Here is a 56,265-nt window from a genome sequence, read left to right on the forward strand (position 1 = left end):
ATCCCCGGCCTCGGACCGGTCGTCGCGGCGGGCTGGCTCGCCTCGACCGCCGTCGGCGCCGCTGCCGGCGCGGCCACCGGCGGCATCGTCGGCGCCCTGACGCAGGCCGGCGTCTCCAAGGAAGATGCCTCGCGTTATGCCGAGGGCATTCGCCGCGGCGGCACGCTGGTGTCCGCGAGGGTGCCCGACCAGGACCGCGCGCGCCTCGATGCGCTTCTCCACGAGAAGTCAGTGAACCTGCAGGATCGCAGCGCTGCCTGGCAGAAAGCCGGCTGGAGCGACTTCGATGCCGCAAGCCCGCCATTGTCTCCCGAGGACATCGGCCGCGAGCGCGAGCTCTACGGCGTGGGCACGCGGCGATAGGCCATCCCACACCCGCCACGACAAAGGCCCCGCGACGCGGGGCCTTTTTTGATGGGAATGCGCCGTCAGCGCAGCGCTATCACGTCCCGATTCTCTCATCCTGCGGATGCTTTGCCCGACAGATCAAACTTTAACTCAAATGCAGCAAAGCGGATTTGGCGAAATGAAATCTCTTCGCGCCATGCTGGGACATGTGCTTGCGCGAATGCAATCGGGAAAGCGTCGGAGAGATTGCCATGTACTACGTCGCCGCTGCATTGCTGGTACTGTCGGGACTGTTCTACTCCGCGAGCCATCACGAGATCGGCTCGTTCGGCGTCACCATGTGCAGCTATGGCAGCGCATTCTGCGATAATCCGCTGATCGTCTTTTCCGGCGCCGCACTGGCCGCTGCCTGGGGCATGTTCGTTAGCGTCAAGTAGCGCGACGGACGTCCTTCATCCCCAACGTTCAAAGGCCCGCCGCCGGCGGCAAGCAGCCTCGCGGACTGACTTGAGCTTGCGAGAATTTGGGCTGCGGGAGTTTTTGCGATGATGGCAATCTACACCTGTTTTGCCCGACAGTCAAGTCGATTTAGCATTATCAGAAATAGATAGGACGCCTGCGCGGCGAGGAACTTTCGTTCCCCGATTGGCATTTGCTGTGAAAGCATCTGCCCCGACGAGGACCCCGTTCATGAGCGACCGCGCTCTCACGCCGACGAAATCCGCGCCGACGTTGCTGCAAAGGCTGGGGCCGGGCCTCATCACCGGAGCTGCCGACGACGATCCCTCGGGCATCGCCACCTATTCGCAAGCCGGCGCGCAATTCGGCTACGGGCTGCTATGGACGGTATTTCTGACCACACCGTTCATGATCGCGATCCAGCTCGTCAGCGCGCAGATCGGCCGGGTCACCGGCAAGGGACTTGCCGCCAACGTCATGAAGCTCGCGCCGCGCTGGGCGGTGCTGAGCCTGGTCGCCATGCTCGTTGCCGCCAACACGTTCAACATCGCCGCCGACATCGCCGCGATGGCCGAGGCGCTCTCGCTCGTCATCGGCGGCCTCAACCACGAGCATGCGCTGATCTTCGCGGCGGGCTCGACCCTGCTCCAGGTGTTCCTGCCCTATCGCCGCTATTCGCCGGTGCTGAAATTCCTCACCTTGGCGCTGTTCGCCTATGTAGCGACCGCCTTCACCGTCAAGATCCCGTGGAGCACGGCGCTGCTCGCCGCGGTGTGGCCCAAGGCCGATGTCAGCGCCGATTATCTGATGATGGTCGTGGCCGTGCTCGGCACCACCATCAGCCCCTATCTGTTCTTCTGGCAGGCCTCGCAGGAGGTCGAGGAGATGAATCAGGGCGAGCGCGACAAGCCGCTGCGCGAGCTCAAGCGCGGAGGCACCCACGAGCTCGACCGCATCAAGATCGACACCTTGTCGGGCATGCTGCTGTCCAACGGCATCGCCTTCTTCATCATCCTCACCACCGCATCGGTCCTGCATGCCAACGGCGTCACCAAGATCAATTCGGCAACGGAGGCGGCCGAAGCGCTGCGGCCGCTGGCCGGCGATTTCACCTTCGCGCTGTTCGCGATCGGCATCATCGGCACGGGCCTGCTCGCGATCCCGGTGCTGGCGGGCTCGGCCGCCTACGGCGTCGCGGAGATCTTCGGCTGGCGTGCCACGCTGGAGGCCAAGCCCGACGAAGCCGCCGGCTTCTACACCATCATCGCCGCGGCAACCATCATCGGATTCGGCCTCGGCTTCACGGGCATCGACTCCATCCACATGCTGGTGTGGAGCGCAGTGCTCAACGGCATCGTCGCCGTGCCCATCATGGCGATGATGATGCTGATCGTCTCGAGCCGCGCGATCATGGGCCGCTTCAGGGCCCGGTCATGGCTGATCGCGCTGGGCTGGCTCGGCACCGCGCTGATGGCGCTGGCCGTCCTCGCCTTGCTCGGCTCGTCGGTGATCGGCTGAGGTTAGAGCGGCGACAACGCCGCCGAGATCTGCGAGGCGGCCCACTTATCGCGAGCAGCGAAGCTACGGCGTCACAGGGTTGACGGTCGGCGACGTCTTGGGTCCCGGCCGTGACGGCTCGATCGGTGATTTCGGGTTGGTCGGGAGCACCGCGGCACCGGCGGCCCGTGCCGCTTCTCCCGTGGTCGCATACATCGCAATATGGGCCGGCTGGGTCTTGGCGCGGCTCCAGGGGCCGTGATCGACAATCAGCATTGCCGCAATCGTCACGCCAGCCACGATCAGCGCGATCACACCGGGATGGCGGAGGGCGGCAGAGATGGAGCTCGCGAAACGAGTGTTTGTCATCGAAAGATCCGCTGTTGTCCTCATGCAGGGTTAATTCAATGGCGCCCCTCCCGGTTCCCCGCCTCCTTCGGGACGGGCGGTTCCAGCCTGCAGAGGCCACGATCCTGCGGTCGGGAAATCGACCCGGCCCGGCACCGCATTGCCGAACCGAGTGAATAGCTTCAATACACGTGGCTCAGTGTGAAGCGCCGCTGCAAGCGGCTCCGGTGTGGGCCAAATGAAAAGGGCCTCCAAATGGAGGCCCTCGATCTCGATAACGTTTCGTCCTGTCAGTTGTAGTCCGAATATTTGAACTGCGGGAGCGCCTTCAACTGCTCCTTGTTTCCGCTCATGACGGCGTGATCGGGGACCCAATCATTGGTGTTGCGGGTCGTGGCGTTGGTCGAAGCCGCGCCGGTCGTCGTCTCGCGGGAGGTGGTCGAAGTGCTGGTCGAGCTGGTCCGCACAGGCTCTTCCACGAACTTCAGCTTGTCCATCGAGACGGCGATGTCGTGCTCGCCCATTCCCAGGAAGCCGCCGATGCCGATCACCACCGCGTTGATCTTGCCGCTCTTGTCGACGAGCAGTTCGTTGATGTCGCCGAGCTTCTCGTTGGCTTCGTTGTAGACGTTCAGGCCCATGAGCTTCGAAGCGCGCCAATTGTCCTTCAGCATCATCTTATCGGCCGGCTGTGCGGTAGCAGCAGGAGCCGCTCGGTCAGCAGGCGGGGTGGATTGCGCCAACGCAGCGCCGCTGATCAGCGTGCTGGTGATCAGAGCTGCGGCAAAAATTGTCTTCATCGATCGTCTCCTCCAGTGAACCAGCATCCAGATGGGATGCCCGCCCGCCAACGCGTGAATGTTCCACTTGTTCCCGGTTTGGCACTGGGGCGGCGGCTCACAGCGCCTGTTTCCTGCGGCTATCGCTATCGCCGCATCGCGCGCCCCGCCTACGCCTATTACGGCGGATCTTATCCGGTCGTTCGGCGCCACTGGCATCGGCACCACCGCCATTGGTGAGTCCTGCCGATCTGACCGCAAAAAGGGGCCGCGCTTCAGATGGGCGCGGCCATTTCCTTTACATCACTTGCGAACTTTTCCGCTCACCACCATCCGCCGGAAAACGGGTCGTGTCGCTCGAAGGCAAGCCATCGCTCGGGTGCCCTTTTCGATGATTTGGCCGAGCGCTTCGGATGCGGACGGGCCTCTGCGGAGATTCGCGCGGGCGGTTCTTTCTTAATCTGGCCGGACGGTGCTGCAGGCATGGCGGCCATGGCTTCACGCATTTGCTGCCGAGGTTCTTCGGGAGTTGGATCGGCCTGGGCGATCTTCGGCACATCGGCGCTCAGACGCGTATCGAATACGATCTTCTCCGGTAATCTTCTTGCCGACGTGATCCGGATGATGGTTCTGTCAGGATCTGCCATCGCTGCAGGCTCGCCGGGAGCCGGCAAGTACCGGTCGGCAGCGAACAGCAAGGTCAGCAGGAGCCCGCCGACGAAGACGAAATATCGAATGATCGGCATGACCGCTCGCAAACAAGAATAAGAAACGAGAATAAGGGTGAGGTATTGGGCGGGGCCGGGCTGGCGGGAGGCGGGCCGCCTGCTGAGCGACCCGCCTCCCGGGACTTAGTCGATCTCTTGGACGACCGTGCGCGTCGACGGATCGACCAGCATCACGCGTTCGCCCGAGTAGACGTAACGGTACCTGGTGAGCGAGGGGCCCCAATCGGCGGGCACGGCCTCGAGCTCGACCTCGCGCGGCACCGGCTGGCCGACCACGATTTTCTCTCGGGTCTGCACCGGGCGCACCTTGTGTTCGGTCACGTAGGTACGAATCTTTGTGCGGTATTCCGGCTCGATCTGCACGGCGGCGGCATGGCCGGTGCCGGTGGTGGTGACGACGGTCGACTGCGCCAGCGCGCCGGTCGAGATCAGCGCAGCAGCCGCGCACGTTAGCATCAGCTTCTTCATGGGTATCTCCTCACCGCAGGATGCGGCTTGCGAGAACCCAGGGACCGATGACAAGGTTCCAAAGATGTTGCCACCTTTTCCCGACGTGCAGAACCGAATTTGGCCGAAGGGCCCGCGCGGCGTTCGCTAAGGTCGCGGCGCCGGCTGCGGCGGCGCAGCGGGTTGCTGCGAAGGTGCGGCGGGCGGCTTGGGCTGCTCCGCCGGCGCAACAGAATCTCCCCCGCCGTGTGGCACACAGGTGCCCACGTTGCTCAGCAGTTTTTTCGCCTCGAGATCGCGGGCCTTCCTGTAGTCGCTACGCCGGTCGATTCTTGCGGCGGCCACACGGTCCCAGGCATCGAACGCATCGGAGTAGTGCTGTCGCATTTGCGCTTCGGCGGACAGGCAGTCACTGAACTTGTCGAATACGAGATCGGTATTGACGGGGGCGACGCCATTCACGAGGACCACAAGCATCCATTTCATGGTGTCCGCCTACGTTCGCGCCCGCACATCGGGAACGGTGTTATGTCGGCAAAGTTCCGGCCGGGTCACCAGCCGATCTCTCTGACGAACATACTGAAGCGCCCCGAACGAGAGAGACCTGCGTGCACCATCGATATCCAATCTGCCGGAGCAGAAAAAAGGCCCCAGCTCGCGGGGATATCGGGGGCGTTCGAGCTGAGGCCATACGGGGTCGCCCTTGGGGAAGGGCATCGGGAAAACTTGGCAACCGAGGGAATGTTCCTGCCTAATTTTGAAGGCGACGGCATCACTCGCCCGGAGCGATCGCGTTGCTCGGCGTCGGTCGGTCGGTGATCTGCTGGCCGAACAGGCTGCCGATCAGTTCGACCGCCGTGCGCGCGGTCCGGCCGCGCTCGTCCAGGAACGGATTGAGTTCGACGATGTCGACCGATCCCACCACGCCGGAATCGTGCAACAGCTCCATGATCAGGTGTGCCTCGCGATAGGTCGCTCCACCCGGCACCGTGGTGCCGACGCCCGGCGCCACGCACGGGTCGAGGAAATCGACGTCGAAGCTGACATGCAGCACGCCGTTGCTCGCCTTGACCCGCTCGATGACGCGCCGGATCAAGACGGCGACGCCGAACTCGTCGATCTGACGCATGTCGACGACCCTGATCCGGCGCGCGCGCATCAATTCGTTCTCGAGCTTGTCGATCGAGCGCGCACCGAACAAATCGAGCCTGTCAGGGGTGATCGAAGCGCGCGGATCGTCGCCGAGCAGGCCCTCGAGGCCGGGCTCACCACACAGGAACGCGGCCGACATGCCGTGCATGTTCGCCGTGATCGTCGTCTGCGGCGTGTTGTAGTCGGCATGGGCATCGAGCCAGAGCACGAACAGCTCGCGTCCACGCTCCTGCCAATGACGCGCCATGGCATTGACCGAACCCATGGACAGTGTGTGATCGCCGCCGAGAAAGATCGGCAGCGCGCCGGTTCTCGCGATCTCATGGCCTCGTTGGCTCAGAACGCGCGTCCAGCGCTGGATCTCGCGGTAGTGATTGGCCCTTTCCGGCGGCCTGTCGGTGAGGTCCCCGACTTCGGCCACGGAAAGATCGCCGTAGTCGACGACCTCGAAATCCAGGCTTTCGAGCAGTGTCGCAAGGCCTGCGGTGCGCAGCGCCGCGGGGCCCATCAAGGTGCCGCGCTGCGAAGCCCCCATGTCGATGGGAGCGCCGAGCAAGGCGATGCGCCGGCCTCGATCCGTCACGGTCCGATCGGTCACGGCTGTCTCCTGACATCAACGAGCCACCGCCAGCCTAACAGAGATTCGCACCCGTCGTTTCCCGGGGTAGGTCCGCCGTGGACGTCCTATCGTTCGGAACAAAATCCCGCGCGCTGAATTGCCCATCCAAGGCCGGCACCCGCCGTAAACCACGGCGCCTGTCGCGGATAGCCAAAGGTCATCAAGACCCGCTGTTCAGAACGAGCGCTCGCGCGGATAGCCAAAGGTGCCGGCCCATCGTCAGGTCTGGAGGTCGCGCAGTTGAGCACGGAGATACCGGAATCCACCTCGCAACCCGGCATGGCCGAACGTGCCATCGATACCGCGGCGGACGTCTCCCGCACGGTGGGTGAAGTCGCCGGAGGCCTGCACGCAGCGGTCGATCGTCTGACCTCCGCAGTCGAGGAATCGCGCAAGCCCGGCGGGGCACTCGCGACGGTCGCAGCGATCACGCGCGAGGCGCCGCTTGCGAGCCTGTTCGTCGCTTTCCTCTTCGGGGTCGCGGTCGCGCGGCGGCGATAGAACGAAGCCGCCTGCTCAGGCAGCGCTGGCCGCGTCGAGCTCGGTTGCCAGGAATTGCTTTTCGAACGCCTCGGCAGGCATCGGACGGCCGAAGAAATAACCCTGTCCTTCCGCGCATCCCATGCTGACCAGGAAGTCGGCAGTCGCGCGGTTCTCGATGCCTTCCGCCACGACCGTGAGGCCGAGCTGCTTGCTGAGGCCGATGGTCGAACCGACGATCGCGGCATCGTCGGAATCGGCGAGCAGATCGAGCACGAACGAGCGGTCGATCTTGAGCCCGTCGAGCGGAAACTTCTTCAGATAGCTGAGGCTCGCATAACCGGTGCCGAAATCGTCGAACAGGACGCGCACCCCGAGCTCCTGAATTCGCTTGAACATGTCGAGCACGCGGCGTTCGTCATGGATCAGGATGTCTTCGGTCACCTCGATTTCGAGCAGTGACGGGGTAAGCCCTGTCGCTTCGAGCAACGCCGCAACCGAATGCGCGAGATCGCCGGAGTGAAGCTGCGAGGGCGACAGGTTGATCGCAACGCGCACGCCGTTGCCGGATAGTTCCCAGTCACGCGCCTGACGGCAGGCGGTCTCCATCACCCAGTTCGCGATACGCTCTGACAGTGCCGAGGTGTTGACCACCGGCATGAATTCTCCGGGCGAGACGTAGCCGCGCACCGGATGCCGCCAACGGATGAGCGCTTCGGCCCCGATAAGGCTGCCGTCGATCAGACGAACCTGGGGCTGGTAGAACAGTTCGAACTCGCCGCGATCCGCCGCAAGCGCCAACTCGCTCTCCAGCGTCAGCCGGTTCTCCAGCTCCTGCCTGATCGCAGCCTCGAAGATCACATGGCTGCCGCGCCGCGTCATCTTGGCCTTGCTCAACGCCAGATGAGCATTGCTGAGGAGTTCGTCGGCGCTCTGTCCGCCTTCGCCGTAGACCGCGACGCCGATGCTGATCCTGACACGATGCTGGCGCGTGCCCGTCGCAAGCGGCGTTTCGAATGCACGCGCGATCCGCTCGGCGAACTTCACGATCGGCTCACCGCCATCTGCGGCTTCGCGCGCAATGGCGAATTCATCTCCGCCGAGCCGGGCGACGATCGCCCGATCTCCGGCCTGACCCTCCAGGCGAATGGCGACCGCCTGCAGCACCAGATCTCCCGCCGAATGCCCCAACGTATCGTTGATGCCCTGGAAGCCGTCGAGCCCGATGACGAGCAACGCGACTTCGCGAGGCCGTCGCTCTGCATTCGCAATCATGCCGGCCAGTCCGGCATGCAGCGTGTTGCGATTGGCAAGACCGGTCAGCGCGTCGTGTTCGGCAAGATATTTGACGCGTTCGGCTTCCCGCCTGCGGACCGAGATGTCGCGCAGGATCGCGCCGTACTGAAAGCCGTCCGTTCCCTGCCAGCCCGAGAAGCTCGCCTCGACGGCGAAGGTTTCGCCATTCTTGCGCCGGCCCTCGAACTCGACGACGACCGCCCCGCCCGGAACCAGCAGCGCCTGGCGCGCGGCGTCGTGCATGGACGGCCTTGCATCGCCGTCCACCGGCACGGCGCATAGCGTTTCGAACGGACGGCCGATCATCTCCGCCGGCGCGTAGCCGAAGATCGTGCTCGCGCCGGGATTCCAGACCGTGATCCGGTGATCCTCGTCGGTGCAGACGAGACCATCGCCAAGCGACATCGCGATGCGGTGAAAGCGGCTCTCGGCGATGCGTCCCAGGAGACTGCGGAAATCGATTTCGTCCAGCGCAATCGCGGCCAGATAGGCAACGATCGCGATGTGAAATAGCGATGTGTCGATGACGAGGGGCCATCTTGCCTGCACGAGGGCCGCGACCAGCTCGATAGCCACCCCGGAGGCGATCAGGACCGCGACGCGAATTCCTGGCGCGAGGCGACGCCACGCATACATCATCAGCAGGCAGATCACGCCCAGACCCAGGATCATGCCGATATCGGATGTCCAGTGCAGCATCCGGCCCTGGAGGATCGATTCTGCGGCCAGTGCCTGGAGGACCGGCCCCGAGACGATCCTGCCGTTGGGAACGCTGAACCGGTCACCGAGCTCGAGCGCGGTGGCGCCGACGATGATCTTCTTGCCTCTCACCTTGTCGAGAGCCGCGGCATCGCCGCGCAGCGCGTCGACATAGGAGACGCTCGGAATGGAGGTTGCACGAAGGCTGAAGTCGATCAGGAAGGGCGGCCGCCGGTTGGCATCCTGCCCGGCCAGCACGACGGCCATCGACGGCATCAAGGCATCGCCGAGCTTCTCGCCGAACGGATAACGACGAACGAGCCCGTCGGGTTCGACCGCGACGTTGACGACGGCCGGCCACGACTGGTTGCTGAAACCCTTCAGGGGGCGATTGATGTGCGCCGTGCCGCCGTTCGGCGTCGGCTGCTTGAAGGACGGCAGGATCGTCGAGCCGCCGACATCGCGGAGCGCCTTGACGAAGGCCTCGTCGGACGCCGGATCGGACGGCGTGCTGAAATCGACGTCGAACGCGATGTCCCCCGCGCCCGCCGCCTCGAGCCTGCGCAACAGCTCCGCGTGGAGCCGGCGCGGCCACGGCCACACCCCGATCTGATCGATGGACGGTGCGTCGATGGCCACCACGACGACATTGCCGCTGGCCGCACGCGATTGCCAGCTGAACCGCAGATCGGTGAGCGCGTTGCGAAGCGCACCATGCCATCCCGTGGACAGCACGATCGCAAGCGCGATCACGACGAGAATATGCGGCCGATAACGTTTCACCCGATCCTCCCGCGCACCCGCTTCAACGGATGCGCCCCCTCATCCCCTGGGAAACCGCCTCAGCGCCTGTTGTGGCCGTAGGCATTGCCATGGCCGTTGCCGCCGCCGTTCCCACTGCCGTTGCCGTTGTTGCCCCTGCCGTTGCCGGTGGCACCATGGTTGCCGTTGCCGTTGTTCCCGCTATTTCCGTTGCCGTTGTTGCCGGAATTGCCGTTGCCGCCGGAGTTTCCGTTGTTGGCGCCGGGGCTGTCGCTGGATGCACCGGCTGCCGCTGCCGCGATCGCCGCACTCGCAGCCGAGGCGCTGCTGCCAGCAGCTGCCGCACCGCTCGTCGTTGCCGCAGTCTGGACGGAGCTGTTGGATGCCGGCGTATTGGATTTGCCGTCGCTCCACACCGTGTCAGGACCGGCGTTGGCGTTCGCGTTGCGCACCTGTCCGGGAGCAACCGCGCCGTGGGCGAGCCCATTCGTGACCTTGTGGACATTCAGCCTGACTTCGCCGAGCGAGCTCGAGATGCGCACGACGCCGGCCTTGGAAACATGACCTCCAGCCGCCTGATGCGACGGCTTCGGCACGCCAGCCGCCTTGGCCCCCTTGTCGATGGGACCGAGCGCATGGATCGCATGGCCGCTCGCGGCATTGCGCGGCGCCGACAGGCCCGATTTCGGGACGGGGACACGCTCGATCGTCGAGGCGCGCGGCTTGCCATGCTCGATCGGATTGAACGTCCCCGCGCCGCTCAAGCTGAGTCCAGGCTTGCCGTGCTCAAACACGGTGGCCGCTTGTCCCGGCATGACCTGGGCAATCTGTCCCGTCTTGAAGTCGGAGACTTCGACCTGGCCGCGGAGCACGCCGACCTTGGTGCTGCCAGCTCCCACCGTGACGCTGAACTGCGTTCCCTTGACCACGGCGGCGAGATAGGGCGTCTCGACCTCGAAATGCTTGACGTTGCGCTTCTCGACCTCGAGCAGGATCGATCCCGCCCGCTGGATGATGGTGGTCGAGAGCCCCTCCTTCTTCTCCGAGGGCAAGCCGATCACGGAGTTGGGAGAGATCAGAATGGTCTCCTCGCCGCGGACGAGCAGCACCCGGCCGTTGCGTCCGGTGCGGATGGTATTGCCGGGCTTGAGCGTCGCTTCCTGGTTCAGCGAGACCTGTTGCGCGCCGTCGGTCGCGACCCACACCTCGCCGGTGGCCTTGCTGACCGACCAGACGCCATCCTCCGCGGTAAACGCAGCGGAAGCCGTTCCAAGGGTCAGCGCCGCCACGAGGGCACACCGCATTCCAATTCTGCCAAGCATCACGATCCTCAGTCCGCGTTACAGCCGGAGCTGAGGGGTATCCGGAAATCACTCAAGAGAGGATTAGCGGGAAGCGGCCCGTGCAGTGGCAGCATTAACCAATCATTGACCATAAAAAACTATGAAAAATCATGCGGATAACGAACCCTTACCGCCCCATCGCAAAGTCTCCGTCAAACTACGGAGAGAGATTCGCGACGTACGTTGAGCAGCGGCATCTCATTACCGCGTTGGTGATGGTGGTACCGATCTTTGCGGGAATTTCCCAGGCGTTCGCACAACAGGCGAACCAGCCGGGTTTCGATCCGCGCCAGCCCGAGAAATATTTCGATAACCAAACCGAGCGGGAATCGCTGAGCCGGCCTCCGGTCCGGCTTCCGGGTGTCGGACAGCCCAACACCGGCGGCGATACCAAACCGCAATTCGTGCTGCGCGGCGTCAACGTCAGCGGCGCACACACCGTATCCCAAGATCGGATAGCCGCGATCTATCAGCCCTATCTCGGCAAGCAGGTCTCGCAGGCGGATCTCGCCGCGATCGCCGGCGCGATCAGCGATCTCTACCGCGCCGAGGGGTTCCATCTGAGCCGGGCCATCGTGCCGCCGCAGGACATTGCCGACGGCCGGGTACGGATCCAGGTGATCGAAGGCGCCATCGTACAGGCCGAGCTGAAAGGCGACGGCGCCGAGCAGTTCGGCGTAAGGCCGATGCTCGAGCCGGTTCTGGCCGAGCAGCCGTCGCGCCTCGCAACGCTCGAACGCCAGCTCTTCCTCATCAACGGCAGGCCGGGCGTCCGGATCACCGATACCGCGCTGGAGGAGATCGGTGGCGCGACCGGCCGCTTCCGTCTCACAGTCGTTTTGAAAACCTGGCACGCCTTCTCCTCGTTCGGTCTGGACAATCTCGGATCATCTTCCGTTGGCCCGTGGCAGAGCTACGCCACCGGCGCGTTCAACTCCTACCTCACGCCCGGCGACACGCTGGCAGTCAACCTGTCGACGATTGCCAACGATCCTCGCCAGCTCGGCTTTGCGCGGCTGTCCTACGACACGCCCGTCGGCGTCGACGGCGTGCGCCTCGGCGCTTCCGCCCTGTACAGCGCGGTCCGGCCAGGCGATGCCCGCCGCCTCGACAGCGATATCACGACGACCGAGGCGTTCGAGCTGCGCGCCAGCGTCGTCCCGCTGCAATCGCAATCCTCCACGCTCACGCTGACTGCGGCGACGACCTTCAGCAATGTGTCCGAGCACGACCGTTATGGTCCCTGGTACAACGACCATATCAGGACCGCGAGCCTGACCGCCGACTACCGGCTGCAGGATCGCTTCGGTGGCACCAATCTTGCGACGCTGACCTACCGCCAGGGCCTCGACATCTTCGGCGCCTCGCATTTCGACGACGACCTGTTGTCGCGCGACGGCGCATCTTCGAACTTCTCGGTGCTGAACCTCTGGTTCACGCGCTACCAGACGCTCAACGATACCTGGTCGCTCAGGCTCTCCGCGGCGAGCCAGACCGCATCGCGGCCACTGTTCACCTCGCAGCAATTCTATCTCGGCGGCGTGGCCTTCGGCCGGGGCTATGGCGCAGCCGAGATCAGCGGCGACAACGGACTTGCCGGCTCGCTCGAACTGCGCTTCGACCAGAAGCTCAATTTCCGCTACTGGACCGGCTATCAGCTCTACGCCTTTGGCGACGCCGGCGCCGTCTGGAACGACGGTTACCGCCTGAGTGACGGCCTGTCGCTCGCATCGGCCGGGGCCGGTGTGCGCTTCTTCCTGCCAGAGGATATCCATGCCGATCTCGGCGTAGCGGTGCCCTTGAGCTACCGGGCACCGGACAACGAGCGCCGCAGCCCCCGCTTCCTGTTCACCCTGTCGAGCGCGTTCCGGCTCTGCCCCGAACGCGGCAAGTCCGGCTGTTCGTAGCCACCCCGCGGTCCTTTTTGCGGGCTTGCTCACAGACTTGCCTAAATTTAATCCCGTAAGCTGCTCACGATCGCTCGATCCGGGAGTTCCCAATGACCATGTTCAGTCAAATGTGATTTGAGATGAAACCATGAAGAGGGTGTTTGCAATCCTGGCGTTTCTCTGCGTCCTCGGCGTCGGGGAATATTTCGTCGTTAGTCGGTTCGCGATCCGCCATGAGACTTTGGCGCTGTTCGACGCCTCGCGGCAGCGGCCGATCTCGGTCGACGTGGCGGTGCGGCGCGATTACGAGACCAAGGCGAATCTCGGCCTCTGGAAACTCCCGCTCGCCATCATCAGCAACGGCAACACCGTCAAGGCCACCGAATACTCCTTCCTTGCCAACGTGCTTGCCGCGCGCGGCTATCTGGTTGCCAGCATCCAGCAGGACCTGCCGAGCGATCCGCCGCTGATGACCCATGTCGGTCAGCAATATGTCGGCCGGCGCGAGGTCTATATCCGCTGCGAAGCCAACATTCTGTTCGCGCTGGACAAGCTGAAGAAGCAGCACGAAAACGTCGATTACGACCACATCACCCTCGTCGGTCACTCCAACGGCGGCGATGTCTCCATGTATGTTGCCCATCAGCACCCGGAGCTGGTGTCGAAGGTGATCACGCTCGACAATCTGCGGGTGCCCTTCGTGGTCAGCGACGGCATGAAGATCCTGTCGTTCCGGTCAAAGGATCCGCATTTCCTGACCGATCCCGGCGTGCTGCCGACGCCGGAAGAAGCCAAGGCGCGCGGTATCGACATCGTCCACACTGGCGCGCAGCACACGGAAATGAGCGATCGCGGTCCCAACTCGATCAAGGAGAAGATCCAGGAAACGCTCGACCGTTTCCTGCGCGACAGCGCCAGCAGCGCGCTTGCGCCGGCTGATACGAAAACCCCGATGATCATGAATCCGGGCGACTATTAGCCCGGAACGCTTTGCGGCAGATCAAGGCGGCTCCGAGGCGCCGGGATAAAAGGGCGATATAGCCTCGGAGAGGGACACGTGTCGCACTACATTGAAAGTCTGGATACGAGAAATCTCGATACGAGAAGTCTCGACACGAGAAGTCTTGACACGAGAAGTCTTGACACGAGAAGTCTTGGCCTGCCCGCGGCGAGGATGCCGGCTTTCCTACGGCATCTCTATCGTTCGGCCCGCAAGCTGCTGCGGTCGATCATCGCCCGGATTGATCTCTCGCAATTTCCGGGATCGTGCTGCGGATAAGCATGGCGGCCGCTAATCGATGCATGAAAGTTACCCTATGCACCAGCATTTGAGACGAATTTGCCTGCTGCTTGCCGTAACCTCGAGCTTCGGCACACCGTCGGCTCTCGCGGCCAATGCCGATCACGGTGCGGACCTCGCCAAACGCTGGTGCGCAAGCTGCCATGTCGTCGCGAACGGCCAAACCCAGGCGAGCGCTGACGTCCCCTCCTTTGCCTCCGTCGCGCGCAGGTCGGACTTCAGTCCGGAGAGGCTCGCCTTCTTCCTGCTTGATCCCCACCCGAAGATGCCGAATTTTCCCCTGAGCCGAACCGAAGCCGGCGACATCGCGGCCTACATCGCTTCGCTGCGCTAGTGGCACGCCGAGCACGACGCTCGCCACACATGCAAATCCCCGCCGGAGGACCGGCAGGGATCAGCAGAAGGACGACAGACGGCGAATGTGGTCATTCGGTGGCCCGTCATAGATCTGAGCCGGCATCGAGGTTCGGATCGCCACGCCGCGCAAGTTCAATTGTGGGCATGCTGCGCGCGCGGAGAATCAGGACTTCCCCTTGCCCTGTTGCATGAGACTGCCGGTCATCTGGCGCATGTGATCTCCGGCGCTGGTGAACTGGCTGCGCAGGAAATCGGACTGGATTCGCATCGCTTCCTGAAGGTCGGTGGCATGAACCAGCTTGCGCGCATGCTCGAAGGCCGACTTCATGTTCTGCTCAGTGAAAACCAGCGCCTGCTTCGACACCTCCGTCCCCGGTCCTGGAACGGACGACATCGATTTGGTGGCGGCGTCGAAAAACATGCCGAATGCCTTCTCCGCCTGATCAATTGTCTTCTCGGCCAGGTCGCGCAGTTCGGCCGGAACTTCGAGCTTCGGTTCGATCATGGTCGCACTCCTCCCGTTTTCCCAATTGAATACCACACTTGCCGGATCGCCTTCCAGCGGCCAGCCCGCGTGGAAACGTCGCCGGCGGTCCGGCTCCGGCGGGAAAACGAACGGGAAAACGAGAGAGACGGCGTAAGGCCGGCGCTCGGCCGGGCTCAGGACAAGGGGTGCTCGGGCAGAATTTCTTCGGTGGCGAGGTCTTCGACCAGCTTAATGACCTCGAAACGCTGTCGAGGCGCGAGCTTCAGGAACGCGCGGAGCAGGCGCAGGCTTTCGACCGTGCCGCTCGCCGGCGCGCCGAGCTTGAGGTGCAGTTCAGCCGCGAAATTGAGGTTTTTCATCTCGCACCTATGACAAGCATCGGCTTCGTGACCCGCTCAAGAACCGAACGCCATAACAAGACGCCATACAGGACCCATGGCGACGAACTCTCGGCCGGGTGGCCCCGGCGGGTTGGCACGCCGAATGACATGTCCAAACGACCGGCTCAACCATCTGGTTGCAATTATGTCAAGGAACAACCCGTCCGGCAAGCCCAACAGTGCCTATAGCGATGCTTCGTCTGCATCGCACCACGGCAATTCCGGATAACAGGTATATCGACCGCCGTCACCCACCTGCGTCAAGAAGCGTCATCAATCACGCACGCAGCTCCAATCGCCGTCGATCGGCACGACGTTTCTGCTTGTTTCCGATATGAACGGACATTCGGCTGCGAATGAGCCCTTCTCAGCGCCTACACGTAATTGTTGAGTGCGACCTCGGCGGTTGTATTAACGGCAGAATAACGATCGATCTCGCAAGCCGGATATGTTTCCGCCGGTGAACCGTTGTCCATGAACGAACGACCAAGCCGTTGCGACACGGCCACGCAGACAACGGGCGCCATGGCTGAAAACTCTTGGATTCGGGCGCGCCTCAGCACCAAAGGACGACGGCATGCTTTCTCGCTGCGATCTCATCAAGGGCGCCGCGGTCGCGCTTTTCACCCTCTCGATACAAGGCGCATGGGCGCAGGAGACCAAGATGAACCTGTTCAAGATCGTCACCATCAAGGACGAGATCGTCGTCGGGTTGTCGGCGGAGGAGCTTCAGGCGCTCGGCGGCAATGATGCGAGCGCGGTTGCGCACGCGCTGGCGCAGAAGGGCGATCTCACGGTCTGGCAATATAACGTGCATCGCGGCCCGAACGGTGAATTGCAGCAGGCGCCGACCGCCAGGATCGGACTTTTGGCCAACGCCTCGCTCCGCGTCGAACCCTATTCGACGCCCTACCAGATCGTCCCGCATCCGTGAGCGGCAAACTGGCGCGCCCGCGGCCCAAGCCGCAGGCGTGCCGTTGTCATCTGCGCCGCCCTGCCTGCCGTGTCCCCGTTTCCGTCGCAAAACCGTAGATCAGCGCCAGCCGGTCGAGGCACTCGCGAAAGCGTCGCGCAAAATAGTCGTTCCAGCGCTGCGTACGGACGGCACGACGCTGTCCGATCTGATCCATGGTCAGGCCCAGCACCAGCACGTCGTGCACCAGTGCAGCTCCGTCGGTCCCGAGTTCGCGCTCGACCTGGTTCAGCCGCAGCACCGCCTGGCGCTGGCTCTCGGTGACCGGCTCGCGCGTGCGCGCGCCATCGACATATTCGCGGGTCGGGTCCATCGCCTGAGGGCCCCGCTCCGCTCTCTCCCAATCGTTCTGGAAGGCGCGTCCGCCGAGAAATTGCGCCTCATCGATCTGGTGGTGTGCATGCAGCCGTCCCAGCGGATCGCCACGGATCGACCGGATCGCCACGATCTTCTCACCAGCATCGAGCGCCAGCGGATTGTCGACCTCGACCTCCGCCACTTCGGCATTGAATGGCACGTCGCGGGACCGCCGGTCGTGGATCTGCGCCAATTTATAGGACTTGTTGCGTCGGACACGAGCCACTTGGATACTCCTTGCGAAATCGACGATGAAACGGGTGAGAGTTCAGGCCGCGAAGACCAGCTTCAGCACGACGGGACCGGGGACACGGGCGGACGCAGCCCCGGAGCGACGCGTCAGGCCCGCATGCGGGGCGCAATAGCTGGAGCCCGGCTGGCGCGGATGGCCGCAGAAGGCGATCTCCTCCCCGTCCTTGTCGCCGCCATAGGGATAGCGGCAGTCGGCCGGATCGAGGTCCACCAGTTGGATCAGGCGCGGCTGAACGCCGACGCAGCGCAGCTTCACCCGCACCGCAGGCTTCATTGCGGACTTCGGCAGCACATTCAGATTCGGTAGCACCGCGCGGCGCGGCGAAACCGGGGCCTCACCCGGCAAATATGGCGCGACCGATGGGCTCACGATCCATTCCGGCATGACGAGCCCGAGCCGCTTGGCGCGGCCGATCACCGCATTGCGCGTGTAAGCCGTTCCAAACCTTGCGTTAATCTGCCTTCCGATTTCCGCATAAGACATGCCTTTGAGAAAATAGTCGCGAAGCGCGTCGGAGTGCTCCGACGGCCAATGGCCCGGTTCCATGCTGCTGTCCTGTGATGCGTCTCCTCCGATCGCACGACCGGGGCGAAACAGACATTCCGGTATTCCGAAGAACAAGTCAAGCGATAATTCTGATATTCATAATTGCAACAATTCCGAATTTCGGATTACAAGAGCGAGACGATGGGTAATCGAGGGAATCACCATGTTGGACGTTGCAATGATCGAGCGGGGCCTGGAAAAGACGGGCAAGAGCAAGGGCGGCCTCGCGGCGGCCATGGGCGTGCGGCCCGGCGCGGTCTCGGAGATCCTCGGCGGCGAACGCCTGGTGAAGGCCTCGGAGATCATTCCGATCATGGAATATCTCGAGCTCAATCTCGCGCCGATCATGGGCCGGGTCGGTGCCGGCGCCGTGATCGAGCCGGATTACGAGCAGGTCCCCCCGGAGGGTCTCGGCGACATCGCGCTGCCCTTCCCGATCATGGAAGAGACTGTCGCCTTCGAGATCGTGGGTGATTCGATGCTGCCCAAATACGAGAGCGGCGACGTGATCGTGGTCTACAAGGATCAGCGCCATCCGCTGTCGAGCTTCTACGGCGAGGAGGCCGTGGTCCGGCTCAAGACCGGCGAGCGTTATTTGAAAACGATCGAGCGGGGGAAAAGCCCGTCCGTCGTCAATCTCACCAGCTTCAACGCCAAGCCGATCGTCGGCGTGAAGCTCGATTGGGTGGGTGAGATCTGCCTGTCCATGCCCAAGGGCCAGCTCGAGCGGCTGCGCGCCAAGTCGGCGCGCCCCCGCAAGAAGGGCAAGTAGGGCATCGGCACGGCCGCCGATTTCGCTTTTTCGAAATCGGCCTTGACTTGATTCTGTTTTTCGGAAACAATCTGCCGCGCGCCCGCAATGGGGGCGCGGCAGAGTCGTTTTGATGCAATATTTCGTCGTGATGATCGACTATGGACGGCGGGGCCGCGAGGCGGTCGTCGACCCCGAAATCACAAGGCGTGAGGTCGTCTCCCGCATCGCCTCGGGCGAATACCGGAATGTCTCGTTCATCCACGAGATCGCCGGGAGTTCGGTCGAGGACGTCACCGAGGCGATCCTGACCGAGGCCGCCCTGCCCCGGATCCCGCCCGAAGACGTCGACCTCCAGGCGATTCACCTCGATCACGCCCGCGATGTGCGCAAGCACGAACGGACGTGACGCAGGCCCGGACATCACACCAGAAGGACGGTCGATCCCGTGGTCTTGCGTGCGGCGAGATCGGCATGCGCCTTGGCGGCGTCCTTCAACGGATAGGTCTGGTGCACCTCGATCTTGACCGCACCGGACTTGACGACGTCGAACAGCTCGTTCGCCATCGCGACCAGATTTTCGCGCTTGGCGGCGTAGGTGAACAATGTCGGCCGCGTGACGTAGAGCGAGCCCTTCTGGGCCAGCAGGCCGAGATTGAGCGGCTCGACCGCGCCGGAGGACTGACCGAACAGCGCGGCGACGCCGAGCGGCGCGAGGCAATCCAGCGATTTCAGGAATGTGTCCTTGCCGACGGAGTCATAAACCACCGGGACCTTCTTGCCGCCCGTGATTTCGTCGACCCGCTTCACGAAATCCTCGCGGGTGTAGATGATGACGTGGTCGCAGCCATGCGCCTTGGCGAGCTTGGCCTTCTCGTCGTTGCTGACGGTGCCGATCACGGTCGCGCCGAGGTGCTTGGCCCACTGGCCCAGGATCAGACCGACGCCACCGGCCGCGGCATGCAGCAGGATGGTATCGCCCGCCTTCACCCGATAGGTCTGCCGGATCAGATATTGCGTGGTGAGACCCTTCAGCATCATCGCCGCCGCGGTCCTGTCGTCGACCCCCTCAGGCAGCTTCAGCAAGCGGTCCGCGGGGATCAGCCGCGCCTCGGAATAGGCGCCGAGCGGCGAGGCGCCATAAGCGACACGGTCGCCCGGCTTCAGATCGGTGACACCGGGCCCGACCTCCTCGACGACACCGGCGGCCTCGCTGCCGAGCCCGCTCGGCAGTTGCGCCGGATACAGGCCGGAGCGGTTGTAGATGTCGACGAAATTGAGGCCGACGGCGGTGTGGCGGATGCGCGCTTCGCCCGGTCCGGGCTTGCCGACGCTGACCTCCTCCCAGACCAGGACTTCCGGACCGCCGGTCTTGTGAAAACGAATGGCATGCGTCATGGGCGTTGCTCCCTTATCGTTGGTTGAGGCTCCGAAAACCGGATCGGCCGCAGAAATAGGCATTCAGTCCGCCCGTTACAGTACAGACACGTAACAAGAATGTCACAGCGCGCGACAAACGTCCGCCGTTCCATCTCCGTTCGATAGAGTTGATGACGTGCCTGGAGCGACCGGCAGTAGCTTCTGCGCGGGGTTTGGTTGTCGCCTGCGAAGGAGAGCCGAGATGCCAGCTTATGTACAGCATCATCAGGACATCGAGATCGCGCCTGTGAATTGCCCGGCATGCATGGGGTTCCTGCCGATGTATGTGCGCGAGGTCGAGCCGCATTGGAGCCTTGCCAAGATCGACTTTGTCTACGAATGCGCCGATTGCGGCGCCGAGGTCAGACAGACGATCCGCAAGCCGGAGTTGCTGCGGCACTGATCGCGCGAACGGCGAGCCGCGCAAATATCCGCGCCGACACGTATTTGCGTCGAGCGGAAAAAGCGCCGTCCGTGCGGGTCTGATGCCTCCCAAACGAGGCTTGTTCTTTGCCGGGAACGCAGGCAGAACAAGCCTCAAGAAGACCTTTGGGAGCGCCCTTTCGTGGCTGATCAGAAGGCCTCGACGTCGATCGAGGCAGTGGAGAGCGGCCTCGCCGCGCAGGGCTACATCGCGAGCCGGCAGATCGCGACCGCCGTCTATTTGTCGCAGCAGATCGAGAAGCCGATCCTCGTCGAGGGCCCCGCGGGCGTCGGCAAGACCGAGCTTGCCAAGGCGATCGCGGCCTGGCGCGGCATGAAGATGATCCGCCTGCAATGCTACGAGGGTCTCGACGAGGCCAAGGCGCTCTACGAGTGGAAATACGCCAAGCAGCTCCTCTATACGCAGATCCTCAAGGACAAGCTCGGCGAAGTCCTCGGCGGCGCGCAGACGCTGCACGCCGCGCTCGACCAGTTGCACGATTTCGGCGACGTGTTCTTCTCCAAGGAATTCGTCGAGCCGCGCCCCTTGCTCCAGGCGCTGGAGCAGCCGGGCGGCTGCGTGCTCCTGATCGACGAGATCGACAAGTCGGACGCCGAATTCGAATCGCTGCTGCTGGAGATCCTGTCCGATTTCCAGGTCACGATCCCCGAGCTCGGCACCGTCTCGGCGATCACGCCGCCGACGGTGATCCTCACCTCCAACAGCGAGCGTGACCTCGGCGACGCCCTGAAGCGGCGCTGCCTGCATCTGCATATCGGCTTCCCCGAGCAGCGGCTCGAGGAGCGCATCGTCGAAAGCCGGGTGCCCGGCATCTCGCAGGCACTGCGCCGGCAGATGGTCGGCTTCATTCACGAGATCCGCTCGCTGGATCTGAAGAAGCTGCCCTCGGTCAGCGAGACCATCGACTGGGCGCGTGTCCTGGTGCTGCTCCAGGCCACGGAGCTCGATACCGAAATCGTCAAGGACACGCTCAACGTGCTGCTGAAATACGAAGCCGACATCGAGGCAGCAGCGCCGCAGGTGACGACCTTCATTGCCAAGGCGGCACGGTCCAACGTCTTCGGTTGACGCCGATGCGCGAGAACCTCCATCGTTTCTTTCGGGCAGCACGCGGCGTCGGCGTTCATGTCTCGCCTGCCGAGAGCATCGATGCGATGCGCGCGGTCGCGCAGGTCGGCCTCTCCGATCGAACCATCCTGCGCGACGCGCTGCTTCTGACGCTCGCCAAATCGCAGGACGAAAAGCTCGCGCTCGGCGACTGCTTTGATCTGTTCTTCAGCCAGCCGGAGCCGCGACAGGATCAGACCGAAGCGGGCAGCGAGGAGACCGCCTCGCAGGATCCGGATCGGTCCCCCTCCTCCGGCTCGGCCAGCGAAGCGGGCGAAGGACAGCCTCCCGAGGGCTTGGGCCCGCTCGCGCAGATGCTGCTGTCGCAGGACCGCAACACGATCGCAGCGGCGATTGCCAGCGCTTCCGGCACGGCCTCCCTGTCGGATATCCGCTATTCCACCCAGCGCGGGATCTTTTCCAGCCGCATCCTCGATGCCATGGGCCTCCAGCGCCTGCGCGACGATCTCGACGCGCTGACCGCGACCAACCCGGCACTGGCCGAGCGTCTGCGCGCCGCGCTCGACGCCTTGCGCGAAGCGGTGCGCGACACCGTCTCGCAGGGGCTCGCGCTCTACGCCCGCGAGGAGGCCGAAAATCTCCGCAACGAGATCCTTCGCAACGCGCCGCTCGCCCGCATCGAGCGGCGCCAGGTCGCGGAGATGCGCGCCCTCATCCGCCAGATCGCGCGCCGCCTGCGCGAGCGCTATTCGAAACCGCGCAAGCGCCAGCGCCGCGGTCATCTCGACGTCCGCCGCACACTCCGCCGCAACGCGGCCTGGGGCGGCGTGCCCTTCCTCACCGCATGGAAGCGCAAGCATCGCGACCGGCCGAAGATCGTGGCGCTCTGCGACGTCTCAGGATCGGTCGCGCAAGTCTCCGATTTCTTCCTGCTGCTGATCCACTCGCTGCACGAGGTGGTCGACGACGTCCACTCCTTTGCCTTCTCCTCGCACATGATCGAGGTCAGCGAGATCCTGGAAAAGAAATCGCCGGAAGAGGCGATGGCCGAGATCATGTCCAAGGTCGGCTTCGGCTCGTCCGATTACGGCTCTTCGCTGGTCGATTTCGAGAAGGACTTCATGAGCACGCTGACGCCGCAGACCACGGTGATCGTGCTCGGCGATGCCCGCAGCAACAACCTCGACCCGCGTGCCGACATCCTGCGCCGCATCTCCGAACGCTCGAAGCGGCTGGTCTGGCTCAATCCCGAAGGACGGCTCGCCTGGGGCTTTGGCGATTCCGAGATGCCGCGCTACGCGACCTTCTGTACGGTCGTGCGCCAATGCGCCACCGCGCAGCAGCTTGAGCGCGCGGTGTCAGATATCGTGGCGACTTATCAGTAGGTCTTGCTCGCGGCCAGCGTCAGTTCCGCGCAAGCTCCGCCTGGCCGATATTGCACTCCCGGAAGTGATAGGCAATTTCGTCGAGCGCGCGCTGCTCCCATTCCTCGGCTTGCGCGAGCCAGAAAACCCGGCGATCGAAATCGAGCGCGGCGCGCTCCCGGCACAGGGATTCCTGACTGCGAATTTTGACCAGCCTGTTCATGCACTCCACTCCTGCAGCGTGAAGTCATTCCCCGGGGATCACCGTAACAGAATCCTCAACCTTTCGCTCCACGATTTCTGTGCCTATTGCGACGCAGAATGGGACAGCAGCGCTTCCCGTGCACCGCGACAACTTGCAGTGCAGCATCAAACGGAATTCATCAATATGTGATCGAAGCTCGGGACGATATTCGCCAACGAGCGATCTTTACTCTTGTGGCGCAATGAAGTGCGGCAATTCGTGAAGAGACGTTCTAAACAGCGCACCGAATTCCCGACTCATTGTCGTCGCATGGTCTTCATGCCGCCCCGCTAACAGAGGCGCGCGAATGGTACTATCGCTTGAGGCAACATGAGCAACGACGTCGACTTCGATCTTTCACCGGACCAGTGGGAAGCCCTGCGCACACTTCGCAACCCGGTGTCGGGCGGTCGCCTCTCGAAGGCCTATCTTATCGAAAGTCTCGTCAAGTTCGGTCTCGTTGTCGTCAATGACGGCATACCTGTGATGACGCCCACGGGACGCAAGGCGCTCGTGCGCGGATCGTGCCGGCTGCTGGATCTTGCGGCATGAGGTTGCCTTTCGTTTCGGCGTAGGCATAACGGCTGACGGGTCCCGCGGCTTCCTCCCCACGCGACTGTTCGGCGAGATAGCGAAGGCGGCGGAGTGATGGGTTCCGCGCCCCCGACACAGCGCTCCTGAAGCGTTGCGTCGCGCCGCCCGGGATAACAGGGCGACCTCCAGGCCGCTTTCCGGAAATACCGCGACAATCTGGCACGGTTGTTGCTCCTTTTTGACGTCCAAGTCGCGTCAAACCGGGGGAATCCACCATGTCGACCATCACCGCGGCGCCCGCCGCCGAGCCGAAGCCGCTCTACACCTCGCTGTTCGTCCAGGTCCTGGCCGCGCTGGTGCTTGGCGTCATCCTGGGCATGGCCGTCCCGGACTTCGCGATCGGGCTCAAGATCCTCAGCGACGCTTTCCTGAAGCTGATCTCGATGATCGTGGCGCCGATCGTGTTCTGCGTCGTCGTGCACGGGATTGCCGGCGCCGGCGACCTCAAGAAGGTCGGCCGGGTCGGCGTCAAGGCGCTGGTCTATTTCGAGATCATGACGACCGTCGCACTCGTCGTCGGCCTGTTGCTTGCTTACCTCTTCGGGCCCGGCCACGGCATGAACATCGATCCCTCGACGCTGGATGCCAAAGCGCTCAACACCTACGCCGACAACGCCCACAAGCTGTCAGGCGGCGGCATCGGCGCCTTCCTGATGAACGTGATCCCGACCACCTCCTTCGATGCGCTGTCGCGCAACGACGTGCTCCAGGTGCTGTTCTTCGCGGTCCTGTTCGGCGTCGGGCTCGCGCTCGTCGGCGGCGAGAAGGGCAAGCTCGTCACCAGCATGATCGATGCCGCCTCCACCGTGCTGTTCCGCGTCATGGGCCTGATTGTCCGCGTTGCCCCGCTCGGCGTGCTCGGCGCGGTCGCCTACACCGTCGGCAAATACGGGGTCGGCTCGCTGAAGCAGCTCGTGTCGCTGGTGATGCTGTTCTACGTCTCGGTCGGCATCTTCGTGCTGGGCGTGCTCGGCGGCGTGATGGCGCTCGCCGGACTCAACATCCTCAAATTCCTCGCCTACCTGCGCGAAGAGCTGACCATCGTGCTCGCGACCGCCTCCTCCGATGCCGTGCTGCCGCAGATCATGAAGAAGCTGGAGCGGATGGGCGTGAAGGATTCCGTGGTCGGTCTCGTGATTCCGACCGGCTATTCCTTCAACCTCGACGCCTTCTCGATCTATCTGACGCTCGCCGTCGTCTTCATCGCGCAGGCGACCAACACGCCGCTGTCCTTCGGCGATCTCCTGCTGGTTCTCGGCGTCTCCCTGATCACCTCGAAGGGCGCGCATGGCGTGCCGGGTTCGGCCATCGTGATCCTGGCGGCGACGCTCAATGCGGTGCCGAGCATTCCCGCGATCGGCCTCGTGCTGGTGCTGTCGGTCGACTGGTTCATCGGCATGGCCCGCGCGCTCGGCAACCTCGTCGGCAACTGCGTCGCGACGGTCGTGGTCGCGGCCTGGGAAGGCGATCTCGACCGCGCCAAGGCGGCCAAGGTGCTGGAGGGCGGTGAGCTGGTGGACGTGACGGCGGGATAGCGCCCCGCTGGATCAGTCATTCCATTGCAGGAGCGGCGTTCCATACGCCCTCCTCCAGACCGACAGGAAGCGCGGAAACCAGGAATGGGCCACGGCGCCCTTGTAGGCCCAGGTGCGATACTTCAGCCCCTGTTCCGAGATCAGCTCCTGATATCCGCCGTGCACTTCGGTCGCGGTGCGAATGTCCTTCAATATCCCTTGCGCGCAGGCCCGGTAGTGATCACCGCCGGAGACCTCGTCGTAGTCGAGCATCCGGTCCGCGAACTCGACGTTGAACGTCGGCCAGGACGAGCGCCCCTGATAGGCGGGAGCCGCAATCTTGTGGATCATCTTGTTCCGCGGATTATCCGCGGACACCAGGAAGTGGAACGTAGAGGGTATGCGAAAGCGCGGCTCCGCGATGATCAGATCCGCCGTCGCCGCGAACAGCGCCCGCTCGCTCGCATCGTTCATATCCCAGAAGCCGCGATGCACGCTGACGAAATCCAGCGCGACCGAGGACACCGGCAATCCCTTCGGACCATCCAGCGAATGCCTGATGTAGCCGTCCCTGCCGAACAGACGGAGCAGGTCCTTCTTGTACTGCGCAAGGCCGCGTCCGAGCAGCCGCTTCAGCTCGTTCTCGTCCACGATTCCGAACTGCACGCTCCACAGGAAGGTTGTGTAGACGCAGGCATTGGTGACAAAGCGCCTGCGTTCCGCACGGGTATCCGTTGCAGCGGAGCGAGGGCCACGGGCATCGCACAGCAAATACCTGGTGCCGTCATCGTCGAACGGCTCGAGCTCGCTTGCGAGCTGCAGGACCGCACGCTTCAGGTCACCGCCATATTCGGCCAGCAGCAGCCGGCCGGCATGCGCGCATTGTGCCATCGCCAGATAGGACGGCGCCCTCTGATCGGCCGAGATCATCTGCTGCAGGCCGGCCAGAATGCCGAGCAGCGTATCCGACGGGCGCGAGAAATAGTTCACGCCGAGGTACCGACCGCGTCCCGCCGGGACGATGGTGGTCGTGACGACATCGGCGCGAACCGCCTCGAGCAACAGACGGATACTCTTGTCGAGCAGCCGGGCCCGCCGCACCGCGTCCTGCGCATCCATGATGGTCTCGGGGTCGAGGACATCAGGATAGAACCAGGCGAAGTCACGGGGATAATAGGCGGATGCGTGCGGCGCGCCCGTGACGAGGAAGGCCTCGGTCACCGAAAAGGCGCTGTCCATCGAGTGCCGGTAAAGGTCCTCGATGGCCGACAACGAATGGTGCGACCTTCTCAGGAATCGATCACCGAGAAAATTGACCGCCTGGAGGGCGTTGGCAAAAAAGGTTGCGGCCACGCCTTGGTAAAATCGGTTTCCGCGATCTGAGGGCAACGAGATATCGCTATTCATATGTGGCTAGGGTAACTCCGACGGTGCGGCCACCACCCAAAGCATGGCTGATTCGTATTTCGTCCAGATGACGCACCGGCTTCCAGCGGGCTCCTTCAGCCTACCCTTCCCGGGGCCTGAAATTCTCGATCACCCGCAGCAGCACCCGCGCACCGGCGTCGGCATCGGCGAGCTCCACATGCTCGTCCGGGTGGTGGCTGATGCCGCCGCGGCAGCGGACGAAGACCATGCCGACATCGGCGATGTCGATCATGGCCATGCCGTCATGCCCTGCTCCGCTCGGCAGCTCGAACACGGAGAACCCCTCCGCTCCGATCGCCTGCGCGATCTGCTCCTTGAGCCACGGCGCGCAAGGCGCGGTGCGGTTCTCGTGGGTGACGTCGAGCTGGAGGGCCAAGTGCCGGCGCTTGGCGATCGCCTCGATCTGGCGGACGACGTCAGCCACCGCGCGCTTGCGGTGCATGTCGGTCGGCGCGCGCATGTCGATGGTGAAGGACACCTCGCCCGGAATGACATTGGTCGCGCCGGGCCTCGCCTGGATGTAGCCGACGGTGCCGACCAGCCCACTCTCGTCGGTGCGGCAAAATTGCTCGATCGCCCCGATGCATTCGGCCGCGCCCGCGAGCGCATCACGCCGAAGCGCCATTGGCACCGTGCCGGCGTGCCCGGCCATGCCGGTCAGCCGCGCGGCAAGCCGCGTGGCACCGGCAATCGCGGTGACGACCCCGACAGGCAGGTCCTGCGCCTCCAGCACCGGCCCCTGCTCGATGTGCAATTCGAGATAGGCAAGCAGCTCGCGTCGCGCCCGCGCGGCCGCTCCGATATGATCGGGATCGAGGCCGAACTGCACGAGCGCATCGCGCATCGACACACCGTCGCGGTCGCGCACATTCAAGACACTCTCGTCAAAAGTGCCGGCCACCGCACGGCTGCCGAGCAAGGTCGAAGCGAAGCGCACGCCCTCCTCGTCGGCAAAGCCGACGATCTCGATCGCGAACGGCAGGCGCTTGCCACGGCGATTGAGATCGGCAACGCAGGCAATGGCCGTGATCACGCCCAACGGCCCGTCCCATTTGCCGGCATCGCGTACGGTGTCGTAGTGCGAGCCGAGCATCAGGCAGGGCGCGCCGGGCCGCTCGCCTTCGTAGCGGCCGCAGACATTGCCGATCGCGTCAAGACGCGCGCTCATGCCGGCATCGCGCATCCAGCTCAGCAGGAGGTCCGCCGCCTTGCGCAACTCCTTGGTGAGATAGATGCGGGTGAGGTTGTCGCCTGCTTCCGAGATCGCAGCCAGATCGTTGATCCCTCGCACGATCTCTTCGCCGAGCGATGCATTTTGAACGGCGTTGACGGCACTCATCTCGACGAGCTTTCTCTTCTCTGGACCGCGGCAGCGGCTGTCTGGCGACCATCGGTACACGTTCGGCGGCCAGTCACGCACCGGCGCCCGTCCCAACCTGCGCGTGGTTAGCATGAATGCGCGTACGCGGCAGGCTGCGTCACGCCGGTCATGCACAGGCGCACCAATAGTTTCACCTTTATCAGGACCCGAACGGCCCGCATAATCAATATTTTCAATCGGTTATCCGGAAGGTAACGTCAATGAACCCAGCCGGCTGGTGGAGATGTTCCACGGCGAATTCGTGTATGAAGGACGGGCCAGCGAAGCTGGTCATGCGACGATCGGCCGGCGCATGGCGGGGCACTGACGGCGGAGGATCGATGGCCAACGCATCCGAGCGTGACGAGCATTTTCTGCGTTTGTCCTTCGCGGTCGCCCGCCGCTCCCTCACCCATTGCAACCACCCGTTCGGCTGCATCGTTGTCGATGCGAGCGGCAAGGTGCTGATCGAGACCGAGAACGGCTACATGCCGGATCATGACGGCACCGCGCATGCCGAACGTCTCGCGGCCACCCAGGCCTGCCGCACACTCGGCCGCGAAGTGCTGGCGACAGCGACGCTCTATTCCTCGGCAGAGCCCTGCGCGATGTGCGCCGGCGCGATCTACTGGGCCGGCATCGGCCGCGTCGTCTACGGCCTCAGCGAGCATCGCCTGCGCGGCGTCACCGGCAACCATCCTGACAACCCGACCCTCGATCTGCCGTGCCGCGAGGTCTTTGCCAGCGGCCAGCGGCTGACCGAAGTCGTTGGTCCGCTGCTCGAGGACGAAGCCGCAGCGCTGCACGATGGCGTGTGGACGAAGTAGACACAAACTCCGATCAGTAGGGTGCCGATCAGAACTTCACGGTGATGCCGGAGTAGAGCGAGGATTCGCTGCACGATCCCGTGCTCACCGTCCGGCCACCGACCGCCGTGGTACAGCCGACGGCAAGGTTGTGATCGAGACCGAACTTGTTCTGCCAGTAGCGGTAAGCCACCCAGACGTCCACGAAGTGCGAATACTTGTCACCCCAGGCGGCCTTCGAGGCATCGAAGGTCAGGCGGATGGGCTCCGAATTCAACTCGACCGCCGTGTTGTAGACGCCGTTCGCCGGGCTGTAGGGAAGCGGCTGGGTGTCGGTGCCCTTCTTGCCGTACCAGCCGGCGCGGCCGCTGATCGAGAAATATTGCATGTTCGGCGGCAGGAAGCCGAGATCCATGTAGTAATTGACCTCGACCGCCCAGGTCGGCTTGAACGAGGTGTTGCCGTCTGCAAGACAGGTCACGCCGGGAACGCCGGCACCGAACAGTCCGCACTGGCTGAACGAGTTGTGGTTGGCGAACTCCCAGTACACCAGCGGTGCGACGTTGATGTAACCCTTGTAGGGCAGATCGAACGCAAACTGCAGACCGCCGACGACGTCGCGCTTGGCGGCACCGAAATATCTGTTTTCGGTATTGGCATCCATCCCAACCTCGAACGAGATGTTGTGAAGCGGCCCCGCGGTGAAGGCCTTGGTGTCGAAGAGCTCATTCCAACCGAACGTCGAGCGGAACAGTCCGTAGATCTCCGTTGCACCGGCGCAAATTGCCGGCGCGCCGAAGATCGTGCCCGCGTTGGTGCAGGGCCCGGCCGGGTCATTGTGATCGGACTTGAACATCGAGATGGTGAAGAAGTTCGTGCCGTATGCCCAGAGATCGAAATGCGTGAACGAGTAGACCTGCTTGGTGGTCTTGCTGTCGATCGATCCATCCGGCCGGAACGACCATGCACCGGGCTGCGAGGCGTTGAAGATGTAGGAGAAGGTGACGCGGTTATCGATCACCAGGAAGAACGGGAGATCCGCCGCCTTCTTGGCAGCCTTGACCGGCAGATCCGCCGCGAAAGCCAAGCCACCGGTGGCGAGCGTAGCAAGTGACAGCACCGCTGCTGCAATTGCCCTGAAACGAAACGACATCCTGAATACCCCCAAGTGTGGACACGTCAATGAACGCCCTTGGGTGCGAGACTTGCGCCGATCTCCCGGAGGGAGAAGCCTCAACTTTTTTCAAGGCATGCCGCTTGTTTCGGCAAGGGGCGGCGTCTCTTCGTAGGATTTAGCAGGCTTTCTGCAGCCGGCATGCGGCCGGCGACGCCGGCTGTTGCCGGACATTCCCGTTTGATTTCGCTCTTCTTTCATGCCGAGCGGATATTGCAGGCGCGATGGTCGGGAGCCAATGTTGCGTCGATCCGCATTGCATGAGCGCGACGGCGCAACTTTGCTCACTGCGACGTCAGGCCTGCATAGCGGGTTCCGATTTGGCTTGGACCGTCACAAATCTGCAACAGGCGCCGGCGACAGCCAAGCCGGCATGGCCGAGCGTGGGCGTTTGAGCAGGGGGCTTCGTCTCGGCCGGCGCAGGCGCACCGACACAAGGTGCCTGCCACAGCGTTGAGCAAGGGATGACGCATTTTCACACCTTACGCCGGGGCTCAAACTGGCCCACTATCGCGGCATTTCACCATGCAAGCGCATCAGCGAATGTTGGATTCGACACCTGACGACCTGAATTCCGGCGAGCCCCCGCTGCTGCGGACGATCGGACTCACCAAACGCTATGGCGATTTCCTCGCCAACGATTCCATCGACATCGATATTTGGCCCGGCGAAATCCACGCGCTGCTCGGCGAGAACGGTGCCGGCAAGTCGACGCTGGTCAAGGCGATCTACGGGCTGATCCAGCCCAGCGCCGGCGAGATTCGCTGGCAGGGCCAACAGGTCGTGCTGTCCGGTCCCTCCGAAGCCCGCAGCCGCGGCATCGGCATGGTGTTCCAGCACTTCTCGCTGTTCGACAATCTCACCGTCGCCGAGAACGTCGCGCTCGGCCTCGACGGACGGGAGTCCTTCAGGGACATGTCGGCGCGACTGGAGCAGGTGTCGAAGACTTACGGCCTTCCGCTCGATCCCAAACGCGAGGTCTGGCAATTGTCGGTCGGCGAGCGCCAGCGCATCGAGATCGTCCGCGCGCTGATGCAGGATCCGAAATTCCTGATCCTGGACGAGCCCACCGCCGTCCTGACGCCGCAGGAAGCCGATCAACTGTTCGTCGTGCTGGAGCGGCTCAAGGCCGAAGGCCGCGCCATCCTCTACATCAGCCACAAGCTCGAGGAGGTGAAGCGGCTCTGCGACACCGCCACGATCCTGCGCGGCGGCAGGAAGGTCGAGACCTGCGATCCCCGGCGCGAGACCGCGGCCTCGCTCGCCCGCATGATGGTCGGCGGCGAGATCAAGCAAGTGAAGGCGGCATCCGGCCGGAAGACCACCGTTCCGCGGCTCGTCGTCAACGATCTTTCGCTCGCACCAGGCGAAGCGCACGGCGTACGGCTCGAGCACATCTCGTTCGAGCTGAAGGGCGGCGAGATCCTCGGCATCGCGGGCGTCGCCGGCAACGGCCAGGACGAACTGTTCGCCGCGCTGTCCGGCGAGCGCCTGTCGAAGGACCCGGGCACGGTGGTGATCGAAGGCATTGCCGCCGGCCATCTCTCCATCACGCAGCGGCGCAAGCTGGGTGCTGCGTTCGTTCCCGAGGAGCGGCTCGGTCATGGCACCGCACCGCGCATGAAGCTCTCGGAGAACGCGCTGCTCACCGGACACGCCGCCAGCGGCATGGTCCATCGCGGCTTCATCAATACCGCGGCCACGCTGAAGACCGTCGACCGTGCGACCGAGACGTTCGACGTCCGCAAGGCCAAGCGCGATCCGGAAGCCGCATCCCTCTCCGGCGGCAATTTGCAGAAGTTCATCGTGGGACGCGAGATCCTGCGCAACCCCGCGGTGCTGGTGGTGAGCCAGCCGACCTGGGGCGTCGATGCCGGCGCCGCCGCCGTCATTCGCCAGGCGCTGCTTGATCTGGCAACCGCGGGCGCCGCCGTGCTCGTGACCAGCCAGGATCTCGACGAGCTCGCTGAGATCGCCGACCGCATCGCCGTGATGTTCCACGGCAAGCTGTCAGCACCGCTCGCGACCCGCGAGGCGACGCGCGAAAAGCTCGGCCTTCTCATGGGCGGCAGCAGCCTCGAGCCAAGGGAGGCCGCGCATGCAATTGGTGCTTGAGAAGCGCGCCGAACGCTCGGGCACGATCGCGCTGGTCTCGCCGCTGATCGCGATCGGCCTCACGGTCGTCACCATGGTCATCCTGTTCGCGATCCTCGGCAAGAATCCGCTGCTCGCCTTGCACGCCTATTTCATTGCGCCCTTGACCGACGGCTACTCGCTCCAGGAGATCGCGGTGAAGGCGACGCCGCTGGTGATGATCGCGATCGGGCTGTCGCTCTGCTATCTCGCCAATGCCTGGAACATCGGCGCAGAGGGCCAATTCCTGATCGGCGCAGTGGCCGGAAGCTGGATCGCGGTGAAGACGCAAGGCACCGATGCCGGCGCCTGGGTGCTGCCGGCGATGCTCGTGCTCGCAGCCGCCGCGGGCGCGCTCTATGCGCTGATCCCGGCGATCTGCAAGGTGAAGTTCGGCGCCAGCGAGATCCTGACCAGCCTGATGCTGGTCTATGTCGCCGACCTCTTTCTCGACTATCTCGTGCGCGGGCCCTGGCGCGACCCCAACGGCTTCAACTTCCCGACCACGGCCGAGTTCGATCCGGTGGCGACTGTCCCGTTGCTGATCGAGGGCGGGCGGCTGCATCTCGGCTCGATCATTGCGCTTCTTGTCGTCGCGGCGGCCGCAATCCTGCTCGGGCGAACCATCAAGGGTTTCGAGATCCGCGTCGTGGGCGCAGCCCCCCGTGCCGCGCGGTTCGGCGGCTTCAACGCCAATCAGCTGATCATCCTGACCTTCGCGGTATCAGGCGCGCTCGCAGGTCTCGCCGGCATCATCGAGGTGGCAGGTCCGGTCGGACATCTCCAGCCTGGCATCTCCCCGGGCTACGGTTTTACTGCGATCATCGTCGCCTTCCTCGGCCGGCTGAATCCGCTTGGAATATTAATTGCAGGCCTGTTCCTTGCACTGACCTTTATCGGCGGCGAGCAGGCGCAGATCGCGATGAAGATTCCATTGGATGTCACCAAGGTCTTTCAGGGCATTCTGTTGTTCTACGTGCTCGCCTGCGATTCCCTGATCCTCTACCGCTTCAAGTTGAGCTTCCCGAACCGTCAGGTGGCCCGTGGAACTCATTGAAGCCATCATCCTCTCGGTGCTCGCCGCGTCAACGCCGCTGCTGATCGCCGCGACCGGAGAGCTCGTGACCGAGCGCTCCGGCGTGCTCAATCTCGGCGTCGAGGGCATGATGATCGTTGGCGCGGCCTGCGGCTTTGCCGGCGCATGGCTCACCGGATCGATCTTCATTGGCGCGCTGTTCGGCATCATCGCGGGAACGATGATGTCGCTGATCTTCGCATTGATGGCCCTCGGGCTCGCCGTCAACCAGGTCGCGACGGGTCTTGCGCTCACCATCCTCGGCGTCGGGCTGTCCGGGCTGATCGGCGCCGGCTTCGTCGGCGAGCGCATCACGCCGGCAGTCCATCTCGCCATTCCGGGCCTCACCGACATCCCGCTGGTCGGGCGCGTGCTGTTCGGCGAGGACGGCTTCGTCTACTTCTCGATTGCACTCGTCGTCGGCGTCTGGTGGTTCCTGTACCGCACGCGGGCGGGATTGATCCTGCGCGCCTGCGGCGACAACCACGCCTCTGCGCACGCGCTCGGCTATCCCGTGCTGCGCATCCGCACCTTCGCCGTGATGTTTGGCGGTGCCTGCGCAGGCCTTGCCGGCGCTTATCTGCCGCTCGCCTATACGCCGTTCTTCATACCCGGCATGACCGCGGGCCGCGGCTGGATCGCGCTGGCGCTGGTGGTGTTCTCGTCCTGGCGGCCGGGCCGGCTCGTGGTCGGCGCCTATCTCTTCGGGGCAGTGACGATCCTGCAATTGCACGCGCAAGGCTGGGGCATCGGCATTCCCTCGCAATTCATGTCGGCGCTGCCTTATCTTGCGACCGTCATCGTGCTGGTCCTGCTCTCCCGCGCGCGCAGCGGCGGCTCGACCGCCCCGGCCGCGCTCGGCACCGTGTTCGTACCTGACCGCTGAATTTCATTTCCGCGGCGCGCGCGATGGGGCGCGCGCGTTGCGCATCGTGGCTTTCCCCTGATGTTTGGAGATCGATGATGAGGAAATCCCTTCTTGCGCTGGCTGCCGGGCTTTTGCTGGCCGGAAGCGTCAGTGCAGCCTCCGCCGCCGACAAGCTCAAGGTCGGCTTCATCTATCTGGGTCCGATCGGAGATTTGGGCTGGACCTATCAGCACGATCTCGCCCGGCAGGCGCTGGTCAAGGAGCTGGGCGACCAGATCGAGACCACCTATCTGGAGAACGTGCCTGAAGGCCCCGACGCCGAGCGCTCCATCGAGCAGCTCGTCCGCGCCGGCAACAAGCTGATCTTCACGACGTCGTTCGGCTACATGGATCCGACGCTGAAGGTCGCAAAAAAATATCCCAACGTGCATTTCGAGCACGCCACCGGCTACAAGCGCAATCCGAACATGTCGACCTATTCGGCCAGATGGTGGCAGGGCCGCTACATCCAGGGCTTGATCGCGGCGAAGATGACGAAGTCCGGCGTGCTCGGCTATATCGGCTCGTTCCCGATTCCGGAGGTCGTCTCCGGCATCAACGCGACGATGCTGGCCGCGCAGACCATCAAGCCTGACATCAAGGTCAAGATCATCTGGGCCAACACCTGGTTCGACCCGGGCAAGGAGGCCGACGCCGCCAAGGCGCTGATCGACCAGGGCGCCGACGTCATCATGCAGCACACGGATTCGCCCGCCGCGATGCAGATCGCCAGCGAACGCGGCAAGCTCGCCTTCGGCCAGGACTCCGAGATGATCAAGTTCGGGCCCAAGACCCAGCTGACCTCGATCCTCGACACCTGGGGCCCCTACTACATCGAGCGGGTCAAGGCCGAGCTTGCCGGCACCTGGAAGTCCCAGGACAGCTGGGGCGGCCTCGACAGTCACATGTTCGCGATGGCGCCCTATACCAACATGCCTGACGACGTGAAAAAATTGGCTGAGGATGCCCAAGCCGCGATCACTGCAGGCAAGCTGCATCCGTTCAAGTGCCCGATCGTTGGGCAGGACGGCAAGCCGGTCGAGTGCAAGGGCGGCGATCACCTCGACGACGGCCAGATCCTCGGCATGAATTTCTACGTCAAGGGCATCGACGACAAGCTGCCGGGCAAGTAGCACGCTTCTTGCTTAGGCTAGATCACCTGCTCCTCCCGGAGGAGGTTCGGAGGGGGTGGCCAGAAGCACCCGGCACTTGTGGTCGCCCCCTCTTTCTATCCTGCCTTGGCATTATCCGGCCCGCATGGCCTGCGCCGCCAAACTGTGGCGGCTGATGAGGTCTGCCACGTCGAGGTCCGGGATCGCACCGTCGATCACGGCCCATTTTCCCGCCACCATCACCCGGTCGGCCCGATGCGCTCCGCACAGCACCAATGCGGCCAAGGGGTCGCCATGACCGGAGAAGCGCAATTCGTCGAGCCTGAACAGCCCGAGGTCCGCAGCCTTGCCGACGGCGATCTCGCCGAGTTCCGGCCGGCCGACGCAGGCTGCCGACCCCTTGGTCGCCCAGCGCAACGCATCCTTGTGGCTGACCTTGGACACCCCGTAACGCGCCCGTTGCAGCAGGAAGGCGGCGCGGACCTCCTGCATCAGGTTGGAGCCGTCGTTCGAGGCTGAGCCGTCGACACCGATCCCGATCCCGACGCCGGCCTCCTCCATCTCGCAGACAGGACAGCAGCCGGACGCCAGCAGCTGGTTGCTGCACGCGCAATGGCTGATGGTCGTCTTCGCCTTGCCGAGCCGCTTCATCTCATCGGCGTTGAAAAATATGCCGTGGGCGAGCCAGGTCCGCGCATTGAGCCAGCCGCATTGCTCGAGATAGTCGAGCGGACGGCAGCCATACATCTGCTGGCAGAATCTGTTTTCGTCCTCTGTTTCGGCGAGATGGGTGTGCAGGCGCACGTCGAGCTTATCAGCGAGATCGGAGGTGGCGCGCATCAGCGACGTCGTCACCGAGAACGGCGAGCACGGCGCCAGCGCGATCTGCACCATCGCGTCCAGGCCGCGCTGGTGGTGCTTGGCAACCACGCGCGCGCTGTCTGCGAGAATCGTGTCCTCGTCCTGCACCACGCTGTCAGGCGGCAGGCCGCCGTCGCGCTGCGACAGGTTCATCGAGCCGCGCGTCAGCAGCACCCGCACGCCCAGACGCTTCGCCACGGCGACCTCGATATCGACGGCATCTTCGAGGCCCGCGGGGAAGACGTAGTGATGATCGGTCGTGGTGGTGCAGCCCGACAGCAGCAGCTCGGACATCGCCACGGTGACGCCGAGCTCGAGCGCCTCGGGCGTCAGCCTCGCCCACACCGGGTAGAGCGCCTGGAGCCAGGGGAACAGCTCCCGATCCATCGCCGCCGGCAGCGCCCGGGTCAGCGTCTGGTAAAAATGATGATGGGTGTTGATCAGGCCCGGCAGCACGACATGTTCGCTCGCATCGAACACCACGACATCAGCGGTCGCTGGCGCGGCGCCAGCCGGCACGAGCTCGACGATGCGGCCGTCCTTTACCACGATCCCGCGCTCGGCACCGTCGGCGAGGATGGCCAGGGGATCCCTGATCCAGATCGGCTTTGCGTCGCTCATGATCCCGCTTCTCCTTTACATCCGCTGACAGGCCAGCCAGGTAAACGCTGGCCCAGCCACCTTCGCGCCAGGACTTGTTTTATTGCGACTTGTTTGTTGCCACTTGGCTCCGGTCTTGCAAGACTCATCGGCACGATTCACCGGCGGAAGCTTTGGCGCAGCCATGGATTTGAACACCATCACGACGGTCGCCCATCCGCAAACGCGCGCGCAGCTGCCCGCCTGGACGGCAGGCGACGCCTGGCTCGCGGGCGGCACGTGGTTGTTCTCGGAGCCGCAGGTGCATCTGAAGCGGCTGATCGATCTGACCGACCTGAAATGGCCGGCGCTGACGATCACGGACAGCCATCTCTCCATCGCCGCCACGTGCACGGTCGCGCAGCTCGACGGACTTGCCTGCCCGTCCGATTGGCTCGCCGCGCCGCTGATCAACCAGTGCTGCCGCGCCTTCCTTGCGTCGTTCAAGATCTGGAAGACCGCGACCGTCGGCGGCAATCTCTGCATGTCGCTGCCGGCGGGACCGATGATCTCCCTTACTGCAGCGCTGGGCGGCGTCTGCACCATCTGGAAGGCTGGCGGCGGCGAGCAGAGGATTCCTGTCGTCGACTTCGTCACCGGCAACCAGCGAAATCGCCTGACACCGGGCGACCTGCTTCGCCAGATCGATATTGGGATTGCCGCGCTGAAACGCCGCACGGCATATCGCCAGATCTCGCTGGCGCCGGTCGGCCGCTCGGCGGCGCTCCTGATCGGCAGCCTCGATGCCGACGGCACGCTGACGCTCACGGTCACCGCATCGACGGCGCGGCCGATCCAGCTGTCCTTTCGCCGGGCCCCGGACGCGAGCGCGCTGGGCGACGCGATCGCCCAGCAGATCACGGACGATCTGTACCACACCGACATCCACGGCCGGCCGCTCTGGCGCAAGCACATGACATTGCGGCTCGCCGAAGAGGTTCGCCGCGAGCTGCTGGGGGCAATGCCGTCATGAGCTTCGAGGTCAACGGCAAACCGTTTGCGCAGGAGCCGCGCGCCGGGCAGTGCCTGCGCACGTTCCTGCGCGAGCTCGGCCATTTCGGCGTGAAGAAGGGCTGCGACGCCGGTGACTGCGGCGCCTGCACCGTGCTGCTCGACGGGGAGCCGGTGCACAGCTGCCTGATCCCGGCGTTCCGCGTCGAGGGACGCAGTGTGACCACGATCGAAGGTCTGGGCGGAGACCACGGCACGCATCCGATGCAGCAGGCTTTCCTTGACGCGCAGGGCTTTCAATGCGGCTTCTGCACCGCCGGCATGATCCTGACCTGCGCCTCGCTGAATCAGGCCCAGCGGACCGATCTCGGCGCGGCGCTGAAGGGCAATATCTGCCGCTGCACCGGCTATCGCGCGATCGAGGATGCATTGCTCGGCAAGACCAATGTCGAGGCGAGCGTCGAGCCCGGAGCCGCGTTTGGCCACAGCCTGCCGGCGCCGGCAGGCCCCGACATCGTGCGCGGCGACGCGCGCTACACCTTCGACACCGCCATCGAGGGCCTGCTTCACGTCAAGCTGGTGCGTTCGCCTCATGCCCACGCCAGGATCGTCGCAATCGACAAGTCGGAAGCGCTGAAGGTTCCCGGCGTACACGCGGTGCTGACACATGAAGACGCACCTTCGATGCTGATCTCGACCGCGCGGCACGAGATGGACTGGATGGACCCCGAGGACACCCGCGTTCTCGACGACGTCGTCCGCTTCATCGGCCAGAGGGTTGCCGCCATCGTTGCCGAAAGCGAAACCGCCGCCGAGGAGGCCTGCCGCCGGCTGAAGCTCGATTATGAGATTTTGCCTGCGCTGATCGATCCGGAGCAGGCGATGGCGCCCGGTGCGCCCGTCATTCATCCCGACCGCACCACCGCGAACCGCATCGCCGACGCTCAGCGCAACCTCGCTGCGGAGACGCATGGCGAGTTCGGCGACGTCGCGGCGGCGCTCGCGATAGCCGCCGTCACCTTCGAGGGCACCTTCCACAGTCATCGCGTGCAGCACGCGGCACTGGAGACCCATGGCGGCCTTGCCTGGCTCGATGCCTCGGGCGTGCTCAATGTCCGCACCTCGACCCAGGTGCCGTTCCTGACCCGGCGCGCGCTGTCCGACATCTTCAAGCTTCCTCCCGACAAGGTCCGCGTGTTCTGCGAGCGCGTCGGCGGCGGCTTTGGCGGCAAGCAGGAGATGTTCGTCGAGGACATTCTGGCGCTCGCTGCGCTCAAGACGGGACGTCCGGTGAAGCTGGAGCTCACCCGCGAGGAGCAGTTCATCGCGACCTCGACGCGGCACCCGATGCGTGTCCACATCAAGGCCGGAGCGGATGCCGGCGGCAAGCTCACCGCGCTCAAGCTCGACGTGCTCTCCAACACCGGCGCTTACGGCAATCACGCCGGCCCGGTGATGTTCCATTCGCTGTCGGAGTCCATCGCGGTCTACAATTGCCCGAACAAGCGGGTCGACGGTCATGCCGTCTACACCAACACGGTGCCGGCGGGCGCGTTTCGCGGCTATGGCCTGCCGCAGACGCTGATCGCGATCGAGGCCGCGATCGACGAGCTGGGCCGGCAGCTCGGCATCGACCCCTACGAGATGCGCCGGCGCAACATCGTGAGGGATGGCGATCCCATGCTGTCGCCGCCGCCGTCCGAATTTCACGACGTGCTCTACGGCTCCTACGGGCTCGACCAGTGCCTCGACCTCGTCGAGCGCGCGATGCAGGCCGATAGCCCGCAGCCGGACCTGTCGCCGGACTGGCTGATCGGTGACGGCGTCGCGCTGACCATGATCGACACCGCGCCGCCGGCGGGCCACCTCGCCGACGCGACGATCGCGCTGCGTGAGGACGGTGGTTTCGATCTCACCGTCGGCACCGCCGAATTCGGCAACGGCACCAGCACCGTGCACCGGCAGATCGCCGCGACCACGCTCGCGACCACCGTCGACAGAATCCGACTGCGCCAGTCCGACACCGCCCATGGCGGCCACGACACCGGCGCCTATGGCAGCGCGGGCATGTTCGTCGCCGGCAAGGCGACCCATGCGGCTTCCCTGCAGCTTGCGACCGAATTGAAGGCGGCCGCCGCCGGCGCGTGGCTGTGTGACATCGGGAGCTGCGCGCTCGAGGACAACGCCGTCGTCAGCGGCGTCCGGCGCATGTCTTTTGCGGAGCTGGTGAAGCTCGCGCGCGAGCGCGGGCAGCCGTTCGCAGGCAGCGGCAATTCCGAGGGAACACCGCGTTCGGTCGGCTTCAACGTCCAGGGTTTTCGTATCGCCGTGAACAAGGCCAGCGGCGAGCTCAGGATTCTCAGGAGCGTGCACGCCGCGGACGCTGGAGTGGTCGCCAATCCCATGCAGTGCCGCGGTCAGGTCGAAGGCGGCGTGGCGCAGGCGCTCGGCGCCGCGCTCTACGAGGAGATGGTGATCGACGCCGAGGGGCGCGTCACCAACCCGAAATTCCGCGACTACCACCTGCCCTCCTTCGCGGACGTGCCCCGGACCGAGGTCTTCTTCGCCGAGACGTCCGATACGATCGGACCGTTAGGGGCGAAGTCGATGAGCGAGAGCCCGTACAATCCGGTCGCGGCCGCACTCGGCAACGCGATCGCGAACGCCACCGGCATCCGCTTCACCGCGCCGCCCTTCAAGCCGGACCGGCTGTTTCCGGCGCTGCTCGACAAGTTTGGCAACTCCACTGGGACGCGATAGCTCGACCACGGCGACGCTGTTCTCCCTCGCCCCGCTTGCGGGGAGAGGGTTGGGGTGAGGGGGAGTCTCCGCAATGACGGTGACAGTTGGACGCGTCGAGAGTCCCCCTCACCCGAATTCGATCTACGATCGAATTCGACCTCTCCCAGCAAGCGGGGCGAGGTGAAGAGCGCGCCTTGCATTCAGCTGCCGCGATAGGTCGAATAGCTCCATGGCGTGACCAACAGCGGCACGTGATAGTGCCCCTCTGGCTCGCTGACGGCGAAGCGCAGCGGGATCTCGTCGAGGAACGGCGGATCCGACAGCGGCACGTTGCGCTCGGCGTAATATCTGGCAACGCTGAATTTGAGCTCATAGCGGCCGATCGGCAGCGGGCGACCGCCGATCAACGGCCGATCGGTGCGACCGTCCGCATTGGTCACCGCGCGCGCGATCACACGGCTCTCGCCGAGGCTGGCGAGCTCCACGAGCTCGACCGGGATGCCGGACGCGGGCTTGCCGGCGTGGTTGTCCAGCACATGGGTCGAGAGCCGGCCGTGCACCTTCAGCCTGTCGTCGGCCATGACGAGCTGATCCAGCCGCAGCGCGGAGATCCGGCCGATCTCCTCGATCGCGCGCCGCGTCTCGGTCTTGGCGATATTGCGTAACCGCCTCTCGAAGTCGCGCAGCACGGAATCCCGGGTGTGGCGGCGCACGCAGACGATATAGGGGAAGCCGAACTTGTCCCGATAGGCGCTGTTGACGCGCTCGAACGCCGCGTATTCGGCATCCGACAACCTATCGAGGCCGGCGCTGTTCTGCTCGTCGGTCGATTCCACTGTCAGCCCCGCCGCGCGCTGGGTCTTGCTGGCGAGATCCGGATGCGCCCGGATCAACGCCAATTGCACGTCGGGCTCGGCGCTCTGGATCGCCGCCATCAGCGCCGTGTGCAACTGATTGATGCCGGCAAACGGTCGCTTGTCGGCGAGCTGCTCGGCGATCCACGGCGAATATTCGACGACATTGGCGAGCGCCGCGACGAAGTCGGCCTTGCTTGCGGCATTGAGGTCGGACAGCGATATCTGCGACATCGTCCTCAACCGATCTCGAACGCAGTGGCCGCGAGATGCGCATGCTTGTCGTGCCAGTGCTGGGCGATCTGCAATCGCGTCGGCACCCAGACGCGTTCGTGCTTGCCGATATAATCGAGGAAGCGCATCAGCCCCGCAGCGCGGCCGGGCCGGCCTGCGAGGCGGCAATGCAGGCCAACCGACATCATCTTCGGCGCAGTTTCGCCTTCCGCATAGAGCACGTCGAAGGCGTCCTTCAGATAGGTGAAGAACTGCTCGCCCTCGGCAAAGCCTTGCGGGTTGATGAAGCGCATGTCGTTGGCGTCTAGCGTATAGGGAATGACGAGCTGCTTGCCGCCCGCGCTCTTGACCCAATAGGGCAGATCGTCGGCATAGGAGTCGCAGAGATAGAGGAAGCCGCCCTCCTCCATCAGCAGACGGTTGGTGTTGATCGAGGAGCGCCCGGTGTACCAGCCGAGCGGCCGCGATCCGGTGGCCTCAGTGTGGACGCGGATCGCTTCCGCGATCTCGGCGCGCTCCTGTGCCTCGGTCATGTCCTTGTGCTCGATCCATTTCAGGCTGTGGCTGGCGATATCCCAGCCCGCCTCCTTCATGGCGGCGACGATCTCGGGGTTGCGCTTCAGCGCGGTGGCGACGCCGAACACGGTGGTCGGCCAGTTGCGCGCGGTGAACATCCGCCACAGCCGCCAGAAGCCGGCCCGCGAGCCATATTCGAACATCGATTCGATATTGGCGTGGCGCTGGCCCGGCCAGGGCTGCGCGCCGAGCACGTCGGACAGGAACGCTTCCGAGGCGCGATCGCCGTGCAGGATGTTGTTTTCGCCGCCTTCTTCGAAATTGACGACGAACTGCACCGCGACCCGCGCGTTGCCGGGCCACTCGGGGTGCGGCGGGTTGCGGCCGTAACCGCGGAGATCGCGCGGGTAGCGTGTGTCAGCCACTCAGACTTCCTCGAAGCGGATCGGCAGCGCGCCCTTCCACAGCACGCTCTTGCCCAGCGTCGCCAGATTCTCCAGGCCCGAGGTCAGCGTGATGAAGTGGTTGCCGGCGAGTTGGCCCATCTTGCTGGCGAAGTGAACGCCGCCATAGGCCAGCAGGATCTCGGTCTCGCTGATGCCGCCGGGATAGAGGATGATCTGGCCCGGCGCGGGATAGCTGGTGTGGTTCTCGTAGCCGACGCCGAAATCGAGATCGCCGAGCGGCATCCACACGCCCTCGCCGCTCCAGCGCACATGGATGATGTGGCTTTCGAACGGCAATGCCTTGCGGAAGGCGGCGACGGTCTTGGGTGCCAGTTGCTCCTCGAAGCGGGCATCGAAGGTGAAGTCGCCGGCACGGATAACGAGTTTGCTCATCTCATCTCTCTGGATCGGGGCCGGTGGCCCCACGGATAATTTTCAAGCAAAGAGCACTCCCGACAGTTTCGCGCAAGGGGCGCGGACGCGTCACCTGCGGTCGTAGGACCAGCCGAAAATGCCGCTCCGCCGCGTCTCCGGTTCCGGCTCGGCGGCCGGCGGAGGGGCTTCCTTCAGTTCCGCCCGCGGCGGCGGGGGCGGTGCCGGCAGGATCTCGCATGTCATGGAGTAGACCAGCTTGCCGTCGGCGGTACGCCCGATCGGGACACAGGGATCGGGATGTCCGGCCGCGGTCTTCGGCGCCAACTTGACTTGCGCGGCCGCCGGTGACGCCAGCAGCAGCAGGACCAGCAGATATCTCGACATCGTTGTCGCCTGAAAGCTCGATTGGCCCATTGAACCGGATTGGGGCGGGCAAGTCCATCGGCGCCGGAGCGCGCGATTGCCGAATATTTAGCCGTGTCCCGGACAAGCCGCAGCGCTTCTTGCCGCTGCTGCGCATAGCTCGGATCCAGATGGCGACACGGTACGACGCGGATGGATGGGCCCCGGCTCTGCAGCGCTCTGCAGCGCACCGCACCGGACGATGCTTCGCATCGCCGGGGACGCTGCGCTGCGTCCGGGGCATGAGAGCTGAGTGAGGCGCAGGCTGTCTCCACATGTCATTGCGACTCCAGTGCACATCCCAGCGGCGCTGCCGTAGGGTGGGCAAAGGCGCATAGCGCCGTGCCCACGATCTCCGTCCATAAGCAACAAGGCGTGGGCACGCTGCGCTTTGCCCACCCTACGAGATCGAGTTTGTGGCACGTAGCTCAGCTCGCAGACACGCCTCTTCGGCCTCGCGGCGCATTTCGCCCGAGCTTTGCCTGGTCTCGCCACCCTCCGATCCAAGAGGGCGCAGGGAAGGCCGGGTGCCAGCTCGCACCCGCGGTCCGCTGCGCGAAATGCACACGCAGAAAGAACCGCACAGCAGCATACAGGTGGTGCCGATCACTCGGCCTTCCCTGCGCAGTGGCTGGACGGCTTATGCCGTGATCTCCCGGGAGCCGACCATTCCTTCTGGCCTCCCTCGCCCCGCGAATTGGATGATGCAGTCCGCCCGGTTGGGCTCGCTCGCACCTTCGCAGGACTTGACCGTGGCAACGACGGCCAGGACCACACGGTTTTGCCGTACGCGCGGCCCGCCATTTCGCCGCAGTTTTTCCGGGCCCCGTCGACGAAGCCGGAAACTTACAGACGAGACGAAGCCTAGCAGCGCCGCTCGTCGCACGAAGCCTCGGGCTCACAGGGACACCCCGCCCTGCCCGCGCCTCTCGTGCCGACGCTGCCGCGTCCACCGCAAGCCCGGCTCGCGATGCGTGACGACACAAGATCGCCCCTCCTGGTGAGCCGGGATGGGCAACACATACGCCGAAACCGAATTTCGGTAAAGTGGAATATTTTCGGCGACGAGGATTGACAGAGGGCGACACAGGCTCGGTCCCGCAGCCCGGATGGCGCCAACGGGTCGGCGCGAAGCGCCGCCCGATGACAGGCTCCGCGCAATCCGGGACGGTGCGAGACGCCGGGCGAGCGGCCCCGGATTACGCTTTCGCTCCACCGGGCTACAAGGATACCGACACATCAAAAAAGGGCGGCGCAAAGCACCGCCCTTTATCGCGCAATCATTCGGGGCCGCGCTGAAAACAGCCGCTCAGTAGCCCGGATCGTAATAGAAGGGACTGCCGCCGCCGTAATAGCCCTGACCGCCATAATAGCCCTGACCGCCATAGTAGGGTCGCGACCCATAATAATAGCGGTTCTCGTAGTAGTCGCGGCGCCGCTGCTCGGCGATCACCCCGCCGATGATACCCGCCGCGGCGCCCATGAAGGCGAGGCCTGCGGCGTTCGACCCGCGCCGATAATAGTGGCGACGCCGGGCTGCGCTGAAATCGGTGACGTCGGAGGAGCCCTGCCCTGCCGTGACGGGCTTCGCTGACACCGCCCCGGGGGACGCCGCAGCCGAGGGCGATGCGGAGGTTGCGACCAATGCCAGGCTTGCGAACGCGGCCAGCACCATGTTGCGGCCGGCTGCGGAAATCATGGGTCTCACAGTCATTTTGACCTTCCTATAATCTTGCCGATGCTGTTGCCAAACGTAGGGATCTGCAAACCGGATTCAATGCGCAAACCGTTGAGATGGTTTCATGTTCGCGGCAATCTGCCACGCTTTGAACGATTGTAAACCGAACGACCAACTCGCAGCTTGAACCATCGAACCTGAGCGGATAATGAACAGCCGCGCCGTTTTTCGGTCGCCGTAAGCGTTTCACGTGAACCAACGCATCAACCGACGCCGTCGGGATCGATGCCATTTGCAGGGTTCAACGTGACCGACGCGTCCTTTTCCAAGAGAAATCAGATGATTGTGGTTCGCAAACTGCCGGCGCGCTATGCGCCGATCGTGATGCCGTTCGTGCTGTCCATCCTCATGACGGCCGTGGTGTCGGTCATTTCGACGCTCCGGAGCTTGGGGGCGACGCCGGCGTTCCTCGCGACCTGGCCGGGCGCCTGGGCGCTGTCCTGGCTAGTCGCCTTTCCGACGCTGCTGGTGGTGCTGCCGATGGTGCGGCGGATCGTGACGCTCCTGGTCGCGGCCCCGCCTCAACCCGGTCGATAGAAGGCGCCTACGACAGCGCGCCCAGCACACCCCTCGTCGCCTTGTCGATCTCCTCGACATAGCGGCGGCGGGCGAAGTTTTCGGTGAGGAAGCCGACCACCTTGCGGCTGTCGGTGGAATCCACCACCGCCAGCATCTCGGCTTCGGCCTCGTCGAACACCGCCATCGCCGACTTCACGTTCATTTCCGGGATCAGCACGATGTCGATCAGGCGGGCGAGCTCGATCACCTGAATGTCGTCGGCGATGGTGTCGAGGTCGCTGGAGAACAGGTCCGGCAGCAGGACCAAGCCTACATATTCGTCTGAATTGTTGACGATGACGATACCGGGCCGCGATCCCAGCGCGAACTCGCGGCGGACGGCGGCGATCGTCGTGGTCGAGGGCACCTTGCCGACATCGGAGCGCATCAGCCGCTCGACGGTGAGATTGCGCAGCCAGCCGACGTCATTGGCGCTGCGGATGGTCTCGCCGCGCAGATGCAGGCGCCAGGTCGAGAAGGAGTGGCCGAACATGAAGCGGACGCAGATCGAGGTGACGATGCAGCCGGCCAGCACCACGGCGGTGACGTCGACATTGCGGGTCATCTCGAGCACCAGGAACGACATGGTCAGGGGGCCGCCGACGATGGCGACACCGAGCGTCGCCATGCCCGTCAGCATCGCAACCAATGGATCGATGGCGAAGTTCGGGCTGATCAAGAGCAGCACCGCGGCAAAGAACTTTCCGATCAGGCTGCCGACGAACAGCGAGGCGAAGAACAGACCGCCGCGGAAGCCCGAGGCGAGCGAGACCAGGCAGGCTGTCACCTTTAGGGCGATGATCAGCGCGATCAGGCCGATCGTCATGTCGTGAAAGAGATCGAGCACCATGGCGCCATGGCCGGCCGCCAGCACCTGCGGCGTCACGATGGCGAAGCCGCCGACGATGAGGCCGCCGATCACCGGCCGGAGCCAGATCGGCAGCCAGGCGAACAGGCGCTCGAACATCGGCGAGGAGCGCATCACGGCGATGCCGACGCCGCTGGTGATGAGCGCAAGCCCGATCAGGGCCAGATATTGCTCGACGCCGACGGCGCTGACCTTGGGTATCTCCAGCGAGTATGGCGCGCCGCCGAGCCATTGCGCGGTGAGCGCGCCGGCGAGCGAGGCTGCCAGGATCGGGGCCGCGCTGCCGACCGAATAGACGCCGACGATCAACTCACAGGCGTAGAAGGCACCGGTGATCGGCGCGCCGAATGCCGCCGCGATCGCAGCCGCAGCGCCGCAGCCGACCATCAGGCGCAGATCGTTGCGGCGCAGATTGAAGAACTTGCCGAACAGCGAGGCGATCCCCGAGCCGATCTGGGTATAGCCGGCCTCGAGGCCGACCGAGGCGCCGCAGCCGTTGGAGATCAGCGTCTGGCTCGACACGATGACGCTGTCCCGCATCGACAGATTGCCGCCGCGCAGCGCGTTCGCCTCGATCGGGTCGACCGCGTTCGAAATCTTCATCCGACGCCGCGACCACTCCATGATGCCAAGCGAAAGCCCACCCAGCGCCGGCGCGATCAGTGCCGCCCACGGGCTGACGCTCGCGTGGGCCGACAAGTGGACATCGACGGGAATTCCATAGATCACCACGTGCGCGATCTGCGCGATATGCGCCATCAGCGTCACCACCGCCCCGGCCAGCGTGCCGATCACCAGCGCCAGCGGGATCAGATAGAACTCGTTGCTGCGCAACAGCGCGCGCAGCCGAACCATGACGCGGTTAGATCCCTTGCGATCGGTGAGATGTCTGATCCGCGCGAACACCGCCCGCCCTAACCTTCCGACAGGCCGTAGCCGGCCATGCGCTGGCGGACCCGTTCGATCTCCTCGCTGGGGAGCAGCGGCGGTTTCCCGATCTGGAGGCAGCCGTGATATTGCCGCGCCAGCGTTTCGACCTCGACGGCGAGCCACATCGCCTTGTCCAGCGTCTTGCCGATCGCGATCATGCCATGATGGTCCAGCAGGCAGGCAAGCCGCCCCTCCAGCGCCCGCACCGCATGTTCGGACAGCTCCACGGTTCCGAACGTCGCATAGGGCGCGCAGCGGATGCTGTCGCCGCCGGCCGCCGCGATCATGTAGTGCACCGGCGGAATCTCCATGCCCATGATCGCCAGGATGGTGCAATAGGTCGGATGGGCGTGCACGACGGCGTTGACGTCACCCCGTGACTTCAGGATGTCGCGATGAAAGCGCCATTCGCTCGACGGCTTCTGATCGGGCGCATGTGTGCCGTCCATGGCCATGAAGACGATCTGGTCCGGCGTCATGGCCTCATAAGGCACGCTGGTCGGCGTGACCAGGAGCCCGTCCACATGCCGGACAGAGATGTTGCCCGAGGTGCCCTGGTTGATGCCGAGCGCGTTCATGCGCCGGCAGGCGTCGATGATGGCCTGTCTCTTGGCGAGCTCTTCCGCTGTCGTCGACATCCCGATTTCCTGACGATGGGCTTGTTAGACCCGAAGTACGTCAAAGCAATATGGCAGTGCAAGCGAAAGCGGCCCGGATCCGGTGCCACCTTGTCGCCCCTCCTGCCAAATCACCAAATGGACGGCAAAATCAACGAATTCACAGATTGTCGCAGCCCTATGGCAGGCTGGTCCTGACCGCCGCAATCCCGTTGATCACGAACTGCACGGAATAGGCGGCGAGCAGCATGCCGAGGACGCGCGAGAGCACGGCATTTCCAGTCCGGCCGAGGGTTTTCGCGATCAGGTGAGCCGAGACGAAGCACAGCATGCAGAGCAGGCAGACCGAGAGCACGACCGCGATGATCACCGCGAGCCTCGCCCCATAGCCGGCATCGCCCGAAAGCAGCAACGTGGTCGCAATCGCGCCGGGGCCGGACATCATGGGAATGGCCAGGGGAAACACCGCGACATCGGAGGCGTGCTCGGACGTCGCCTTGTCGGCCTCGCGGGCCTCGCGATGCGGACGATCGCCGAAGATCATCTGGTAGGACACGCCGAACAGCAGCAGCCCGCCGGCGATCTGGAAGGCGGGGATGCCGATTCCGAGCTGGCGCAGCAGCCAGTTTCCGACCAGCGCGATCACCACCAGGATCGAGGCCGCGATCAGCGGCGCGCGCAATGCGATGGTTCGTTTGACCTTGTCGGGCATGCCGGCGGTCGCAGCGAGGAAGGCCGGCGCAAGGCCGACCGGATCGACAACCAGCAGCAGCGTCACGAAGGCGGACAGGGCGAAGTCGAGCATGTGTCGGTGGGGTCCTTGGACGCTGGAACGATGGCTGCCGGGCTGACTTAGCCCAGCAAAGCCGCTTTGGAAATCACTGGAGGCGACAATGAGCGACAGTGGAATCGGAATGCTTCTCGGCCAGCTCTCGGCCAACCTGCTCTGGCTCTGGTTCATCGGAGCCTTCGTGCTCGGCGGGGTCCTCGTCTATGGCGTGATGAAGGCCGGCCACCTCAGGCGCAGCGAGCGGGCGCAGCTCGATCGCAACACCGAGGCCCGACAGCGCCAGGAAGATCCCTACAAGCGCCCGACCTGAACGGTCGCCGCGCGCGCCGGTTGCAGTTTGGAACTTTCGTTCTCCAAACGGCTTTGATGGGCTGAGGATTGGGGAAGGAGATGCCTTCCCGTGTCACCTCAAGAGGAGGACATATGGCTAAACGAGCGAAGAAACGCGCACCCAAGAAGACCACAGCGCGCCGACCGCGTCAGGCGCCGAAGATGCTCAGCGACCTGTTTCTGGAGACGCTGAAGGACATCTATTTCGCCGAGAACAAGATCATCAAGACCCTGCCCAAAATGGCCAAGGCTGCAAACTCGAAAGAGCTCGCGGCCGCCTTCAACAAGCACCTGCGCGAGACCCAGGGCCAGGTCAAGCGTCTGGACCAGATCTTCAAGATGCTGGGCAAGCCTGCACGCGGCAAGCCCTGCGAGGCGATCAACGGCATTACCGATGAGGGCGCCGAGATCATGAAGGAGTTCAAGGGAGCGCCGGCGCTCGATGCGGGACTGCTCGCCGCCGCGCAGGCGGTCGAGCACTACGAGATCTCCCGCTATGGCACCTTGCGCACCTGGGCCGAGGAGCTCGGCATGCAGGACGCAGCAAGGCTGCTTCAGGCGACGCTGGACGAGGAAGAGGCGACCGATCATACGCTGACCGAGCTGGCCACCTCGGTGATCAACCTCGAGGCGGAAGAAGATTACCGCGCCGCGGCCTGACCCGCGCGCCAGCCGATGACGAAACGCCGCGGCCAGAGCCGCGGCGTTTGCTTTTTGGGCCAGAGCCGCGGCGTTTGCTTTTTGGGCCAGAGCCGCGGCGCTTGCTTTTGCGATCGCACGATGGCGCATGGCACGTCAGCGCCACCGCACTGGATTTCCCGGGAACCAGCCCCATATGCAGGCTTTCCCACCCCTGAGCCCGCATCATGCAACCCAAAAATCCCCTCGACTGGATGCTGTCCGAAGCCCTGGACCAGCTGACGCGCGCCGAGCGGCTGCGCCAGCAGTTCGGCCGCCAGGAAGCCTGCTGGGAGCCGCCGATCGACGTGCTCGAAACCGAGCATGAGCTGCTGATCCTGGTCGCGCTTCCCGGCGTCAATCCGGACAATGTCGAGACGGTCATTCATGACGGCGTGCTCGTCGTCTCCGGCCAGCGCACGCTTCCGCCGGAGCTTCGCAACGCCCGTATCCACCGGCTCGAACTGCCGCAGGGGCGTTTTGAGCGCCGCATTGCATTGCCCCTCGGCCGCTACGCCATCAGCCGCTTCGTGATGGACGGCTGCGTCGCGCTGCGCCTCGCCAAATCCTGAGGTCGATCATGGCCACCGAACAGATGAACAACGAACAGACCAATAACGACGTGAAGATCCCCGAAGACGCGCTGATCATCGTCGCCGTGCGCGACATGGTGCTGTTTCCCGGCGCGATCGGGCCGATCGCGATCGCGCGGCCGAAATCGATCGCGGCGGCGCAGCAGGCGCTGCGCGAGCAGCGGCCGATCGGCATCGTCCTGCAGCGCAATCCCGAAGTCGATGATCCCACGCCGGACGACCTCTACCGGGTCGCGACCATCGCCAACATCGTGCGCTACATCACCGCGCCCGACGGCACCCATCACATCGTCTGCCAGGGCGTGCAGCGCGCGCGCATCCTCGACTTCCTGCCGGGGACGCCGTTCCCGGCTGCGCGCATCCAGCAGATTCCGGAGCCCACCACGACTTCGCCGGAGATCGAGGCGCGCGCGCTGAATCTGCAGCGCCAGGCGATCGAGGCGATCGAGCTGCTGCCGCAGGCGCCGCCCGAGCTCGCCGCGATGTTCCAGGGCACCACCGCGCCCGGCGCGCTGGCGGATCTCGCGACCTCGTTCATGGACATCAAGCCGCAGGACAAGCAGGAGGTGCTGGAGACCATCGACCTCGCCTTGCGCGTCGAGAAGGTGTCCAAGCATCTGGCCGAGCGGCTGGAGGTGCTGCGCATCAGCAATGAGATCGGCCAGAAGACACGCGCCAGCTTCGACGAGCGGCAGCGCGAGGCGATCCTGCGCGAGCAGATGGCGACCATCCAGCGCCAGCTTGGCGAAGGCGACGGCAAGGCGGCCGAGGTCGCCGAGCTGACGTCTGCCATCACCAAGGCCAACATGCCGCCGGAGGCGGACGCGCACGCCAGGAAGGAGCTGCGCCGCTACGAGCGCATGCCGGAGGCCGCCGGCGAAGCCGGCATGGTCCGTACCTATCTCGACTGGCTGATCGAGCTGCCCTGGGCGCTGCCTGCGGAGAAGCCGATCGACATCAAGGAAGCGCGAGCCATCCTCGACGCGGATCATTTCGGCCTGGAGAAGATCAAGGGACGGATCATCGAATATCTGGCGGTGCGCAAGCTCGCCCCGCAGGGCAAGGCGCCGATCCTGTGCTTCGTCGGCCCGCCCGGCGTCGGCAAGACCTCGCTCGGCCAGTCCATCGCGCGTGCGATGGATCGCCCCTTCGTGCGCGTCAGCCTTGGCGGCGTGCATGACGAAGCCGAGATCCGCGGCCACCGCCGCACCTATATCGGCGCGCTGCCCGGCAACATCATCCAGGGCATCAAGAAGGCTGGCAGCCGCAACTGCGTCATGATGCTGGACGAGATCGACAAGATGGGCCGTGGCGTGCAGGGCGATCCGTCAGCAGCCATGCTGGAGGTGCTCGACCCCGAGCAGAACGGGACGTTCCGGGACAATTACCTCGGCGTGCCCTTCGACCTGTCGCGCGTGGTGTTCATCGCGACCGCCAACATGCTGGACCAGATCCCGGGTCCGCTCCTGGACCGCATGGAGCTGATCAGCCTTGCCGGCTACACCGAAGAGGAGAAGCTGGAGATCGCGAAGCGCTATCTGGTGCGGCGGCAGCTCGAGGCCAACGGTTTGACCGCCGAGCAGGCCGAGATCGAGCCGGAGGCGCTGAAGCTGGTGGTCAAGGGCTACACCCGCGAGGCCGGCGTGCGTAACCTCGAGCGCGAGATCGGCAAGCTGTTCCGCCATGCCGCGGTGCAGGTCGCCGAAGGCACGACTGCGAAGGTGGTGGTGACGCCGAAGGACATCGCCACCGTGCTAGGCCAGCCGCGCTTCGAAGGCGAGATCGCGCAGCGCACCAGCGTTCCGGGCGTGGCAACCGGCCTTGCCTGGACGCCTGTCGGCGGCGACATCCTGTTCATCGAGGCGTCCCGTGTGCCCGGCCGCGGCGGCATGATCCTGACCGGCCAGCTCGGCGAGGTCATGCGCGAGAGCGTGCAGGCTGCGCTGACGCTGGTGAAGAGCAAGGCCACGCAGCTCGGCATCGATCAGTCGGTGTTCGAGAAGAGCGACATCCACGTTCACGTTCCGGCGGGCGCAACCCCGAAGGACGGACCGAGCGCGGGCGTTGCGATGTTCACGGCGCTGACGTCCCTGCTCACCAACCGCACGGTGCGCAGCGACACCGCCATGACCGGCGAGATCTCGCTGCGCGGCCTGGTGCTGCCGGTCGGCGGCATCAAGGAGAAGGTGGTGGCGGCCGCGGCGGCGGGCCTGAAGCGGGTGATGCTGCCGGCGCGCAACAAGCGGGACTATGACGACATCCCGAAGAGCGCGCGGGACAACCTCGAATTCATCTGGCTGGAGCGCGTCGACGAAGCCATCGCCGCTGCCCTCGAGCCGGTCGATGCGAAGGTCGAAGCGGCGGAGTGAATGCGATGAAGAAACTGCTGGAGAAAGCGAAGAGTTCGCGGACAACGCAGCGGCTGCGCCAGTTGCTCGATCGCGCGATCGACCGGGTTCGCGATGGGCTGGCGGCGCCAGGACTAGGTTCAAGACCGCGGCTTCAACCCATTCCGGTCCGGGTGAAGCGCCGCAAGGGTTGAGCCCTCCGTCTCAGGCCCTCGCGGCTGCCCCAATCAAAAGGCCCCCTCCGACCGAGGGGGCCTTTGCGTTGTTAGCCCACGGCGTCCTTGGCCGCCTTGACCGGGCGGGCGCGGACGATCTTGCGGGCCGGCTTGGCCTTGAACATCATCTCTTCACCCGTGAACGGGTTGGTGCCCTTGCGCGCCTTGGTCGCGGGCTTCTTGATGACCACGAACTTGGCGAAGCCCGGCACCAGGAACAGGCCGTTCTTCTTGAGCTCCTTGTGACCGACGTCGGTCAGCGTCTCCATGACGTTCTTGACGTCGCGCTTGGAAAGCTCGGTGGCGGTCGCAATCTTTTCGATCAACTGCGATTTGGACATTTGGGTTGGCATCGTGTCTCCTCTGATTCGTTGCCGGTTGCATATTAGACCAACCGGCGAAGGCCTATAGCCTTCTGCACAGTTTTGTCGCGGTTTTACGGGCTTTTTTGGCCCTCAGCGGCAAAAAACCCTGCTTTTTAGCGACTTCCGGAGCGGGAGAAGCCTCAGGCAGCGGATTTTACCTTGTTTCAAAGGCCCGCACGCAACCTTGCTAAAGCTGATTCGCCGCTTTCGACAAGCGACGAGGTGCCTCTTTGTGCGCGGAGGAGTGCGTTTCGCCCTAGAAAATAAGGCTAGATCGTCGCGTTGTGGCGTCTCGCCTGCTCCCTCACCTATTGCCACAGGGGCGCGGCGAGCTTCGCTCCCGCTAGATGCGCTCGATGATGATGGCCGGCGCCATGCCGCCGGCGGCGCACATGGTGACGAGACCACGCTTGAGGTCGCGCCGTTCGAGCTCGTCGAGCACGGTGCCGATCAGGATCGAGCCGGTGGCACCGATGGGATGGCCGAGCGCGATCGAGCCGCCGTTGACGTTGACCTTGGCGCGATCGAGCTTGAGGTCGCGGATGTATTTTTCCGCCACCACCGCGAACGCCTCGTTGATCTCGAACAGGTCGATGTCGTCGACGGTCAGCCCCGCCTTCGCCAGCACCTTGCGCGTCGCCGGCACCGGCGCGTTCAGCATCAGGGTCGGGGAGTCCCCCATGTTGGCCATCGCGACGACACGGGCGCGGGCTTTGAGGCCGTGCGCCCTGGCGTAGGCGGGCGAGGCCAAGAGGATCGCGGCGGCGCCGTCGACGACACCGGAGGAGTTGCCGGCGTGGTGCATGAAGTCGATCTCGAGATCAGGATATTTCTGCAGGATCAGGCCGCGATAGGTCGTGCCCTTGTCGTCGAGCGCATAGTCGGCAATCGCCGGAAAGGCCGGCTTCAGGCTGCCGAGGCCCTCCATCGTCGTCTGCGGCCGCGGATATTCCTCGTGGTCGAGCGCAAGGCTGCCGTCCTCGCGGTGAACCGGCACGAGGCTCTTGTTGAAGTGGCCGTTCGCGATTGCGTGCGCGGCGCGCTTCTGGCTCTCGAGCCCGAGCGCGTCGACGTCCCTTCGCGTGATGCCTTCGAGCGTCGCGATCGCATCCGCGCAGACGCCCTGATGCGATTGCGGATGCCGCGCGCGCAGGCGCAGATTGCCAGAGTCCATCATCATCGGGCCGCCGCCGCGGCGTCCTTCCATCGACATCATCTCGCAGCCGCCGGCGATGACGAGATCTTCCGCGCCCGCCATGATCGAGGATGCCGCCATGCTGACGCTGGTGATGCCGCTTCCGCAGAACCGGTCCAGCGTCACGGCGCTGGCGCGCACGTCATAGCCGGCATCGAGCGCCGACATCCGCCCGAGATCGCCGCTTTGGGTCGCGACCTGCGCGCTGCAGCCCCAGACGATGTCATCGACATCGGCGGTGTCGATGCCGGTGCGATCCGCAAGCGCGCGCAGCACGGTGGCACCGAGCTGCTGCGGATGAATGCCCGAAAGCGCGCCCTTGCCGGCCTTGCCGACGCCGCGCGGGGTCCGGCAGGCATCGATGATGAGTGCATCGGTCATTGGCGTTGTCCTCTTGTTGTGGATTGTTGAGAGGCGTTTTCAATCAGGGGGAGATGGGAGTCAATGCGCGGCATTCCTTCGCCTCTCCCCGCGTGCGGGGAGAGGTCGGATTTTACGCGCAGCGGAAAATTCGGGTGAGGGGGAGCTTCAAAAAGGACGGTGGCAGATGGACTCGCGGATAGAGCCCCTCACCCCTGCCCTCTCAGCGCGAGCGAAGCTCGTCGCGCCCCCGTGAGAACGGTGAGAGCAAGAAGAGCTACGCACCCGCCGCGTTCTTCGCGATCACGTTGCGATAGAAGCTGGCGCTGAGTTTCGGCGTGCGGACCTGGGTGTCGAAATTGACGTGGTACAGCCCGAAGCGCTTGTTGAGGCCGTACACCCACTCGAAATTGTCCATCAGGCTCCAGAGGAAATAGCCGCGGACCGGCACGCCCTCGGCGGTGGCGCGCTGGAGCTGGGCGAGATAGTTGCGCAGGTACATGATGCGGTCGGTGTCGTAGATCTTGCCGTCCGGCGTGACGACGTCATCGCCGGAGGCGCCGTTCTCGCTGATGTAGATCGCATCCGTCTTCCAGATCTTTGCCGCCAGCTTCGGCACCCAATAGAGCGTCTCCGGCCCGACGCGCAGCCAGTCCGAGTTCATGTGCGGGAACGATTTCGGGATCGGCAGCGGCATGAAGCCCGCGCCCTGGTCGGAGGCCACCACATAGTTCTGCGGCGCGTAGATGTTGAGGCCGAGGAAATCGACCGGCGAGGAGATGATCTTCAGCTCCGCATCGGTGTATTTCGGCGCGTTGGGGCCGGCGAATTTCAGGAAGGCGTCGGTGTAGCGGCCCGTCATGATGACGTTGAGATAGCCGGCATTCATCTCGCGCAGAGCGATCTCCGCGGCACGGACGTTCTCCGGCGTGTCGATCGCGGGCGCGCAGGCATCGATGTTCTCGGCCGGCCCCACTCGGGTGCCGCGGCGGCCATGGGCACGCACCGCCTGCACCGCGAGCCCGTGCGCGAGCGCGCTGTTGTGCCTGATCTGGTTGACCTCGGCCTGCGGCAGCGTCACGCCCGGCGCGTCGATGCCGATGCCGTAGCCGAAATACACGAAGCGGCCGCTCTCGTTCAGCGTGAACACGTTTTTGACACGGTCAGTCAGATGCTCGGCGACATAGGCGGCGTAGTCGCCGAAGATCTTGCAGGTTTCCGTCGAACGCCAGCCGCCGAAGCGATCCTGCAGCGATTGCGGCAGATCCCAGTGATACAGCGTCAGCCACGGCTCGATGCCGTTCTTCAAGAGCTCGTCGACGAGACGTTTGTAGAAGTCGAGCCCCTTCGGATTGGGCTTGCCGTCGCCGTCCGGAAACAGCCGCGGCCAGGCCACCGAGAAGCGGTAGGCCTTGCAGCCGAGCGCCTTGATGAGCGCGATATCCTCCTTGTAGCGGTTATAATGCTCATTGGCGCGGTCACCATTGGTGCCGTCCTCGATCTTGCCGGGGATGCGCACGAACTTGTCCCAGATCGAGGCCCCTCGCCCGTCCTCGTTGACCGCACCCTCGACCTGATAGGACGAGGTCGCCGTGCCCCAGACAAAGCCCGCCGGAAAACCGCTGCCGCCGCGCGGCGGCGATGCCGGCCTGGCCTCGACGAGATCAAGCGGACTTGTCACCCCGGCTGCGGACAACCCCGCGAGCTTCGCAAACCGGCGACGCGAGACCTTGTCCGACATTGATGCTGCTCCGCTTCTCTTGGTTT

Annotated in this window: 56 protein-coding genes and 1 pseudogene; 28 read left to right on the forward strand and 29 right to left on the reverse strand. The window is 64.5% G+C overall.

Annotated features, from left to right (window positions below):
- The 3 genes and pseudogenes from XI03_RS30615 to XI03_RS30625 form a co-directional block, all read left to right on the forward strand.
- Positions 1–363: pseudogene (locus XI03_RS30615) on the forward strand (DUF1269 domain-containing protein); the annotation flags it as partial.
- A gap of 236 nt (positions 364–599) precedes the next feature.
- Entirely contained in the window at positions 600–785 is a 186-nt protein-coding gene (locus XI03_RS30620; RefSeq protein ID WP_028142624.1) for a hypothetical protein, read from the forward strand.
- Between the two features lie 253 nt (positions 786–1,038).
- The gene (locus XI03_RS30625) at positions 1,039–2,325 is read left to right on the forward strand and encodes an NRAMP family divalent metal transporter (protein WP_028142625.1); all 1,287 of its coding nucleotides are present in this window, start codon (positions 1,039–1,041) and stop codon (positions 2,323–2,325) included.
- A 63-nt stretch (positions 2,326–2,388) separates the two neighbouring features.
- On the opposite strand, the gene XI03_RS30630 is transcribed toward XI03_RS30625, so the two are convergent.
- The 6 genes from XI03_RS30630 to rocF all read right to left on the reverse strand — a co-directional run bounded on the left by XI03_RS30630 (position 2,389) and on the right by rocF (position 6,356).
- The gene (locus tag XI03_RS30630; RefSeq protein ID WP_028142626.1) at positions 2,389–2,673 is read right to left on the reverse strand and encodes a hypothetical protein; all 285 of its coding nucleotides are present in this window, start codon (positions 2,671–2,673) and stop codon (positions 2,389–2,391) included.
- A gap of 269 nt (positions 2,674–2,942) precedes the next feature.
- The gene (locus XI03_RS30635; RefSeq protein ID WP_028142627.1) at positions 2,943–3,452 is read right to left on the reverse strand and encodes a PRC-barrel domain-containing protein; all 510 of its coding nucleotides are present in this window, start codon (positions 3,450–3,452) and stop codon (positions 2,943–2,945) included.
- Between the two features lie 302 nt (positions 3,453–3,754).
- On the reverse strand, positions 3,755–4,177 hold the full coding sequence (locus XI03_RS30640) for a hypothetical protein (protein WP_271594197.1): 423 nt from the start codon (positions 4,175–4,177) through the stop codon (positions 3,755–3,757).
- 105 nt (positions 4,178–4,282) lie between these two features.
- Entirely contained in the window at positions 4,283–4,627 is a 345-nt protein-coding gene (locus XI03_RS30645) for a DUF1236 domain-containing protein (protein WP_018319180.1), read from the reverse strand.
- A 126-nt stretch (positions 4,628–4,753) separates the two neighbouring features.
- Positions 4,754–5,092, reverse strand: coding sequence for a hypothetical protein (locus XI03_RS30650; RefSeq protein WP_271594198.1), 339 nt, complete (start codon positions 5,090–5,092; stop codon positions 4,754–4,756).
- Between the two features lie 286 nt (positions 5,093–5,378).
- A complete protein-coding gene (gene rocF, locus XI03_RS30655; RefSeq protein WP_028142630.1) occupies positions 5,379–6,356 on the reverse strand; it encodes an arginase in 978 nt (325 codons plus the stop codon).
- A 261-nt stretch (positions 6,357–6,617) separates the two neighbouring features.
- Here rocF and XI03_RS30660 point away from each other — a divergent pair, with 261 nt between their 5' ends.
- Positions 6,618–6,878: a hypothetical protein gene (locus XI03_RS30660; protein WP_028142631.1), complete on the forward strand. Its 261-nt coding sequence runs from the start codon at positions 6,618–6,620 to the stop codon at positions 6,876–6,878.
- Positions 6,879–6,893: 15 nt separating this feature from the next.
- On the opposite strand, the gene XI03_RS30665 is transcribed toward XI03_RS30660, so the two are convergent.
- Both XI03_RS30665 and XI03_RS30670 read right to left on the reverse strand, forming a co-directional pair.
- Entirely contained in the window at positions 6,894–9,635 is a 2,742-nt protein-coding gene (locus tag XI03_RS30665; RefSeq protein WP_271594199.1) for an EAL domain-containing protein, read from the reverse strand.
- 59 nt (positions 9,636–9,694) lie between these two features.
- A complete protein-coding gene (locus XI03_RS30670; RefSeq protein ID WP_173015795.1) occupies positions 9,695–10,936 on the reverse strand; it encodes a FecR family protein in 1,242 nt (413 codons plus the stop codon).
- Between the two features lie 131 nt (positions 10,937–11,067).
- Between XI03_RS30670 and XI03_RS30675 the strand changes: the two genes are divergently transcribed.
- From XI03_RS30675 to XI03_RS30685, 3 genes are all read left to right on the forward strand, one after another.
- Positions 11,068–12,864 carry a ShlB/FhaC/HecB family hemolysin secretion/activation protein gene (locus tag XI03_RS30675; RefSeq protein WP_271594200.1) on the forward strand — a complete coding sequence of 599 codons (1,797 nt, stop codon included), beginning with the start codon at positions 11,068–11,070 and terminating at the stop codon, positions 12,862–12,864.
- Between the two features lie 130 nt (positions 12,865–12,994).
- Positions 12,995–13,825 carry an alpha/beta fold hydrolase gene (locus XI03_RS30680; protein WP_271594201.1) on the forward strand — a complete coding sequence of 277 codons (831 nt, stop codon included), beginning with the start codon at positions 12,995–12,997 and terminating at the stop codon, positions 13,823–13,825.
- A 337-nt stretch (positions 13,826–14,162) separates the two neighbouring features.
- Positions 14,163–14,480, forward strand: coding sequence for a c-type cytochrome (locus XI03_RS30685; RefSeq protein WP_271594202.1), 318 nt, complete (start codon positions 14,163–14,165; stop codon positions 14,478–14,480).
- Positions 14,481–14,666: 186 nt separating this feature from the next.
- On the opposite strand, the gene XI03_RS30690 is transcribed toward XI03_RS30685, so the two are convergent.
- The gene (locus XI03_RS30690; protein ID WP_028142637.1) at positions 14,667–15,008 is read right to left on the reverse strand and encodes a phasin; all 342 of its coding nucleotides are present in this window, start codon (positions 15,006–15,008) and stop codon (positions 14,667–14,669) included.
- A 155-nt stretch (positions 15,009–15,163) separates the two neighbouring features.
- Positions 15,164–15,349 carry a hypothetical protein gene (locus XI03_RS30695; protein ID WP_028142638.1) on the reverse strand — a complete coding sequence of 62 codons (186 nt, stop codon included), beginning with the start codon at positions 15,347–15,349 and terminating at the stop codon, positions 15,164–15,166.
- Between the two features lie 598 nt (positions 15,350–15,947).
- On the opposite strand from XI03_RS30695, the gene XI03_RS30700 reads away from it, so the two are divergent.
- Complete coding sequence (locus XI03_RS30700; protein WP_028142639.1) at positions 15,948–16,304, forward strand: hypothetical protein; 357 nt, start codon at positions 15,948–15,950, stop codon at positions 16,302–16,304.
- A 46-nt stretch (positions 16,305–16,350) separates the two neighbouring features.
- Here XI03_RS30700 and XI03_RS30705 read toward each other — a convergent pair whose 3' ends face one another.
- Together XI03_RS30705 and XI03_RS30710 are read right to left on the reverse strand one after the other, a co-directional pair.
- Positions 16,351–16,926 carry a hypothetical protein gene (locus XI03_RS30705; RefSeq protein WP_028142640.1) on the reverse strand — a complete coding sequence of 192 codons (576 nt, stop codon included), beginning with the start codon at positions 16,924–16,926 and terminating at the stop codon, positions 16,351–16,353.
- Positions 16,927–16,968: 42 nt separating this feature from the next.
- Entirely contained in the window at positions 16,969–17,499 is a 531-nt protein-coding gene (locus XI03_RS30710) for a GcrA family cell cycle regulator (protein WP_271594203.1), read from the reverse strand.
- Positions 17,500–17,662: 163 nt separating this feature from the next.
- Here XI03_RS30710 and XI03_RS30715 point away from each other — a divergent pair, with 163 nt between their 5' ends.
- Both XI03_RS30715 and XI03_RS30720 read left to right on the forward strand, forming a co-directional pair.
- Complete coding sequence (locus XI03_RS30715) at positions 17,663–18,271, forward strand: S24 family peptidase (RefSeq protein ID WP_018644790.1); 609 nt, start codon at positions 17,663–17,665, stop codon at positions 18,269–18,271.
- A gap of 112 nt (positions 18,272–18,383) precedes the next feature.
- Positions 18,384–18,659: a hypothetical protein gene (locus tag XI03_RS30720; RefSeq protein WP_271594204.1), complete on the forward strand. Its 276-nt coding sequence runs from the start codon at positions 18,384–18,386 to the stop codon at positions 18,657–18,659.
- Positions 18,660–18,673: 14 nt separating this feature from the next.
- Here the strand turns inward: XI03_RS30720 and XI03_RS30725 are convergent, their stop codons facing one another.
- Complete coding sequence (locus tag XI03_RS30725; RefSeq protein ID WP_271594205.1) at positions 18,674–19,648, reverse strand: quinone oxidoreductase family protein; 975 nt, start codon at positions 19,646–19,648, stop codon at positions 18,674–18,676.
- Between the two features lie 223 nt (positions 19,649–19,871).
- Between XI03_RS30725 and XI03_RS30730 the strand changes: the two genes are divergently transcribed.
- The 3 genes from XI03_RS30730 (at position 19,872) to XI03_RS30740 (ending at position 22,567) form a co-directional block, all read left to right on the forward strand.
- Positions 19,872–20,072, forward strand: a complete 201-nt coding sequence (locus tag XI03_RS30730) for a hypothetical protein (protein WP_028142644.1) — start codon at positions 19,872–19,874, stop codon at positions 20,070–20,072.
- Between the two features lie 162 nt (positions 20,073–20,234).
- On the forward strand, positions 20,235–21,182 hold the full coding sequence (locus tag XI03_RS30735; protein ID WP_271594206.1) for an AAA family ATPase: 948 nt from the start codon (positions 20,235–20,237) through the stop codon (positions 21,180–21,182).
- 5 nt (positions 21,183–21,187) lie between these two features.
- A complete protein-coding gene (locus tag XI03_RS30740) occupies positions 21,188–22,567 on the forward strand; it encodes a vWA domain-containing protein (protein ID WP_271594207.1) in 1,380 nt (459 codons plus the stop codon).
- 19 nt (positions 22,568–22,586) lie between these two features.
- On the opposite strand, the gene XI03_RS30745 is transcribed toward XI03_RS30740, so the two are convergent.
- Positions 22,587–22,769: a hypothetical protein gene (locus tag XI03_RS30745; protein ID WP_028142647.1), complete on the reverse strand. Its 183-nt coding sequence runs from the start codon at positions 22,767–22,769 to the stop codon at positions 22,587–22,589.
- 351 nt (positions 22,770–23,120) lie between these two features.
- On the opposite strand from XI03_RS30745, the gene XI03_RS30750 reads away from it, so the two are divergent.
- Together XI03_RS30750 and XI03_RS30755 are read left to right on the forward strand one after the other, a co-directional pair.
- Positions 23,121–23,342, forward strand: a complete 222-nt coding sequence (locus tag XI03_RS30750; RefSeq protein WP_028142648.1) for a hypothetical protein — start codon at positions 23,121–23,123, stop codon at positions 23,340–23,342.
- Positions 23,343–23,599: 257 nt separating this feature from the next.
- On the forward strand, positions 23,600–24,919 hold the full coding sequence (locus XI03_RS30755; RefSeq protein ID WP_271594208.1) for a dicarboxylate/amino acid:cation symporter: 1,320 nt from the start codon (positions 23,600–23,602) through the stop codon (positions 24,917–24,919).
- 12 nt (positions 24,920–24,931) lie between these two features.
- Here the strand turns inward: XI03_RS30755 and XI03_RS30760 are convergent, their stop codons facing one another.
- Positions 24,932–26,305 (reverse strand): hypothetical protein, encoded by a 1,374-nt coding sequence (locus tag XI03_RS30760; RefSeq protein ID WP_271594209.1) that lies wholly within the window; start codon positions 26,303–26,305, stop codon positions 24,932–24,934.
- A gap of 100 nt (positions 26,306–26,405) precedes the next feature.
- Complete coding sequence (locus XI03_RS30765; RefSeq protein WP_271594210.1) at positions 26,406–27,665, reverse strand: allantoate amidohydrolase; 1,260 nt, start codon at positions 27,663–27,665, stop codon at positions 26,406–26,408.
- Positions 27,666–28,027: 362 nt separating this feature from the next.
- On the opposite strand from XI03_RS30765, the gene XI03_RS30770 reads away from it, so the two are divergent.
- On the forward strand, positions 28,028–28,513 hold the full coding sequence (locus XI03_RS30770; RefSeq protein WP_271594211.1) for a nucleoside deaminase: 486 nt from the start codon (positions 28,028–28,030) through the stop codon (positions 28,511–28,513).
- Positions 28,514–28,541: 28 nt separating this feature from the next.
- Here the strand turns inward: XI03_RS30770 and XI03_RS30775 are convergent, their stop codons facing one another.
- Positions 28,542–29,645, reverse strand: coding sequence for a hypothetical protein (locus XI03_RS30775; RefSeq protein ID WP_271594212.1), 1,104 nt, complete (start codon positions 29,643–29,645; stop codon positions 28,542–28,544).
- A gap of 564 nt (positions 29,646–30,209) precedes the next feature.
- Between XI03_RS30775 and XI03_RS30780 the strand changes: the two genes are divergently transcribed.
- The 4 genes from XI03_RS30780 to XI03_RS30795 all read left to right on the forward strand — a co-directional run bounded on the left by XI03_RS30780 (position 30,210) and on the right by XI03_RS30795 (position 34,914).
- Positions 30,210–31,781, forward strand: a complete 1,572-nt coding sequence (locus tag XI03_RS30780; RefSeq protein WP_271594213.1) for an ABC transporter ATP-binding protein — start codon at positions 30,210–30,212, stop codon at positions 31,779–31,781.
- Positions 31,765–32,856, forward strand: a complete 1,092-nt coding sequence (locus XI03_RS30785; protein ID WP_271594214.1) for an ABC transporter permease — start codon at positions 31,765–31,767, stop codon at positions 32,854–32,856. The genes XI03_RS30780 and XI03_RS30785 overlap by 17 nt, the downstream gene beginning before the upstream one ends.
- On the forward strand, positions 32,843–33,760 hold the full coding sequence (locus XI03_RS30790) for an ABC transporter permease (protein ID WP_038971999.1): 918 nt from the start codon (positions 32,843–32,845) through the stop codon (positions 33,758–33,760). The genes XI03_RS30785 and XI03_RS30790 overlap by 14 nt, the downstream gene beginning before the upstream one ends.
- Before the next feature lie 77 nt (positions 33,761–33,837).
- On the forward strand, positions 33,838–34,914 hold the full coding sequence (locus XI03_RS30795; RefSeq protein WP_038972008.1) for a BMP family ABC transporter substrate-binding protein: 1,077 nt from the start codon (positions 33,838–33,840) through the stop codon (positions 34,912–34,914).
- Positions 34,915–35,025: 111 nt separating this feature from the next.
- On the opposite strand, the gene XI03_RS30800 is transcribed toward XI03_RS30795, so the two are convergent.
- A complete protein-coding gene (locus tag XI03_RS30800) occupies positions 35,026–36,375 on the reverse strand; it encodes an 8-oxoguanine deaminase (RefSeq protein ID WP_271594215.1) in 1,350 nt (449 codons plus the stop codon).
- Between the two features lie 163 nt (positions 36,376–36,538).
- On the opposite strand from XI03_RS30800, the gene XI03_RS30805 reads away from it, so the two are divergent.
- Both XI03_RS30805 and XI03_RS30810 read left to right on the forward strand, forming a co-directional pair.
- Positions 36,539–37,366 carry an FAD binding domain-containing protein gene (locus tag XI03_RS30805; RefSeq protein ID WP_038972000.1) on the forward strand — a complete coding sequence of 276 codons (828 nt, stop codon included), beginning with the start codon at positions 36,539–36,541 and terminating at the stop codon, positions 37,364–37,366.
- Positions 37,363–40,104, forward strand: a complete 2,742-nt coding sequence (locus XI03_RS30810; RefSeq protein ID WP_271594216.1) for a molybdopterin-dependent oxidoreductase — start codon at positions 37,363–37,365, stop codon at positions 40,102–40,104. Before XI03_RS30805 ends, XI03_RS30810 begins: the two co-directional genes overlap by 4 nt.
- A 182-nt stretch (positions 40,105–40,286) precedes the next feature.
- Here XI03_RS30810 and uraD read toward each other — a convergent pair whose 3' ends face one another.
- The 5 genes from uraD to XI03_RS30835 form a co-directional block, all read right to left on the reverse strand.
- Entirely contained in the window at positions 40,287–41,174 is an 888-nt protein-coding gene (gene uraD, locus XI03_RS30815; RefSeq protein ID WP_271594217.1) for a 2-oxo-4-hydroxy-4-carboxy-5-ureidoimidazoline decarboxylase, read from the reverse strand.
- Positions 41,175–41,179: 5 nt separating this feature from the next.
- Entirely contained in the window at positions 41,180–42,115 is a 936-nt protein-coding gene (gene puuE / locus XI03_RS30820) for an allantoinase PuuE (RefSeq protein ID WP_028142662.1), read from the reverse strand.
- Positions 42,116–42,529 (reverse strand): DUF3830 family protein, encoded by a 414-nt coding sequence (locus tag XI03_RS30825; RefSeq protein WP_014493672.1) that lies wholly within the window; start codon positions 42,527–42,529, stop codon positions 42,116–42,118.
- 90 nt (positions 42,530–42,619) lie between these two features.
- Positions 42,620–42,895, reverse strand: coding sequence for a hypothetical protein (locus tag XI03_RS30830; protein ID WP_028142663.1), 276 nt, complete (start codon positions 42,893–42,895; stop codon positions 42,620–42,622).
- A 1,327-nt stretch (positions 42,896–44,222) separates the two neighbouring features.
- The gene (locus tag XI03_RS30835; RefSeq protein ID WP_028142664.1) at positions 44,223–44,627 is read right to left on the reverse strand and encodes a hypothetical protein; all 405 of its coding nucleotides are present in this window, start codon (positions 44,625–44,627) and stop codon (positions 44,223–44,225) included.
- Positions 44,628–44,930: 303 nt separating this feature from the next.
- On the opposite strand from XI03_RS30835, the gene XI03_RS30840 reads away from it, so the two are divergent.
- Positions 44,931–45,188 carry a DUF2798 domain-containing protein gene (locus XI03_RS30840; RefSeq protein WP_026202400.1) on the forward strand — a complete coding sequence of 86 codons (258 nt, stop codon included), beginning with the start codon at positions 44,931–44,933 and terminating at the stop codon, positions 45,186–45,188.
- A 7-nt stretch (positions 45,189–45,195) separates the two neighbouring features.
- On the opposite strand, the gene XI03_RS30845 is transcribed toward XI03_RS30840, so the two are convergent.
- The 3 genes from XI03_RS30845 to XI03_RS30855 form a co-directional block, all read right to left on the reverse strand.
- Complete coding sequence (locus XI03_RS30845; protein WP_028142665.1) at positions 45,196–46,983, reverse strand: chloride channel protein; 1,788 nt, start codon at positions 46,981–46,983, stop codon at positions 45,196–45,198.
- Between the two features lie 8 nt (positions 46,984–46,991).
- Positions 46,992–47,645: an L-fuculose-phosphate aldolase gene (locus XI03_RS30850; protein ID WP_028142666.1), complete on the reverse strand. Its 654-nt coding sequence runs from the start codon at positions 47,643–47,645 to the stop codon at positions 46,992–46,994.
- Between the two features lie 157 nt (positions 47,646–47,802).
- Complete coding sequence (locus tag XI03_RS30855; RefSeq protein WP_271594218.1) at positions 47,803–48,429, reverse strand: MarC family protein; 627 nt, start codon at positions 48,427–48,429, stop codon at positions 47,803–47,805.
- Positions 48,430–48,517: 88 nt separating this feature from the next.
- Between XI03_RS30855 and XI03_RS30860 the strand changes: the two genes are divergently transcribed.
- The 5 genes from XI03_RS30860 (at position 48,518) to XI03_RS30880 (ending at position 52,557) form a co-directional block, all read left to right on the forward strand.
- The gene (locus XI03_RS30860) at positions 48,518–48,724 is read left to right on the forward strand and encodes a hypothetical protein (protein ID WP_018320686.1); all 207 of its coding nucleotides are present in this window, start codon (positions 48,518–48,520) and stop codon (positions 48,722–48,724) included.
- Between the two features lie 113 nt (positions 48,725–48,837).
- Complete coding sequence (locus XI03_RS30865; RefSeq protein WP_028142668.1) at positions 48,838–49,404, forward strand: YciE/YciF ferroxidase family protein; 567 nt, start codon at positions 48,838–48,840, stop codon at positions 49,402–49,404.
- 206 nt (positions 49,405–49,610) lie between these two features.
- Positions 49,611–49,994 (forward strand): Hsp20/alpha crystallin family protein, encoded by a 384-nt coding sequence (locus tag XI03_RS30870; RefSeq protein WP_028142669.1) that lies wholly within the window; start codon positions 49,611–49,613, stop codon positions 49,992–49,994.
- Positions 49,995–50,002: 8 nt separating this feature from the next.
- Positions 50,003–52,384: an endopeptidase La gene (gene lon / locus XI03_RS30875; protein ID WP_038973572.1), complete on the forward strand. Its 2,382-nt coding sequence runs from the start codon at positions 50,003–50,005 to the stop codon at positions 52,382–52,384.
- Between the two features lie 5 nt (positions 52,385–52,389).
- Complete coding sequence (locus XI03_RS30880) at positions 52,390–52,557, forward strand: hypothetical protein (RefSeq protein WP_162832254.1); 168 nt, start codon at positions 52,390–52,392, stop codon at positions 52,555–52,557.
- 71 nt (positions 52,558–52,628) lie between these two features.
- Here the strand turns inward: XI03_RS30880 and XI03_RS30885 are convergent, their stop codons facing one another.
- The 3 genes from XI03_RS30885 to XI03_RS30895 form a co-directional block, all read right to left on the reverse strand.
- Positions 52,629–52,931 (reverse strand): HU family DNA-binding protein, encoded by a 303-nt coding sequence (locus XI03_RS30885; protein WP_018320691.1) that lies wholly within the window; start codon positions 52,929–52,931, stop codon positions 52,629–52,631.
- 355 nt (positions 52,932–53,286) lie between these two features.
- Positions 53,287–54,519, reverse strand: a complete 1,233-nt coding sequence (locus XI03_RS30890; RefSeq protein WP_271594219.1) for an acetyl-CoA C-acetyltransferase — start codon at positions 54,517–54,519, stop codon at positions 53,287–53,289.
- A gap of 256 nt (positions 54,520–54,775) precedes the next feature.
- A complete protein-coding gene (locus XI03_RS30895) occupies positions 54,776–56,239 on the reverse strand; it encodes a GH1 family beta-glucosidase (RefSeq protein ID WP_271594220.1) in 1,464 nt (487 codons plus the stop codon).
- Positions 56,240–56,265: the final 26 nt, after the last annotated feature.

Source organism: Bradyrhizobium sp. CCBAU 65884 (genome assembly GCF_028128835.1).
GTDB classification, from domain to species: domain Bacteria; phylum Pseudomonadota; class Alphaproteobacteria; order Rhizobiales; family Xanthobacteraceae; genus Bradyrhizobium; species Bradyrhizobium ottawaense.

Coding starts and splice junctions, on each gene's coding strand:
- XI03_RS30710 (WP_271594203.1), bottom strand. CDS start 17,499: ATGGAACCGGGCCATTGGCCGTCGGAGCACTCCGACGCGCTTCGCGAC.
- XI03_RS30870 (WP_028142669.1), top strand. CDS start 49,611: ATGCAACCCAAAAATCCCCTCGACTGGATGCTGTCCGAAGCCCTGGAC.
- XI03_RS30700 (WP_028142639.1), top strand. CDS start 15,948: ATGCTTTCTCGCTGCGATCTCATCAAGGGCGCCGCGGTCGCGCTTTTC.
- XI03_RS30685 (WP_271594202.1), top strand. CDS start 14,163: ATGCACCAGCATTTGAGACGAATTTGCCTGCTGCTTGCCGTAACCTCG.
- XI03_RS30810 (WP_271594216.1), top strand. CDS start 37,363: ATGAGCTTCGAGGTCAACGGCAAACCGTTTGCGCAGGAGCCGCGCGCC.
- uraD (WP_271594217.1), bottom strand. CDS start 41,174: ATGTCGCAGATATCGCTGTCCGACCTCAATGCCGCAAGCAAGGCCGAC.
- XI03_RS30630 (WP_028142626.1), bottom strand. CDS start 2,673: ATGACAAACACTCGTTTCGCGAGCTCCATCTCTGCCGCCCTCCGCCAT.
- lon (WP_038973572.1), top strand. CDS start 50,003: ATGGCCACCGAACAGATGAACAACGAACAGACCAATAACGACGTGAAG.
- XI03_RS30880 (WP_162832254.1), top strand. CDS start 52,390: ATGAAGAAACTGCTGGAGAAAGCGAAGAGTTCGCGGACAACGCAGCGG.
- XI03_RS30680 (WP_271594201.1), top strand. CDS start 12,995: ATGAAGAGGGTGTTTGCAATCCTGGCGTTTCTCTGCGTCCTCGGCGTC.
- XI03_RS30755 (WP_271594208.1), top strand. CDS start 23,600: ATGTCGACCATCACCGCGGCGCCCGCCGCCGAGCCGAAGCCGCTCTAC.
- XI03_RS30670 (WP_173015795.1), bottom strand. CDS start 10,936: ATGCTTGGCAGAATTGGAATGCGGTGTGCCCTCGTGGCGGCGCTGACC.
- XI03_RS30690 (WP_028142637.1), bottom strand. CDS start 15,008: ATGATCGAACCGAAGCTCGAAGTTCCGGCCGAACTGCGCGACCTGGCC.
- XI03_RS30675 (WP_271594200.1), top strand. CDS start 11,068: ATGCGGATAACGAACCCTTACCGCCCCATCGCAAAGTCTCCGTCAAAC.
- XI03_RS30835 (WP_028142664.1), bottom strand. CDS start 44,627: ATGACTGTGAGACCCATGATTTCCGCAGCCGGCCGCAACATGGTGCTG.
- XI03_RS30825 (WP_014493672.1), bottom strand. CDS start 42,529: ATGAGCAAACTCGTTATCCGTGCCGGCGACTTCACCTTCGATGCCCGC.
- XI03_RS30800 (WP_271594215.1), bottom strand. CDS start 36,375: ATGAGCGACGCAAAGCCGATCTGGATCAGGGATCCCCTGGCCATCCTC.
- XI03_RS30895 (WP_271594220.1), bottom strand. CDS start 56,239: ATGTCGGACAAGGTCTCGCGTCGCCGGTTTGCGAAGCTCGCGGGGTTG.
- XI03_RS30860 (WP_018320686.1), top strand. CDS start 48,518: ATGAGCGACAGTGGAATCGGAATGCTTCTCGGCCAGCTCTCGGCCAAC.
- XI03_RS30730 (WP_028142644.1), top strand. CDS start 19,872: ATGCCAGCTTATGTACAGCATCATCAGGACATCGAGATCGCGCCTGTG.
- XI03_RS30620 (WP_028142624.1), top strand. CDS start 600: ATGTACTACGTCGCCGCTGCATTGCTGGTACTGTCGGGACTGTTCTAC.
- XI03_RS30805 (WP_038972000.1), top strand. CDS start 36,539: ATGGATTTGAACACCATCACGACGGTCGCCCATCCGCAAACGCGCGCG.
- XI03_RS30750 (WP_028142648.1), top strand. CDS start 23,121: ATGAGCAACGACGTCGACTTCGATCTTTCACCGGACCAGTGGGAAGCC.
- XI03_RS30830 (WP_028142663.1), bottom strand. CDS start 42,895: ATGTCGAGATATCTGCTGGTCCTGCTGCTGCTGGCGTCACCGGCGGCC.
- XI03_RS30650 (WP_271594198.1), bottom strand. CDS start 5,092: ATGAAATGGATGCTTGTGGTCCTCGTGAATGGCGTCGCCCCCGTCAAT.
- XI03_RS30795 (WP_038972008.1), top strand. CDS start 33,838: ATGAGGAAATCCCTTCTTGCGCTGGCTGCCGGGCTTTTGCTGGCCGGA.
- XI03_RS30635 (WP_028142627.1), bottom strand. CDS start 3,452: ATGAAGACAATTTTTGCCGCAGCTCTGATCACCAGCACGCTGATCAGC.
- XI03_RS30780 (WP_271594213.1), top strand. CDS start 30,210: ATGTTGGATTCGACACCTGACGACCTGAATTCCGGCGAGCCCCCGCTG.
- XI03_RS30770 (WP_271594211.1), top strand. CDS start 28,028: ATGGCCAACGCATCCGAGCGTGACGAGCATTTTCTGCGTTTGTCCTTC.
- XI03_RS30725 (WP_271594205.1), bottom strand. CDS start 19,648: ATGACGCATGCCATTCGTTTTCACAAGACCGGCGGTCCGGAAGTCCTG.
- XI03_RS30785 (WP_271594214.1), top strand. CDS start 31,765: ATGCAATTGGTGCTTGAGAAGCGCGCCGAACGCTCGGGCACGATCGCG.
- XI03_RS30625 (WP_028142625.1), top strand. CDS start 1,039: ATGAGCGACCGCGCTCTCACGCCGACGAAATCCGCGCCGACGTTGCTG.
- XI03_RS30715 (WP_018644790.1), top strand. CDS start 17,663: ATGTTGGACGTTGCAATGATCGAGCGGGGCCTGGAAAAGACGGGCAAG.
- XI03_RS30720 (WP_271594204.1), top strand. CDS start 18,384: ATGCAATATTTCGTCGTGATGATCGACTATGGACGGCGGGGCCGCGAG.
- XI03_RS30850 (WP_028142666.1), bottom strand. CDS start 47,645: ATGTCGACGACAGCGGAAGAGCTCGCCAAGAGACAGGCCATCATCGAC.
- XI03_RS30760 (WP_271594209.1), bottom strand. CDS start 26,305: ATGAATAGCGATATCTCGTTGCCCTCAGATCGCGGAAACCGATTTTAC.
- XI03_RS30840 (WP_026202400.1), top strand. CDS start 44,931: ATGATTGTGGTTCGCAAACTGCCGGCGCGCTATGCGCCGATCGTGATG.
- XI03_RS30885 (WP_018320691.1), bottom strand. CDS start 52,931: ATGCCAACCCAAATGTCCAAATCGCAGTTGATCGAAAAGATTGCGACC.
- XI03_RS30865 (WP_028142668.1), top strand. CDS start 48,838: ATGGCTAAACGAGCGAAGAAACGCGCACCCAAGAAGACCACAGCGCGC.
- XI03_RS30740 (WP_271594207.1), top strand. CDS start 21,188: ATGCGCGAGAACCTCCATCGTTTCTTTCGGGCAGCACGCGGCGTCGGC.
- XI03_RS30855 (WP_271594218.1), bottom strand. CDS start 48,429: ATGCTCGACTTCGCCCTGTCCGCCTTCGTGACGCTGCTGCTGGTTGTC.
- XI03_RS30640 (WP_271594197.1), bottom strand. CDS start 4,177: ATGCCGATCATTCGATATTTCGTCTTCGTCGGCGGGCTCCTGCTGACC.
- XI03_RS30890 (WP_271594219.1), bottom strand. CDS start 54,519: ATGACCGATGCACTCATCATCGATGCCTGCCGGACCCCGCGCGGCGTC.
- XI03_RS30695 (WP_028142638.1), bottom strand. CDS start 15,349: ATGAAAAACCTCAATTTCGCGGCTGAACTGCACCTCAAGCTCGGCGCG.
- XI03_RS30775 (WP_271594212.1), bottom strand. CDS start 29,645: ATGTCGTTTCGTTTCAGGGCAATTGCAGCAGCGGTGCTGTCACTTGCT.
- XI03_RS30645 (WP_018319180.1), bottom strand. CDS start 4,627: ATGAAGAAGCTGATGCTAACGTGCGCGGCTGCTGCGCTGATCTCGACC.
- XI03_RS30745 (WP_028142647.1), bottom strand. CDS start 22,769: ATGAACAGGCTGGTCAAAATTCGCAGTCAGGAATCCCTGTGCCGGGAG.
- XI03_RS30765 (WP_271594210.1), bottom strand. CDS start 27,665: ATGAGTGCCGTCAACGCCGTTCAAAATGCATCGCTCGGCGAAGAGATC.